This is a genomic window from Alteromonas sp. P256 (assembly GCF_036864455.1).
Lineage (GTDB): Bacteria > Pseudomonadota > Gammaproteobacteria > Enterobacterales > Alteromonadaceae > Alteromonas.
The window spans coordinates 115,343-173,013 of the sequence record NZ_JAZETM010000007.1; the positions used below are offsets into that span (position 1 = coordinate 115,343).

Consider the following 57,671-nt stretch of genomic DNA (forward strand, 5'->3'; position numbering starts at 1 on the left):
CAGCGGAAAAAGTACGCTTATCAAATGCCTCATGGGGTTGTACGCGCCCTCTGAAGGCAGTGTTAGCCATCTGCATCACAATACGCAGCATGAAAGATGCAAGATAGCCTCGGTGTTACAAGAGGACACCCTTTTAAATGGCAGCATTGCCGATAACATCAGCTGCTTTTCAGAAACGCCCTGTCTAGAGCAGATTATTCACGCCGCTCAGCTAGCTTGTATTCACGAAGAAATAGCGTCGATGCCTATGCAATATCACTCATTGGTGGGAGATATGGGGAGTAGTTTAAGCGGCGGGCAAAAACAGCGCCTTTTACTCGCTCGAGCCCTTTACCAATGCCCAGACATTTTATTTTTAGATGAAGCCAGTAGCCATCTCGATATGGCAAACGAGGAAAACATTAATCGCCATCTTAGCGCGCTGAATATCACTCGTATTATGGTTGCACATCGCCCTCAATCTATCGCCATTGCCGATACCGTTTACCGATTAACACATACCAGTTTACAGCTTTTACCACCCTCAACTGAAGAAACAAAGCCTATTGAAAACCCCATGGAGAACACCGATGAAAATACATGAAGTGAGAGAAAGCAACGTCCTTATGACCGAATCTGAGCGAATGCAGGTTGAGGCCCAGGGCATAACGTCAAGCGGCACACTTATCCCTATAAAATGTTTGTCAAAGCGAGAGCTTCAGGTTGTTCACAAAATAATGGGGGGATGCTCGAACAAGCTGATTGCAGATCAGCTGTTTATCAGTGAGCGAACGGTGAAATTTCACTGCGCCAATATTTATAAAAAGCTCAATATAACCAGCCGGACAGCACTTATCGCTGGCTGCTTCAGAACCCTTTACCGCGAAGTCGTCTCGCACTAGCGCGACGACTTCATTTTAACCCACGCTAATACAAGGAGCGTAACCAATGAAAGACCAACAACAAGCTGTAACACTAGCAGAAGAGCAACTATTTGTTGTATCAGGCGGCCGGACATATCAAGCGGAAGGTGTAAAACCACCAACGTTCAATTTACCCAGTCTGCCGATTTACAAGGAACCGGTTTATATCACCATGGCTATTGGTGAAGGCGGAGGGACCTTACCGGATATACTTGCTTAACCCATCGCAATACCTGCCTAACTGCGTTCGAATTGTTGTAAACGCAGCTAGGCAGCAATCTATGCGCTGAATGACGCAGCCAGTTGCTGCTCGTAATTGTTGCACGTGATTGCTGCACGTAAATACTGCCCTTCAATGCATGAGTATTTACGCAGGAGTCGACGCAAAAAAGGGCGTGAAGCCCTTATATTTTTCAGCGCTTTTACATTTTTCATGCAAAAAGGAAATCGCATGTACATTGGACTTATTGGCGACGAGAACGACCCGCAGCTCATACATTTGGCAAGCGCGCTAACCCAACAAAACACACCTTATTTTATTGCTAATACCGCCTATTTTGGCAGCCAGTGGACCATTAGTTTTGACCCCGATTGCAACGAAGGCTATCTGCATTTCACGCCACATCAGCTTATGCCCAAACAAAGGGTGATGTTTTCACAGATAAAGGCCGTGTACTGGCACCAGTACATTCCTACAAAGACTATGACAGCGGATTCTGATACTTCTTCAGCATCTAAAAACCGGCAACAAACAGCTGCACAAGCCGTGTGGATTGAACAAGAGTTGTCGAGCACACTGCTGTGCTGGTTTACATACCATGGCACCAAATGGGTAAACTCTATAGACGCCGTTCGCTCTCATCAGTGCAAACCCATGCAGTTGAGTATTGCATCGCAACAAGGCGCGAATATCCCCTATTCTTTCGTGGGCAATGCGCCTGAGGCTGCTGCGCAATTTTGCAGTAATTTGCAGGAGGTCGTTTACAAACCGGTGCGAGGCGGCAAAGTAGCCCAGTTTGTCAATAAAACAGAACATCTTCGACCTTTGTTAACGACCTTGCTATCGCAACGCCCCGTCACTTTTCAAAAATATATAAGCGGTACGAATATTCGAAGCTATGTACTAGGTAATGAAGTGGTGAGTGTACGCATCGACTCAGATGAGTTGGATTACAGAAACGATGATGGCGCAACGCCGGTAATTACGGTGATACCCCAACACATCAAACGCTTAGCGGTTAGAATATGTAAAGCACTTGGCATGTATTGGTGCGCTATTGATTGGCGCAAGACCAACAAAGACACGTACTTTTTCTTAGAAGCGAACCCAAGCCCTTTTTACCTAAAAGTAGAGCGCGACACTGGTTTGGACATCACAGGAAAACTGTTAAACCTGTTAACTATGTAGGTTGCGACTTTGTAGTAGCGTATACCAGTTCGCATAGATAATTACTTACTCAGCGAGACTTTAATTGTTCGTAATCACAGCGTATCACCGCAGGTGCAGTGGCTCTACATCAAGGTGACCCAACAACAACCCAGCTGCTAGCAGCTGGGTTGTTGTTAGTTTTCTCGTTAGGTCTATTTGCAGGCCTTTGCTTTAATTACAAAATAAAGCGTGAAAGGTCTTCGTTATCTACCAACGTTTCTAGGTGGCTGTTAACGTAATCAGCATCAATCACAAATGATTCGCCGCTTTTCTCCGATGCATCATAAGAGATATCTTCCATTAAACGCTCAAGCACGGTGTGAAGACGACGAGCCCCTATGTTTTCGGTGCGTTCATTGACCTGCCACGCTGCTTCTGCAATACGCTGAATACCTGAATCGTCGAAGGTTACCGTTACCCCTTCAGTTTTCATTAATGCTATATATTGCTGAGTAAGCGACGCGCTTGGCTCGGTAAGAATGCGTTTAAAGTCGCCGACTTTCAGTGCCGATAATTCAACGCGAATGGGCAAACGGCCTTGAAGCTCAGGAATAAGATCTGACGGTTTACTCATTTGAAATGCACCAGAGGTAATAAACAAAATATGATCGGTTTTTACCATACCGTGCTTGGTTGATACCGTGGAGCCTTCAACTAAAGGTAGCAAGTCGCGCTGTACACCTTCTCGCGACACGTCGGCAGAGTTGTTGCCTTCGCGCTTACAAATTTTGTCAATCTCATCAACGAACACAATGCCGTGCTGCTCTACCGCCTCAATGGCTTTTTCCTTTAAGTCTTCTTGATTAACTAAGCGCGCCGCTTCTTCTTCAATCAGCAGTTTAAACGCATCTTTAATTTTCAGCTTTTTCTTTTTCTTTTGCGAACCAGACAAGTTTTGGAACATACCTTGAAGCTGGTTTGTCATTTCTTCCATACCAGGAGGCGCCATTATCTCTACACCTACCTGTGGAAGCGCAACGTCAATTTCTATCTCTTTGTCGTCGAGTTCACCCTGACGAAGCTTTTTACGAAATGCCTGACGTGTACCGCGGTCTTCTACTTCTTCCTTGTTACCCCACGCGTCTTCTGGAGGTGGTAACAAGGCGTCGAGAATGCGGTCTTCAGCAGCTTCTTCAGCGCGGAATTTCACTTTCTTCATTTCGTTTTCTTTCGTCATTTTCACGGCGATATCGGCAAGGTCACGAATAATGGTTTCGACTTCCTTACCCACGTAGCCAACTTCAGTGAACTTTGTCGCCTCTACCTTAATAAAAGGTGCGTTGGCAAGCTTGGCCAAGCGACGAGCAATTTCGGTTTTACCCACGCCCGTTGGTCCAATCATAAGAATATTTTTGGGTGTCACTTCTTGACGCAGCTCAGGCTCTAGCTGCATTCTGCGCCAGCGGTTGCGAAGCGCAATAGATACTGCACGCTTGGCATCTTGTTGACCAATAATATGGCGGTCTAACTCGTGAACAATTTCTCTTGGTGTCATTTCAGACATGAATAAACCCTTTTATAAAACATGCTCGGTCTGCGCGCTATGAAAACTCCGACATATCGGTTTGCGCAGTTAAAAAGTAGCAATAACGTCGCTACTGCCCACCTAATGCATTAATACGCTGATGGATAAGTACGTTAGTAAATTAGTACACTCATTAATAATCTAGTACATCAACCGTTTGGCTATGGTTAGTGAATACGCAAATATCACCCGCAATGGTCAACGCCTTTTCCGCGATGTCTTTAGCACTTAACTCGGTATTTTCTAACATAGCCGTTGCCGCCGCTTGGGCGTAGTTGCCACCAGAGCCGATAGCAATAAGATCGTTTTCGGGCTGAACCACGTCGCCGTTACCAGTGATAATAAACGATGCGGTCTCATCGGCCACAGCAAGAAGGGCTTCAAGCTTTCGAAGCGCCCTGTCGGTTCGCCAATCTTTGGCCAGCTCAACGGCCGCTTTTGTCAAATGCCCCTGATGGGCCTCAAGCTTAGATTCAAAACGCTCAAACAGGGTAAATGCATCGGCGGTACCACCGGCAAACCCAGCTAATATTTTGTCGTGGTACAAGCGGCGCACTTTACGCGCATTGCCTTTCATCACAGTATTTCCTAGTGATACCTGACCATCACCGGCCATTACCACCTGATTTCCACGTCGTACAGATACAATCGTTGTCACGTTAATTCCCCGTTTTGGCTGGGAGTTGCTGCCGCTTAAATAGCACCTAGCGGCAGCAACTTATCAATTCTATAAACCTTAAGTGGGGGGACGGTTTATAATTTCAAGGGGCTGGAGGGTTTGCACGCTTACCTGATTTATCTATTATAGATTCCAATACCAAATCTGACAGGTGGCAATGTTGACCTTGCGAAGGCTGTGCTTGGCTTTTTCTGCATCTCGCTTAGACTCAAACGGACCTAAAATAACGCGGAACCAGTCTCCGTTACTTCCCGTACTTTGACGAATGAGCGCCTCTAAACCCTGAAAGGCGATTTTCGCCTTCATTTCTTCTGCTTGGGCACGGGTTCTAAACGATGCGCACTGCATAAGATATCGCTTGTCTGACTTCTCTTGGGCTTCAACATCTACCTCTACTTCATAGCCAGGCAGCGTTTTAATGTACTCCCATTCTTCTTCGGGTAATTTAGGCAAGGCTTCTTCGGTTGGCGCTACAGGGCGTGCAGCTTGGGTATCCACGTCGTCTTCTACGTTATCTTTAATTGACCATAAAAACGCGCCAAAGCCAAACACAAGGGCAATAACTATCGCAATTATAAACACAGGAAGCGTATGAAAGCTTGGCGCGCTCGACTGTCGGCTGCTCGCGTGGCTATTGGAATGACTATTGCCTTTGCCCGGCGCTTTCTTTGGTGCTTTTTTATTTTTTTGTGTGCGTCCACGAGAGACGTAATCGCGTTGAGCCATAGTTGGCAATATTCCTGCTTATTATCACTAAAATGCGAAATGTGTATTTTAATGCTACGTATTTTGATGGGCAGAATTTTAACGTATTGCTCGCAAACAAGCTAACTGAAATCGGTTGGATCAATATCCACCGACCATCGCACTTTTGTCGCCTGTGGCAGTGCCTGCAAAAACGGCAGTGACTGGCGTAATACGCCATGAAGTGGAGCCCGCTTATTGTGGCTGCATATCAACATAAACCGAAAGCGCCCCTGCCGTTTTTCTATTAACGATGGAAAAGGGCCACTCATTTCTATGTCATTGTTGCTCGCCGCAAACACACTGCGACTCTCACTCAAGAAGGCAAACGCCAACGCACTGTCAGCCGCTTCACAGCGCACCACAAATTGGCTGATATACGGGGGTAACCCTGCCGCTTTTCGCTCCATTAGTGCATGGCGAGCAAAATGGCCATAGCCGTTATTCACTAAATCTTGTAGCAGCGGATGATGGGGATTGTGGGTTTGTAACCACATTTCGCCGGGCTTACTGGCTCTTCCTGCACGCCCTGCTAGCTGAGTCACTAGCTGTGCTAACTTTTCAGGCGCTCTGAAATCGGCGCTAAACAAGGCGCCATCGCAATCAAGCACGGCCACAAGGGTAACGTGAGGAAAGTGATGTCCTTTAGATAATATCTGAGTGCCAACAAGTAATTGATACTCCTGACGATTAATGGCATCTAAGGTTTGATGAAGTTTATCCTTCCCTCGCACCGTATCGCTATCAATACGCACCTGCTTAACATCTGGAAACAAAGACGCTAGTCCGTCTTCCACTTGCTCTGTGCCAGTGCCTGCGGTTACAAGGGACGAGCTGTGACAAGCTTCACACTGCCTTGGCATTGCTCGAGTGCCAGCGCAGTGGTGACACTGTAACCGATTGTGCGACTTATGCACGGTGTAAGGTCTGTCACAACGCTTGCAGGTTACCGTTTCGCCACAATGGTGGCATAGCAAAGCAGGCGCGTATCCGCGGCGATTCACAAATACCAGCACCTGGTTTCCCGCATTAATATGCTGGCGCATGATGGTTAACAGCGCTTGGGATATACCGTAATGCAAAGGCTGATCTCGCGCATCTAGAAGGTGCTGGTGCGTATTCTGTGCACCACCTGCTCGGCGGGTAAGATGTAAATGGGCGTACCGACCACTTAACGCGTTATTAAGGCTTTCTAAAGCGGGCGTTGCACTACCTAGCAGTAAAGGAATACTGTGTTGTTTTGCACGCATCGCCGCTAAGTCGCGGGCGTGATAACGAAGCCCGTCTTGCTGCTTAAACGACTCATCATGCTCTTCATCCACAATGATCATCCCTGGGTTAGCCAAAGGAGTGAATATTGCCGAACGGGTTCCAATGACGATGCCTAGCTCGCCAGATTTTGCCCGCTGCCATACCCGCAGCCGAGCTTTATCGGAAAGCTGGGAGTGCAGCACCCCAACATCGATACTGAAACGCTTCTCAAAGCGAGATACGGTTTGTGGAGTCAGTCCAATTTCCGGAACCAGTATAAGAATTTGTTTACCGGCTTGTAATAAGGGCTCAATGGCCTGTAAGTAGACCTCGGTTTTTCCGCTTCCCGTCACGCCCTCAAGCAAACTGACGGCAAACTTACCCTGCTGCTGATTAAGCGCTGCAATGGCAACAGATTGCTCGGTATCGGGAATAGGTTTTCCATCAATGGTTATGGTCGATAGCCATTCTTGCTCTCGCACTTCAGGCACCACATCTACCACTTCGGCAAACAACTTATCGATAATAGACTTGACCGCTGGCGCACCAAATAACTTTCGACTTTGCTGCGCTGACAAACTGGATTTTTGTAGCGCCTCAAAAAATGCTTTTTGTTTTGGTGCCCGTGTTAGTTCATCAGGTGAAGTGCGTTCTCCCGTTTCAGTCAGCCGTATTCTTTCTTCTGGCAATACTTGCGCTGTTTCCCCCTTTCTCAATAAAACAGGAAGCATAGTGTGAAGCACTTCGCCGGGTGCATGATGATAGTATTGCCACAACCACTGTGCCATTTTCAAAAGCACTGCATCGATAACAGGAGCTTCATCAAGTACCGTTTCTATGGCCTTTAACTTATCGGCATTCTCTATCTCAGGAGCGTCTTTGTTTGGCTCGTCAACAACAATACCCACCAGCTTTCTTGGCCCAAATGGCACGCGCACTCGCACGCCTGCGGCCAAGTCGCAATGGTGAGTATAAGTAAATAACTGTCGCAGAGGCACTGGCACCGCAACACAAATATAGGCCATGTTAGAACGCATCTCTAGGGCTACTGTTTTCGTTGTTATTAGAGCCGATTCGCTAACCGTTGATATGAGGAGCTTATACGACGAGCAAATACAACGAGCACTGTTAACAAGAATGAATACTCACAATCAATTTGAGGGTTGAAATGTGAGAGTTAAGATAGGGCATATTTAAACACAATTTTTATCGCTGCCATAAAACCATCTCAAATAGTTTTAGATTACCGTACTAAAACCTATTTTTTTCGCTTTGATCATTTTACATACACAAACCGCTTGATCGCTGGCGCGGCTTCCTTTATTATCCGCCGCTCTTTTGCGATGGGCTGTTCCAAGAACTGCTCATCATTTGAATATTAAGTTACGTATGGTGTTTGGCTTCGGGCGAAATAGCGATACGGCCTTATTGTGAGGTAATCCCATGAAACAAGGTATCCACCCAGAATACGCTGAAATGACAGCAACATGCTCTTGCGGAAACGTAATGAAAATCCGCTCTACAATGGGTAAAGACATCAACCTAGACGTATGTTCTTCTTGTCACCCATTCTACACTGGTAAGCAACGTAACGTTGATACTGGTGGCCGTGTTGATCGCTTCAAGAAGCGTTTTGGTGCACTTAGCAAGAAGTAAACTTTGTACTTTTTTAAGTATTAAGTTGGAAAAGCGCCTTAGGGCGCTTTTTTATTGCCTGCTTTTTAGGTAGCTTTTGAATGACCAACTCTAGGAGCGTCTGCATCCACATAAGATAGTACTGACAAAAGAACCGCCAAAGAAGACAGGCATCAGAATGAGTAAGTACCAGAATTTGCGGGTACCTGAAGAGACTGGCAGGGCGTTGATAGGTCTTGGATGTGAAAACCTAATGAGTGACGTTTTTAGCTAAATGCGTACCCCAATTGCCCCGGCTTTGTTTTGCGCAAGCCTCCTCACTATCAAAACGCACAGATACAAGCGTCGACTTAATTGCTTCCAGCGCCATTTCTACCTGGGTTATAAATATCGCTTCCCAGTTTTGTTCAAGCGCGCGGTTGCGATTTATCTCGGTATCAAACACGGCCACAACCTCTGGGTTGCGCCAGTGCCCTAAATGAGTGAGCCAAACAAAACCATTGTCTTGTTTTTTTAGCCCCTCGCAAACCTTAGTAAGCTCGCTGATTAATCGACGTTCTGTCATATTTCCCCATTCACCGCTTTTATTCATTAAAGACGCTAATCCTAAGCTTTAGCATTAGAATTTATATTTATTAGACCTTTTCTCTTTACTGGGTAGCTATTTGAAACGTAGCTTTTGAAATGTAGCGTTAAAATAGCTAGCTTCTACATGCTCAGCTCTTCAACAGCTTTCTATGTGTCAGGTTTCTCTCTGCCAAGTTTCTCTCTGCCAGGTAGCTCTCTGCCAGGTAGCTCTCTGCCAAGCGCCTCTTCACAGGTTCTATTGACTCGCTATTTTAATTTGGACTCATTATTTTAAAGGCCGTACAAATACAGAAGAAATATGAGACAAAAAATAAACATAATATGTATGAATGACAAACATAGTCTGCTTTTACTGGTCTAACGAGTTTCTCTCACCTACATTAATTATGACTTAACAACGTCGTTACATAGCACAATAGAGCACGCCTTGGTAACTCTGATCAGATATGTACACCACCATGGCCTGTGTTAGTGTTATCACGTACGCTTAAGCAAGAATAACACAGATAAATAACACGGATAACAGTCCGGATTTAATGAAGCTAGCCTGATAATAATGGCCAGTAGGCGCTACCCTTTAAGCATTTAGTAATATCTAGCAATATCCATGAACCCTACACTCAAGGAATCTATTTCACATGTCAGATTTTAGACAACGCGCTCTCGACTATCATGCCAAACCAACGCCAGGAAAAATCAGCGTTGAGCTATCGACACCCGCAGACAGCGTAGATGATTTAGCGCTTGCTTACAGCCCCGGTGTCGCCGAGCCAGTAAGGGAAATAGCTGAAGATCCAGACAACGCATACAAATACACGGCTAAAGGCAATTTAGTGGCGGTTATCAGTAATGGTACTGCTATTTTAGGCTTAGGTAATCTTGGTCCATTAGCTTCAAAACCGGTAATGGAAGGTAAAGCCCTGCTGTTCAAGCGTTTTGCTGGTATCGACGCTATTGATATTGAAGTGAAGCACAGAACAACCGAAGAGTTTATCAATACGGTAGCGAATATTGCCGATACGTTCGGCGGTATCAACCTTGAAGATATTAAAGCGCCAGAGTGCTTTGAAATAGAGCAAGAGCTTATTAAACGCTGTAAAATTCCCGTCTTTCACGATGACCAACACGGCACCGCGATTGTCACCGCCGCCGGAATGCTTAACGCGTTAGAAATTCAGGGCAAAAATATCGAAAATGCCAAAATTGTCTGTCTGGGAGCGGGAGCAGCTGCCGTGGCCTGTATGGAGTTACTAATAAAGTGCGGTGCACAGCGCGAGCGTATTTACATGCTCGACAGAAAAGGAGTGATACACACTCGTCGCGAGGACTTAACAGCACATAAATCGTTATTTGCTAACAACACCGACAAGCGAACCCTAGAAGACGTCATGGATGGTGCTGATATATTTGTGGGCGTGTCTGGCCCAGACCTTCTTCCTCCGGAAACATTAGCGCTTATGGCCAATAACCCTATCGTGTTTGCTTGCTCTAACCCCGACCCTGAAATAAGGCCAGACCTTGCACATGCGGTACGAGATGACCTTATTATGGCAACCGGTCGCTCAGATTATCCAAATCAGGTAAACAATGTACTTTGCTTCCCGTTTATCTTCCGTGGCGCATTGAACGTTAGAGCCAGCGCCATAAACGATGAAATGAAAGTAGCCGCCGTTGAAGCACTGCGCGCCATCACAAAAGAAGAAGTACCTGCTGAGGTGCTTGCCGCGAGCAATAGCGAAAGTCTTAGCTTCTCAAAGGACTATATTATTCCTAAACCCATGGACCCGCGCTTGTGCGAACGCATAGCCAATGCCGTATCAAAAGCCGCCATAGACTCTGGGGTAGCTGGCATTTAAGACGCTCAGTCTTAGCCATTACGCTTGAGAAAAAGGCTTTATAAAAAGGCGTATAAGCGAGTGTAAAACACAGACGCTACGTGTTGATAATGGTTTTATTAAGCTGGTTTTATTAAACCGGCTTTATTGAATTGAGCACCCAAATATAACAGCGTCAAACTGCCATATTTGGGTGCATTCGCTCTACCCTATTCTTCGGTAGGCTCATTTTCGACGCTGGGATCAATGCCCATCTCTTCCATAATTCTTCTTGCTTCTGCAGGCACTCTGTTGCCGTTGTCTTTACGCAAATCATCATCGTTCGGTAAAGGCTGACCTGTAAAGGCATGAAGAAACGCCTCACACAGCAATTCTGAGTTAGTTGCGTGTCGCAAGTTATTAATTTGGCGACGGGTGCGTTCGTCAGTTAACGCTTTCAGCACATTAATCGGTATTGAAACAGTGACTTTTTTTACCTGTTCGCTTTTCTTACCGTGCTCTGCGTAGGGGTGTATATATTTACCATTCCATTCTGCCATAGTACTAACTCGGTCTTATTTTATTTATGTTATGAAGTGAAATTCTAAACGAGTTCACGAAAAGGTCAATTGAGCAGTGTAAACCTCTTGACGTCTAGACATATATTCTTTATTTTGGACGTCTAAACGTCTATTAATATTGCTAGTAGAGAGAAAATGACATGGTTTCTTATGCACAAGGCATTGATGCGCTCAACCAATCCCTATCGGAACTGCGTGACATTGACGTCTCTTTTGAGTTTTTCCCCCCTAAAACGGAAGCCATGGAGCAAACCCTTTGGAAATCAGTTGAGCGTTTAGCACCACTAAAACCAAGCTATATGTCGGTGACATATGGCGCGAACAGTGGCGAACGAGACAGAACGCACGATGTGGTCAAGCGCATTCAGCAACAAACCGGCGTCGCCGCGGTTCCTCACCTTACTTGTGTGGATGCGAGTAAAGACGAATTAAAGCAAATTGCGCAAGACTACTGGGATTCAGGCATACGCCGCATTGTTGCTTTACGTGGTGATTTACCGCCAGGTATGGATAACACTGAAATGTATGCATCTGATTTAGTGGCCTTACTCAAAGAGGTTGCTGATTTTGATATATCGGTTGCCGCCTACCCTGAAAAACACCCTGAAGCTCGCAATGCGCAGTTTGACCTGCTGAATTTGAAGCGCAAAGCAGAAGCCGGTGCTACCGAGGCCATTTCACAGTTTTTCTTTGATACTAGCGTATTTCTGCGGTTTAGAGACCGGGCCGCTGCTGCCGGCGTTGATTTAGACTTAGTGCCAGGTATTCTTCCTGTCACTAACTATCAAACCCTTGTGAAATTTGCAGGATTTACCAATGTTCACGTGCCGGGTTGGCTGCATAAAATGTTTGATGGTTTAGATGCTGATGACCAAGCTACTCGTAATCTAATTGGTGCTAACATTGCGATGGACCAAGTTAAAGTATTAGCAAAAGAGGGAGTGAAGCACTTTCACTTTTACACCCTCAATCGCAGTGAATTAAGCTATGCAATTTGTCATATGCTTGGTGTGCGTGGCGACAGCTAATAATTGCCCTCAGTAAGCCACAGAAACAGTGTAGGCAAAATGCAGGCAAAACGCAGAGAGAATGCATCAACCTGCTTAGAATAAACCTTTGCTCATAACGTCGCTGACAGTTACCATCAAATTATAGAACCACAGCACGAATCTCAGCAGCAACGTCTCTAAACCTTGGTGCTGACTCAGTGTTCGTGCCAAAACGTTGATATAACTGTCAGGAGAGCCAGTGTGTATGTAGAGCGGGTTAAAGCCATTTATGAGAATATAAAGCCCCAAGCAAAAGATCTCTTTACTATATTCATTAATCGCTGCAAAGAAGACAATGTCACTATTTCTGCAGGCCACCTAGCCTACGTTACATTACTATCGCTAGTGCCGTTTATTATGGTGACGTTTACCATTATGTCGGCGTTTCCTGCTTTCGCATCGGTGCGCAGCAAAATTGAATATTTTATCTTTAGCAATTTTGTTCCTACTGCCAGCGATGTTGTACATAAATATATGACCGATTTTGTGGGCAACGCCTCAGAAATGAGTGCTATTGGTATTTTGTCGCTGCTTTTTGTTGCGCTGATGCTTATCTCAAATGTAGATAAAACCCTCAATAGAATCTGGCGAACCAAAAGTGAAAGACCCATTGTCTTTACCTTTGCTATATATTGGATGGTAATAACGCTGGGCCCCATTTTAATTGGCTCTAGCGTTATTGTTAGCACCTATCTGACCGGTCTAGCGACCTTTACTGAGGAATATACTCCAGGGTTGGGTACATTACTGCTGAGCCTAGTGCCTAGTGGTGCGGCCATGCTAGCGTTTACTATTTTGTATACCATGGTGCCGAATAAACAGGTTTACGCCCGCCATGCTGCCTGTGGAGCCTTTATCGCCACGGTTGCCTTTGAGCTAACCAAGTCGGGCTTTGCATTGTATGTGACTAACTTTCCATCTTACGAACTAATTTACGGCGCGCTAGCCGTAGTGCCTATTTTGTTCCTGTGGGTGTACTTGTCGTGGATAATCGTATTATTTGGCGCAGAGTTTACCTGTAGCTTAGGCGAAGCCTTTGAAAAGCAGAGCGTAATCAATAAGGAAAAGTATGTGCCTGAAGAAGACGGGTCAACTGATTCATCGCAGCGCGGGCAGAACGATGAATAAGAAAGCTTGTTTTGAGAATTGCATTGAATACTTGCACTGACTTCTCGCGATAAATAGTGGCCCTGAGTGCAGTGTCTGACACCATTTCAATGTCCATAAAAAATCCGATAGCGCGGGCTCATCGGATTTTTTTATGGTTTAGAGGCAAGAGGTGAGCATTAGATGAGCCAGCCTCGAAAATAGAGATTAACTGTCCTACATTTGGCCTCACTCTCTACTAGAACAAATAATTAATACCTAGCGAAAGAAGATCAGTCGGGTTGTCATCAATGTCGTAGCGCTCATACTCAATAGTGACAGCCCAGTTGTTTTGCACCCGATAGTTTGCCCCTACACCGTAGAATAAGTCGGTGCCATCATCATCTGCAACTTGGGGCAATACTTCATTTTCAAACACATCGAGTGATTTATAATCACCCTGCCAAAAAAACATTCCAATATGAGCATGTAAAAACCAGTCTTCTTTTCGCAAAAACTGGTATGCAACGCTTAAAGTAAAACCGTCTACCGAAGTCGGACGAATTTCAGAGGTATCGCTAAAAAAACGTGCTGGTTCATTGGTCGTCGTTGAAAACGCGGCCGAAACATCGCCTAAATCTGTATACCCTGCTTGAATAAAGCTATTTTCAGTGAGGTTTGTACCAATTACGGCTTTCCATGCTCCTCGCGTATCATCGATATCAATGTCGAATACATCAAATCCAAGATTGGCCGCTTCCTGCTGAACGTCGCTTTCTTTAAAATCACCTGACGCTGTTCCCCAGCTTGCACTCACAAAAAAGTGCTTGGCTACACATTTCTCATGTTCTTGTGAAAGCCGCATTGCATCCTCTTTAGACAGGCACTGCGTTTTACCAGCGAGAACAGGAAATACATCTTGCTCTTCTTGCTGTGCCATTATTGGAGAAGAGAACATTGCACCTATAATCACACAGCTTGATAGCCCGCTTATCAATGTTCTATTCATGGTTTTTACTCTCACGCTTATACTCCCTTTCTCTGCGCCGCTTAGGCGGCGCAGTATCATTACAAATGCAAGTAATATCAATAGTGCAGCATTCATGCTCCCCCCACCGCCGCCAGAGTTTTCAATTCTGACGGTAATTGGCTCTACGGTTATAACCAGCCTGCCCTCACTTAGCCCTCCTTGCGTGTCTTCAATCATATAGGTAACCACAACATCACCTGTAAATGCCGCTGGTGGTGTAAAGGTTAATGTGCTGTCAGGGTTTATCGTTACCTGGCCTATAGATGTATCAGCGCTGACCACGCGAATGCTATCGCCGTCTTCGTCAAAGTCGTTTGCAAGGACGTTAACCGTTACCGACTGATTAACATCGATGGTGACCGCATCATCTTCCGCTTGAGGCGGTGTGTTGCCTATGATGTTAATGGTAATAGCGCCAAGGTCTGCTCCTCCATTCCCGTCGCTGATACCATAATTCACTATCACTTCTCCTATTAAGCCTTGCGGCGGTGTGTACTCTATTTCATTGCCAATAATCACCGCCGTACCGAAAGTTGTTGTGGCCGACGTAAGGCGTAAATCGTCACCATCTGGATCTGTATCGTTGCTCAAGGCGTCAATAGTGACCTGTGCATCAATGGTAATAGTGACTGCATCGTCGTTAGCCACAGGCTGAGTATTTCCGTTAAACAGCACACCGACACCACCTGGGTCGACGATGGTTCCATTGATAAGCCCATCATCGTCATTCACACTGCCATCTGAAATGTCCATTTGCACACACCAGTGACCTTCAGTGAGTCCTTCTGTCCAATAATCGCCGCCAGGAGGTGGACAATAGCCAGGCTCTCCTTGGACAGACCACAGGCGATTATTGCTTTCTTCTGTGAAAGTTACCCACCCATTTTCAGGAGTAAATTTTCGATAAACCGCGTTGGCTGGAATTGGCTTAAGCTGTGGCATAACAATACTCAATGTTTGGCCCGCCACTGGTAAGCCATAGGCAATGAAGTCGAAAATACCACCAATATTTGTCGCTTCCGGGTCTGAAACAATACCCTCATCACTCTCAATATCGCTCTCGGTAACTTTTGCACCGCCTCGCTCACTGCGTATAGAGAAATTCCCCAAGCGTAAGCATACACCTGGATCGCTCTCCACCATGTAACCATCTACAAAAGCAGCTTCTTCAGGAAGTACGTTACATTCAGGCGTTGGGTCTAGGTAATCAAGAATACCGTCTCTATCTTTGTCAGCTAATCCGTCGACAATATCGGGAATGCCATCGCCGTCACTGTCCAACTCAGTTAGCAATGGCAAAGCATTAACCACTTGAATATACAAGGTATCTGAATCTGTAAACCCGATATCGTCAGCGTCTGTCACCGTTGCACGAATACGATAAATGCCAACCTGTAAACCACTTGGGTCAAAAGTAAAGGTGTCGTTCCTCGAATCAATATCACTTAGCTCAGCATCAAGTGATGACCACTCAAATTCGTACTCGTTGGTAGAGTCAGGGTGGTTTATAAAGGACGTTACCAGTACGTCTGAGCCCGTTGGAATAACGAGAATTCTCGACTCGCCGTCTTGCTCGGTAAACAGGTCGATATCCGGACTCACGTTATCTTCACGAATCGTAATTTCGTGAGTGAACTTGTTGCCAGTATTCAACACATCTGAAAGCTCAATAACGATGGTTTCTACACCCTCAATGTCGGCATCTGGGAATATGGTGAAACTTTCCGTTACATCACTGCCCGACTCCAACACAATAATTCCGTCCACTAAGTCATGATCGCTACTATCAGCCGTTCCGCTGACCGTATAAGGAATTTCTAATGGATATACTGGGGAAGCGCCGTTTAAGTAAACACCAAACTTAACCTCATGGCCCTCCAACACGACCTGATCTTTGCTTATTGAAACTAGCGGACGCACCCGTACAGATTGACTAGCCACTGAGGTTAATCCGTTTTCGTCTGTTGCCTGCCAGTACGCTGTGTTATTACCAGGCTCGTAGAATGTTATTCCATCTACTAGCGATACAGGCAGCGGGTTACCAAACTTGTCAACTGCCGAGGCCACACCAAGGTCAATCTTAGTAAATAAGGCATTGGCATTAGCAAATATATCTTCAGGAACTTGTATCACCGGGCGATCCGCCAAATCATCCGGTAAAACATCAACCAACACAGTAGCTTGCGCAACTTCTCCTTGCGAGTCGGTAATGGTGTAATCAATACCAATCTCGCCCACAAAACCCTCAAGCGGAGTGTATGTTAATGACGAGCCTGTCCACGTTAAGCTACCAAGCTTTGCTCGGGCACCAATAATGCTCAAGGTATCGCCATCAACGTCAGAGTCATTGGTTAGAACATCTATCTCAGCCGGGTTGTAGTTACCTAATGTGATAGCGTCATCTCTGGCGACTGGCGCATCATTCACAGGTGTCACAGTGACGGTCACCGTACCTATATTAGAGGTTTCCTCACCATCATTGGCGGTATATGTGAAGCTAGTCGTACCGTTAAAGTTAGCAATAGGTGCGAATAACACACTGGGTAAGCGCCCAAAAAGCTCTCCCTCAGGAGACGACACTAGCTGATACGTCAGCGCATCACCGTCTACATCGTTGCCTTGTACGACAATTGGCAAGGTAGCGTCTTCTTCCATCGCAAAGGTTAAATCCAACACGGTTGGTGCATCGTTAGTATCGATGACTGTCACAGTATAGGTCGCGCATGCTTGTGCACCTAAAGGGTCGACTACGCATACTGTGATAGTAGCGGTTCCGTGGAAACCGTCTGAAGGCGTAAATGTTACAACGCCATTGACGATTTCTACAGTGCCGTTTGTGACCTCAACGCTTGCTAGCGTTAGTGTATCGCCATCAACGTCAGCCGCATCACTAAGTACATTAATGCTGATAGGTGTGTCTTGATTGGTAGACAGTTCCTTATCGTCAAGGGTAGGTGCATCATTGACATTTTCAACCGTCACCGTAATTTGCGCTGTCGCTTCACCGCCATTACCATCAGAAATGGTGTAGGTAATGATAGCCACTCCAACAAAGTTAGGTAGCGGCGTGTAAACAATGTTGCCATCACTGCCGATGGTTACCGTGCCAGAGCTTGCCTGTGCACCTGTGATAGTTAACGTATCGCCGTCAATGTCAGCGTCATTGGCAAGTGCATTAATCATTACACTGCTGTCTTCATTGACATTAGCTTGGTCGTTATTTGCTACTGGCGCGTCATTAATGGCAACAATAACCACCGTTACCGCCGCGGTGTCAGTGCCCCCGAAGCCATCATTGATAGTGTAGGTGAATGTTGCTTCACCATTAACATTGGCCTCAGGCATATAGGTAACCGTGGTACCGTTATTAATAACCACAGTGCCGTTGTCCGAACTAGCCATTGTTACCGTTAGTACATCGCCGTCGATATCAGTATCGTTTGTCAGTACAGTCACGGTAACGCTGCCATCTTCGTTAACGCTTGCGGTGTCGTTCAAAGCGACAGGCGCATCGTTTACCGCGGTGATAGTTAAGGTTACCTGCGCAATATCAATACCACCATGCCCATCTGAAATGGAGTAGTTAATAGTGATCACACCGTTAAAGTTAGTAGGTGCCTGGTAGCTTAATTCACCGCTTGGTAGCAAGATCACATTGCCTGTAGATGCTGATACGTCGGTAATGGATAACGTATCGCCGTCGTCATCGGTATCGTTAGACAGCACATCTAAGGTTACCGACTCGTCTTCTTGAGACGTAAAGCTATCGTCATTCGCAACCGGCACATTGTTCTCGGCAACGGTTAGCGTCAAAGTTCCGCTGACTGTGCCGCCCATACCGTCTGACGCGGTATAGGTCACAGTGACAGTACCCACAAAACCCTCCGGTGGCGTATAAGACACGAGGCCATCAACTATCGATGCAGTGCCAAAATCTGCTGACACGGAGGCCAGGGTAAGCGCATCGCCGTCTGCATCTGTGTCATTGGCTAGCACATCAACCTCTACCGCTTCGTTTAGCTTAATAGCCAGCTGATCGTCTTGAACGTCAGGAAGTGTGTTGCCGTTAGCAAACGTACTTACACCACCAACAAAGCTGACTGCCCCATTGACCGTTGAGTCGGCATCATAGCTACCACCGTCAGTTAGCGTCAGCTTCACGCACCAGCTACCTGCAACCAGCCTGGCTTGCCATGCGTTACTATTAACGGTAGGGCAAAAGCCTGGCGCACCTGGCGCTGAGTAAATTAATGCGTCGCCGCCTGCAATGACATCGAACCAACCTAGTTCAGCAGTCCAAGTGCGCACAAATGCGTCTTCTGGCACGGCATTTCGCTGTGGAATAACCACATCGAATTGTGCTTGATTAGACTGACTACTCACGACGTCGAAGTTAAACAGGCCCCCTACATTGTTTGCTTCTGTGTCTGTTGGAATGCGGTTTGTCACAACGATGTCGTCAGCAAGTAGCAATACGCCTGCATTCGAAGTGCCACGAGTGTATTCACCCGCGCTTACACATGCAGCGGCGTTTGTCTCGACAAGATATTGCGCGCTTTCACCCGCAATTTCTGGCGCTATGGAACAACGCGCAATGCTATCTAAGTAATTAGGCACACCGTCTAAGTCGGCATCACCTGCGCCTTCCATATTATCAGGCAGGCCGTCACCGTCAGTGTCAGCACTGGTAAGCTCAGGTAAGGTCTCTACCACCTCAATATAAATTGTGCGTGAACTTACAAGCGCTGGGTTTTCACTGTCTGCTACTAGTACCGTCACCGCATAAACACCTAGCGCTACTGAAGCTGGGTCGAATGTAAACACGCCGTCAACATTTGAAACATTAGTGAGTTCAGGTGCTGCATTACTCCAGTCGTAGATAAAATCAGCGGCCGGATTGGTGTGACTGATAGCCGCTAGGACGTCGACTAAGCCATCATTTTGGCCAACAATCAACGTGGCTTTACTACCCTGCGCTACCGAGAGTGCTAAGCGGGGAGCTACCGGCGCTTCTACAATGGTTGTAGTGTGAGACGCATTCTCTCCTATGTTGGCATTTACCTCTAGCGTGACGACTACCGTCTCACCATCATCGGCAATGAAATCTGGGATGATATTGAATTTAACCGTCGCCTGAGTGCCAGCTACAATAGTGGCAGAACCTGTCACTAAGTCGTGATCTGCAGAATCCGCAGTTCCAGAAACGGTATAGTTAACCGTCATTGGGTAGTTTGGTGCCTCGCCGCTAAGCAATACATCAAAATATGCAGCTCCCCCTTCGCTAACGACAACATCGTCACTTAAAGACACTTGAGGATTTACGCGGATAGTCTGACTGACTGTGGTGGTATTACCCTCATCATCAGTGGCTTGCCAGTAGACAGTATGTAGCCCTGAAGTGAAGCGTGTTTGCCCATTCAATAGAGTGACTGGCAATGGCTGACCGCGAGATGTCGTAGCCGATGCGACACCTAACTCTACCAGTGTAAGATAGCCGTTTGCGTCTACTTCAATATCGGCCGGGGCCGTGACTCGCGGATTCGCATTGTTGCGGGTTAATGTGCGTACCACATTAACCAACACGTAAGATGTTGATGTTGCGCCAAAAGAATCAGCAATTGTGTACTGTACCTGTACTTCTCCTGAGGTCCCTTCGTCAGGCGTAAATATCAATGCATTATCAACAATTTCGACCATACCGAAATGAGAGCTTGCCCCCACAATTCGCAACAGATCACCATCTATGTCTGTGTCGTTGGCCAAAACATCGATAGCGACACTGCTTTGGTCTGCAGCTTCTGCTATGTCAGCAACAGCTACAGGCGCATCGTTTACTGGCAAAACATTCACGGTAATGTCTGCGGTATTGGAATCTTCCTGCCCGTCATTGGCTTTATAACTAAACTGAATGGTGCCGTTATAAGTAGCAGGACTAACAAATAGTAAAGAAGGTGCATTACCAAGCACTTCACCCGTGGGCAAAGTGACCAATTCGAAGGTAAGAGCGTCTTCGTCAGTGTCCGTACCTGTAAGTGTAATTGGTAAGCTAGCTCCCTCAAAAATAGTGAACTCAAGAGACTCAACTTGTGGGCCTAAATTGGTGTATACCACAGTAACGGTAATACGCGCGCATGCCTCTTTTTCATCAGCATCCTGAACGCACACTTCGATGATTGCTTCACCTGAGTAATCTTCAGAAGGCGTATAGATTAGTTTACCGTCAACAATCTCAACAAAACCATCTGACGATGTAGCGCTTACTAGGGTATGTATATCGTTTGAATCAACGTCTTCAACATTGGCGATTACATCGATGGTCAGCGCTTCGTTTTGCTTGGTTGTCGCGGTAAAATCGGCAAGCGTTGGCGCATCGTTCTCTGCAGTAACGGTTACAATAAGTGTGCCTGTTGCCGATGCACCATTTCCATCTGACACGATGTAGGTCACCGTTGCCGTGCCGGTAAAGTTAGCATCTGGCGTATAGCTTACTTGTTGGCCCTGAATAACCACAGTTCCCTCGTCAACTGAAACTTCAGCAAGCGTTAGCATGTCTTCGTCAATATCAGAGTCGTTGGCTAGCACATTTACAAGTAAAGCGCTGTCTTCCTCTACCGTTGCCGTATCGTCAGCAGTTACTGGCGTATCGTTAACTGGATTAACCGCTATAACAATAATTGCCTTATCTACAGCGCCATTTCCGTCGCTTATTGTATATGACACAGTCGCTTCGCCATTGAAATCGGCGCTTGGCGAGAAAGTCACTTGGTTGTCTGCCGTAATAACTGCGCTGCCCTGCTCTGACGTCACCGCTGATACCAAAAGTTCGTCTTCATCTACATCTGAATCATTCAATAACACGTTTATCGTAACCGAAGCATCTTCTTCAACCACTGCGTTATCGTTAAGGGCAATAGGTGCATCGTTCACCCCTTCTACAGTGAAGCTAATACTTGCAGAGGACGTTTTACCATTACCATCTGAAATGCTGTAACTTGCCATTGCTTCGCCATCAAAATTAGCGGGCGGAGTGTAGGTGACACTGTTATTTGCATTAACCGTTATTAGGCCCTCAGACGCAGTGGCAGACGTGACGCTCAATGTGTCGTTATCTACATCGGTATCGTTTTCTAATACAGCAAGCGAAACGCTTGCGTCTTCATTAACCCTTGCGGCGTCGTCGTTTGCTATGGGTGCATCGTTAACAGGCGCTACTGTCACGGTTACCGTTGAAGAAGCACTGCCGCTAGCACCATCGTTAATTGTGTAAGTAATGGTTGCAGTGCCATTAAAGTCTGCGTCTGGGGTGTAGTTCACCTGATTACCCACAACTTGCACTCTGCCGGCAGCTACCGAGGCGCTAGACACACTTATCGTATCGCCATCAATATCGGTATCGTTGGCAAGTACATTTATGACAACCGACTCATCTTCATTAACCGTTGCAGTATCGGTATTCGCCACTGGGTTATCATTCACCGCTGCAATAGCAACGGCAATGGTGGCACTATCGCTACCGCCGTTGCCATCAGAAACCGTGTATGTCACCACCGCATTGCCGTTGTAATCGGCGACTGGGGTAAATACCACGTTGCCATCGTTATTGACCACTGCACTGCCATTAGTCGCTGATACGCTTGAAACGCTTAACGTGTCGCTATCAATGTCGGTATCGTTCGCCAGTACGTTAATGGCTACTGCCGTGTCTTCATTTGTACTTGCAGTATCGTTGCTGGCGGTGGGTGCGTCGTTTACGTTGGCAACAACAACTGAAACAGTTGAAGTGGCACTGCCACCAGCGTCGTCTTCAATGGTGTAAGAAACTATTGCATTACCATTATAATTGGCATCTGGCGTATAAATGACGTGAGTCGCTGTTACTTGAACAGAACCCGTAGACGCTGATGCATTACTGACTCGTAGCGTACCTCCATCAATGTCAGTATCGTTGGTTAATACATTGATGTTCACTGACTCATCTTCATTAACCGTTGCAGTATCGGTATTCGCCACTGGGTTATCATTCACCGCAGCAATAGCAACGGCAATGCTGGCACTATCGCTACCACCGTTCCCATCAGAAACCGTGTATGTCACCACCGCATTGCCGTTGTAATCTGCCGCTGGGGTGAATACTACATTGCCGTCGCCATTAACTACTGCGCTGCCATTGGTCGCTGATACGCTGGATATAGTTAAGACATCGTTATCTATATCTATATCGTTGGCGATAGCATTTATAACAACCGATGTATCTTCGTCTGTAGTGGCTGATTCGTCACTAGCTGCAGGGGCATCGTTCACATTGGCAACGACGATTTCTGCTGTTCCCGAGGCAGAACCACCTTCTCCATCAATAATGGTATAAACAACGGTCGCCGTACCGTTGAAATTTGCTGTTGGCGAGAAAGTAATTGTGTTTCCGTTAAACGTTACTGCGCCATTTGAAGAGGTTGCGTTAGTAATTGATAGCGGATCGCCATCAATATCTCTGTCATTTGATAAAACGTCAAAAGTAACGCTGGCATCCTCAATAGCATTTGCGCTGTCATCAGTAGTAACTGGCGAATCATTAACATTAACAACCGTTACTGATACTGATGAGCTTACGCTGCCACCAGCACCATCGTTAATTGTGTAAGTAATGGTTGCAGTGCCATTAAAGTCTGCGTCTGGGGTGTAGTTCACCTGATTACCCACAACTTGCACTCTGCCGGCAGCTACCGAGGCGCTAGACACACTTATCGTATCGCCATCAATATCGGTATCGTTGGCAAGTACATTTATGACAACCAACTCATCTTCATTAACCGTTGCAGTATCGGTATTCGCCACTGGGTTATCATTCACCGCTGCAATAGCAACGGCAATGGTGGCACTATCGCTACCGCCGTTGCCATCAGAAACCGTGTATGTCACCACCGCATTGCCGTTGTAATCGGCGGCTGGGGTAAATACCACGTTGCCATCGTTATTGACCACTGCACTGCCATTAGTCGCTGATACGCTTGAAACGCTTAACGTGTCGCTATCAATGTCGGTATCGTTCGCCAGTACGTTAATGGCTACTGCCGTGTCTTCATTTGTACTTGCAGTATCGTTGCTGGCGGTGGGTGCGTCGTTTACGTTGGCAACAACAACTGAAACAGTTGAAGTGGCACTGCCACCAGCGCCGTCTTCAATGGTGTAAGAAATTGTGGCGCTGCCGTTATAGTCAGCGCCTGGCGTGTAGTTAACCTGATTGCCCACAACCTGCACGCTTCCAGCTGTAACTGAGGCGCTCGCTAAACTTAAGGTATCGCCGTCAACGTCGATATCGTTAGCAAGCACATTAATGCTAACCGACTCATCTTCATTAACACTTGCGGTATCCGGATTAGCGATTGGATTATCGTTAACCGCTGCAATAGCTAAAGACACCGACGCATTGTCACTGCCGCCGTTTCCGTCTGCAACCGTATAGGAAACTATGGCGTTACCGTTGTAATCTGCCGCTGGGGTAAACACTACATTGCTGTCGCCATTAACTACTGCATTACCATTGGTTGCCGATACACTTGAAACACTTAACGTATCGTTATCAATATCGGTATCGTTAGCCAATACGTTAATAGCTACCGCTGTATCTTCGTTAGTGCTTGCTGCGTCATCGCTTGCTACTGGTGCGTCATTGACGTTAGTAACATTAATCGTCACCGAGCCTGATGCCGCACCACCTGCACCATCACTGATACTATAAGTGACGGTTGTTGCGCCATTAAAGTCGGCCGTAGGTGTGAAAGTAATATTGTTTCCGCTAAAGGTTACCGAACCATTTGGCGATGTCGCATTGGTAATAGACAACACGTCCCCGTCAACGTCAGTGTCGTTAGTCAGCACATCAATAGTTACGCTACTCTCTTCGTTCACTGTCCCTGAGTCAGGGTTAGCTACTGGTGCGTCATTTACGGCATTTACCGTTACCGATACAACAGCTGAATCGGTTCCGCTATTTCCGTCAGAGGCCGTGTAATTAACTGTAACAAGGCCGTTAAAGTCAGCAGGTGGCGTGTAGAGAATGTCGCCATTTGAATTTACTGATGCCGCACCTGCACTTGCCGATACCGCAGTAACACTTAGCGTGTCGCCATCTACATCACTGTCGTTAGCTAACACATCAATAATTACGTCGTTATCTTCGTTAGTATTTGCACTATCGTTTGTGGCTACCGGTGCATCGTTATCTGCTTGCACATTTACCATCAAGTTACCGCTATCACTGTTACCGTTCCCATCAGAAATGGTATAGGTCACAAGTGCAGGACCGTTAAAGTCTTGGGCTGGAATGAAGGTAATGTTGCTTCGTGCAAACGAAACCGCACCGTTGCTAGAATTCGCCACCGTGATAGACAGTGTATCGCCATCCACATCGTAATCATTCGCCAATACGTTCACTATCACTTGTGTGTCTTCAGTGGTACTCGCTGAATCGGCCTGTGCTACAGGTGCATCTTGAACATTGTTTACCGTGAATGTTGCTGTGGCGTTGTCACCACCACCTGCGCTATCGGTAAGGGTGTATTGCACGGTTTCGGTACCGAAGAAGTCTGCCGCTGGTGTATAGATTAAGTTTGCGCCATCTGTGGTTACCGTGCCGCCATTACTTGGCGTAGCTACAGAGGTAATACTGATGCTTTGACCGCTGTCAGCGTCATTATCATTGCTGCGGGCCGCTAACGTATTGCTTGTTGTGTCCTCATCTACCGTGAAGCTATCGTCATTTGCAGCGGGTACACGGTTGAGCAAGGTTACCGTCACGTCGTTAGCATTAATGGCCTTAGGCTGAGCGGCTCCATCAACGTAGCTAAGCGCAGACGAAATGATTAACGCTTGCGTGGCCGCACTGGGCACTAGTGCGCTGGTGTCTAGCTGAACGCTGAACTCATAGGTTTCAGTGTCACTATCATTATCGCTATTTACCATACTGCCTAAATCGAGCGTTAATGTATTATTAGACACGCTAATGTTGCCATTCACATTAATGGCAGTGCCACTAGCGGCACTGTTAATATTTGCCGGATTGACGCCTGAAGAGAGGCCTGTGTTGAAGGTACGAGCTAGTTCGCCCGCTCCAGCGAGCAATGAGACGTTGGCAGGTAGCGTAACGCTTAAGCTCAAATCATCTGTCGTACCTTTAGGTACAGTAACAGTTTGTGTAAGCGTTAGTGTTTCGCCCTGTACAAAATTACTGCCTGTCGTGCCACCATCGCTGGTATCGGTTAGGACAAGGGTTGGCGCAGATACGGTTTGCGCTTGTGAAGTAACCGGAATAAGCAGAGCATTCTCGCCATCATTAGCGTTGCTGTCGTTGTCACTTAATTGGCTGGCACCAAGATTATCACCACTAAACAGGGCTTGAATCGAAAATAGGGTGCTATCAGCCGCATTGGCATCTAGCGTTAACACCACAGAAGCAGTAACTGTTTCACTTGGTGCAATTCCACCCACGTTTACGTCAAAAGGTGTTTCGCTTACTACAACGCCTTGGCTAGTAACGGCCGTATTAGCCACCACACTTAAGCTCGCATTAATTGGCTGGGTAAACGAAACGTTTTCTGCAGTCGCTGAACCTTGATTGGTTGCCACGGTGTAAATGCGTACGCTGTCACCTGGGTCGACAACCCCATCACTGTCTACATCGTTAACGAGTTCATAATATTGAATAATCTCTAGTTCTGGCGTGCCTGTGCCGGTTGATGCACTAAACGTAAGTGGCTGGAAACCGTCGCTATCTGCACGGTTGTTGTCAGCATAGATAGTATCGGTTTCATCACTGGTTACTTCACCTTGTAGCGAGAAACTCTCGTTAGCAGCATTGCCGTTGAAATCAACCAGCGGTGAGCCAATGATGACATCAAGAGAAACCGTTTCGCTAGCACCAGCAGCAAGGGTAATAAAGTCTGCGCTTAGTGAGCCGCCAATTACACTAACTGTATTTCCACCGCTGACTTGCGCAGAGTTAGCGACGTACGAAAGTCCTGCTGCAAGAGCATCATTAAGCACGATATTAGATAGCGCTTGGCTACCCGTGTTTTCAAGCAAGTACGTGATGGTTAACGTGTCGTTGGGGCTGATAACACTGTTGGTATCAGCATCGGTTGATAAACGTACCAACTGAGTAATATCTAAATCTGCTGTGTTTGCTGGTGTGCCCACTCTAAATGTGTTGGCCTGATCGCCATTTACGTCGTTACCATCTGCGTCAGTCGGTTCTGCTACTGTGTCAGATGAATCCACACTACCCTGTACTGTAACTAGGGTGTTGTTTGCCACATTGGCATCAACAAGCAACTCGAAAGTGATGATTTCAGACTCACCAAATGCCATGTCGCCTACAGTGACCGTAATGCCTGCACTGTCATCAAGCGTGCCTTTCGTCGTTGTGGCAGAACTTGTTACATAGTTTGTATTCGCTGAAAACCCATGGGTGAATACAACGTCGGTAGCAGTAGCACTATCGCTTTCATTGGTAAGCGTTGAGGTAACGAGTACCGTATCACCGGCATCAATAAATCCATTGCCATTAACATCGTCAGAAAGAACAACTGATTGCGTTGCACTTAAAAATGCAGTGACATCACCAGTCACATTGATAGAATCGGCAAAGCTATAATCACGTTCTTCAGCAGTGTCGCCGCTCATTGAGCTATATGCACCATTGGTCAAACCAATAGATAGCGCGTTACCCACATCAGCATCACTATCAACGGTGAACTGAAGGGTTACTTGCTTGCTGCCATCTACCAACGTAATACCGCCCATATCTACAGCAAGTAGCGTTGACGACGTGTCGTCAATACTACCTTGTCCCATGAAGCTATCAGCCACATAAGTAAGACCATCAGGCACCGATACATTAAATGTGTTCTCAAAGGCGTCGGCAAAACTAGAGGTATGACCTACGTCAATAGTTAGGGTAAAGGTATCCTCCAACGATACCGAGACTTTGTCGAGCGTCATTGTTGAATCTAGATTTGGCTCAACAATATCAATCTCGAGGGTAGATGGTCCTGCACTTTCGCCGCCGCCTGATGCATTTACACTATTAGTAAGTGTTGAACCTTGCGCGTTACCTACTTCGTTTTCTACAATGCCAGTAAAAGTAACCGTAATGAAATCATCGGCGCTGTTACCATCTGCGGTATTACTTACTGTTCCAAAATCAACCGTGACATCATTGCCTGAAACGCTAGCGGTTGCTGCGCCGTCATAGCTGATTTGCGCTGGGCTGTTAATACTAATGCTGTCAAAGCGAATGTCCGAGGGTAGTGTATTCACAACAGACACACTGCTAATGGTCCCTTCCACTAAATCGATACGCGCATCAATAGAGACCGACTCTCCCACTGCGAAATCATTGTCGCTATGTGTTGCATTTAAGGCAGATTGGATGGCCAGTGTGTTATCCACCGTCACACTACTACTGGTTGTTTCCCGATAGTTATTTAACGTAGTGTCATCATCGTCATCTGTGCCATCGGCGCCGCTACGCCCGTTAAGACCGCTGCCGTTTAGCTGACTGTTATAAGTTGCTTCAGCTGCGTTAGTCAGCGTTTCACCAGCGCTTGCTTCGTTGGCCATTACAACACTGTATTCGACGGTAACGCTCGCAAGAGCTGGTAGGTCGAATGCTGCAACCAACAGCGTATCGCCTGCGTTAGTCGTATCCGTCTCAATGACATTACTTGCGGTCAGCGCAGTGTTCGTGCCGGTTAATACTGCCTCGTCACTCGGGTTAGTCAGTGTTATCGCTGAGAAAGTAACACCAGAGCCGCTGCCGTCAGGCCCGCCAAGCAATTCGGCTGGCATTACATCTTCAAAGTTTACGGCATACGCAGTTGCTGCATTCCCCGTGTTAGTTATCACTGTACGATAAGTTACCGTATCACCGCTATCGCTAGAGGTAGCACCTGCGATAATAGTTTGCGTAATAGATAAATTCGGCTCGATAACATCTACGTCAACATTCGCAGAAGGTGCCGGCGTGCTCACGTCCTGATAGCTAAGTGAACCGATACTGGTGAGCGTTGTTCCACTTTGGTTACTTAAGATATTGGCGACTTCAACAGGCACAGCAATGGTAACTTGTTGAGACATTGAAGCGCTGTTGGTGATGGTACCAAAATCTAACACTACCGGATCGGTCCCTTGAGGCGACGAAGTATTAGGTGTATTTGTGCTGGTAAAATCTGACGCTGGCGTTGTAATGGTGATGGCGTCGCCGGTATAAGTTAAGCCAGAAGGAAGATCTAACGTATAAACAAAGTTGTCGGTTGTACCTGTTGGTATAGAGAAACTTGCTGTTAAATCAACCACAGTCCCAATTGCAGCACCGGCTGCGGTAGTTGTTAACGTGAACGTGGGCGCGTTGGCAGTGACTGATGCCATAGCAGAATCAGCGATATCGTTGACGTTTTGATCTGAATCATTATTGGTGCCGCTACCCGTACGTTCACCGGTGTCTGAACCGGCAGCACCTGGCGTAGCATTTCCAGTACCTGATGTGCCAGGCAAGGATGTTGCAGAGGTTGAAACGGTATTGGTTACGGTTTCTTCAAACGCAATATCAAAATTGACGTTTGCGGTATATACAACGGTAACGCTTTCGCCTGCTTCTAGATAATCTATATCGCTAGCCGAGCAGCCATTTGACTCAACCGTTAGCTCGTTGCCACTGATACTTGTACACTCTGATACATCGATGCCCGAATCTCTTGAATGCGTCGCGCTTACCAAGCTAACAGAGTTAAACCGAGCAGGTACATCGTCGTTAACGTACCAATCGTAGGCGCGAGAAACTCGTGAGCCCGCTGTATTGGTTAACGCAACGGTAAAAGTTACCTCACTGCCACCATCAACAGTTGATGGTGATGCTGTTTTAGTGACAGTTAGATTGGGTTCTGCTATACGAATAGTCTGTTTAGCGTTGCTGCTTTGCTTCGCGCCGCTTTGATTAGTGTAGTTGACTTCGCCTTTTAACGTCTTCTTATTGGTGCGATTATTATTGCTGGTATTTTTGGTCAGCACATCAAGGGTAACAATAATATTTTCGTCGTTCGCGTCATTATCGTTATTTGTTATATGACCCAAATCAAAAATAACAGACTGCCCGCTGACTACAGGCGTAATAGGCTCATCCGACGTAGAAATTGACACGCTATTTGAAGTGTTAAACCCGGTATCAAACACACCTCGAATTAGCGCAGTCCCCGTTTGATAAGACATACCAGCAGGCAAAACAACTTCAACAATATCTTGGTTTGTGGTCTCTTTGGTTTGCCCCTCAGGAACTAAGGCGGTAAATGCGTATGTGAGCACTTCACCTATTGCCGCTTCGCGGGTGCCTGAATCATTGGTAAAAACCTCAGATGAAGCAATCAACCTAATTTTGTCAGCAGAAATCGCTCTAGTAGCAGCGGTGTCGGTACTGCTTGATTGCGCGTCACGTTCAACGTCTTGTTCGCCAGACTGGCTATCCCCCGTTGCCTGCGCAGTAATATCAAATGATGCCCCCGTTTGGGTTCCCTCCTTGACTTCTGCGGTGTAGGTAAACTGCACGGTAGCTCCAGCACCAAGCTCTGTACCTGAATAGGTTACCCGGGCAGGGGCGCTTTGCAATGCATACGTGAAGTTATCAGCTGTTGTACTTTCACTTACATTGGTAAAAATCGCTTCATTAACATCGCTGACAATGTTCACGTCATACGCGGTTGCCGTGCCCGTGTTTTCTACGCTAATAGTCACCGTTACCGTATCGCCCACTTCCACCCCAGTACTAGGCGCAACATTTGTTGTTGCGCTTAATACGTGCTCAGCAAACTGGTTAGTTGACGTGGCAGACGCATTGTTGTTGGTATTGTTGGTTCCTGCATTTACCTGCAACTGTTTGCTTTGCGTTGTCGTCGTGGCTGCATTTTGTTCGGCATCTTGCACCAAAGCTTCAAGTGTAATTGAAAAGGTATTGTTGTTTGGATCGTTATCATTATTAGTGGTTGTACTGCCGTTAAACACAGCTTTAACCGTCTGCCCGCTGGCAACAGTGCCAGACGAAGTCACGGTAGGGCTTGCACTGACGTTCCCATCAAAATCTGTGGAGTTTACCGTTAACGTATTGCTGTATTCAAAACCAGCAGGCAGAGTCATATCAACGGTTAAGTCCTTCGTTGTACCTTCAGGCAATGTTATGTCTACACGATATTGTACAGTGTCACCTACCACAGTATTACCCGTAGGGCTTAAAATGGTTGATGCGATGGCAATATCCGAAACGGTGACGGATGCATCGTCTTTTTGTGGATCAAAGGTTGCGTTTTGACCCGAAGCCGATGCCCACTTTATTTCCGCTTCAGACGTAATGACATCATTAGGCTGTACAGTAAGAGCAGTATCTTGGGTGAACGTAAGCACGTATATATCGTTTGCGGCGAGATTTTCTATACTGTAGGTGCCAGCAGATAAGGAGCCACTGCCTAAAGTAGTACTATTGCCATTAAGTGTTGCAGAAACTAGGTTCTGCGAAGCCATGCCAGAAACGAGAGGAACACTGGCAGCAGTATCAAATGATGTAGCACCACCTTCGTTAGTTACCGTTAGGGTATACTGAACCGTATCACCCGCATCTACATTCCCTGCAGAGGTAGCCAGCGAAACGTTTAATTCTGGAGCTCGAACGAGTATTTTAGCTGACTTAAGATCGGCAGTGACTGCATCGGGCGTATTGGTCGAAGTACCTTGAAACAAGTTAGCAAGCTCTAAACCATCTGCATAAGGCTCGTCAGTAACCTCAACAGTAAAATCAACTTCAAGCACTTCTGGAGTAGTAGTTGAAATATTCCCCCAGTCTAGCGTTACGCTATTTTCTGTCGCTGAAGCTGTAATGGTCGGAGAAAGGAAGGTTACCGTATTTTCAGTGGTATAAGAAAAACTGGTGTTACTTGCGATATTAGAATTAGTGTCTATCGTCGTTTCCGGGATCACGAATACAGGTAAAGGCAAAAAATCTTTGTACACGATGTCATTGGTATCGCCAGACGGTATATCCATACGCAGACGATAGGTAACGCTCTCGCCCGGTGCGTACTGCAGTAGTTGTGTGGTTGTATTTCCGTTACCGTCGACGAGAAATTTAGAGGTACGAATACCTTCAATGGAGACTGCAGCACTTGAGCCTTCCAAGCAGCTCGACGCACCACTGGCTACGTTATATTGTGCACTTTGAGTAAATGATAGCGAATCGTTAGCAACTACGGGGGCATTACTATCAACCCCAGCATATCCACCAACGTAGGTTTGCTGAATATCAACGGTGTAAGACACCGTTAAAACACTTCCACCTGAAAGCGTGCCTGTTACGCTAGTTACGCTGTAGGTAATGGCCTCATTTTGACTGGCATCAATACTTGAAGAAGGCCTTGTTATGTTAAACGTGCTTCCGCCATAGCTAACTGTGATATCCGATGAAAAGTCGACGCCATCGGCTATGGTGTCGTTAAGAATTAAAGAGTCTACCGATACGTAGTCAGAAATTTGAATTGAATTAGTAACGGTAAGCGTGTTGCCTGGGCTTGATTGACTGGTGCTAATATCTTGTTGTATCGCAACATGCTTTGCCGTAACTGTGTCGCTGCTTGAAACTTGAGTGAGCCCAATACCATTAAAGCTAGCATTAAAATCAAGCGGGTGCACGATACTTGAAACGCTGCATTGCTGAGCATCCAGTACGTTTACGAAGTGCATAGGATAGCTAACGCGCACATCATTTGCACTACTGGTTCCCGTAGCAGAAGTACAAGAAACATCTAAAGTGCCCCCCGTGTTAGACGCAGAAGGTTCACTACCTATTGCGCACCCTGTCCCTCCGGCTAGCGTAGCTTGAGCACTATACTGAACCCCATTGTTTAAAACATCTGTGAACTGCAAGTTATCTATCGTGGGGCCATTTGCCACATCAACTATATGAGTAACGGTTGCCGAGAAACTTGGACCCGCAGCAAGCTCGTTTTCCGCAGCCGAACTTTGAGTAGTGACTTGGTAAAGTGCTGCCTCAACCGACGCGCTTTGCGTTGTTCCCACTATTGGATCGTTTTCACCGGTTGCTGTATCACCAAACTCATAAACCGGCGTTACCTCAATAGCAAACGATTCCGCTGGCGTTGCATTATTGTCGATGGTGAAACAAACATTGGTTGTTAGGTTAGGGCCGTTTGCCACCACAGAACCAACAGGTATATCGACAGTTGAAAAACTGAAGCCTTCTGTTCCGGCAACGGTCTGCGCAGTGATAGGATCTTCAAGTTCATTGTTGTTCGCAACTGTGTCAAATATGCCGACATTAACCGTAGCGCTATTACTACCTATAAATGTCGCACCGTTAAATGTTAAGTCGGCATCATGGATAACTCGAAAGTAAGGGCCATACCCTGTCGTTCCTGCGTTACTCAACGAAACGTCATAACAAAATGATTCACCAATAAACGCACTTTGTGGCGGTGAATTAGTCACAACAGGGGTGGCTGCTTGCACACTTTGCAATGCACCTAATAGCAATGAAGTACCAATTATGGATTTGGACAGTGGGCGCTTCATGTCTTTCCTTTTATTCTTATTATTATTTAATGGCAATTAGCTACAGGCATTTGCAACTAGGTTTTTCTACTCATTCTCATTGATTCAAATTATTAAGGATATATGTACATTTACTGAAATTATGCGCCTAATAATGGATACCAGATGTCGCCAATCTAAAAAAGAAAGCAGTGGTTGTTTATACGCGAAACCAAAATTTATTTGTTTTTTAGACAGTTACAGAGCAAAAGTACTTTAGCGTCTGGCGAGAAGTAAAAACAGTAGACAAAAGGATAAAACTAGCGCTGAGAGATTTAGGGATACAGCGGCTGCTGATGCCAAAGAAAGCCTATTATATTTAAAAGCGGCTAGCGTAGCTCTGCCAAAGGTTTGATTGAAATATTGGCGTGTCGAATGGAGTATAAAGTGGTAAAAAAGGCTTAGCGGAGGGGATGAGATTTACCAGGACGTGCAACGTAATATTAATAACTATAGAGAATCCGATGGAGGACAACCATCGGATTGATTTATATGCAACAAAGCATATGTACACCTATCGCCAAAACGTTTGTCCTAGTTTTTCATGGACGCTATAAATGCATCTGATTCCGCTATGGCAGAGTTCATCTGGCTAAGCAGTTGAGCAACATTGTCTTCAATGGTTGAAAGCTCGCCTTGAAGGGCACCAATAGCGCTGGCGTTTAGATTATGCTTTAAATAAAGCACATTATCTTGAAGGGCATCTAGCACGGGCGGCATTTTACTTTCGGCTTTGCGCATAGCACTCATCAACGACGAATAACGACGCTGAGTTTCACGAAGCTTTGCAGCACTATCTCGCTTTAAAGAACCACTTTGATATTTTTCTAGCTCTTCTTGCCACTCATCAAAAAGGGCTTCTGCTACGCTTTCTACCTTATCAATGCGCGCTGTGACTTCTTCTGCAGCGGCGACACTGTCTTGATACTGGCCATTTAGATTGTCGTAAACGTCTTCTAATTCACCACCATCAAAGGCTACCGCAGCACTAAAAGCCTCGAGTGCAGAGCTAAATTGCTCTTGCGCATCTTCTTGAGAATCTTTTGCATTGTCGACGCGATCAACAAGAATGTCTCGCTTTTCTACACCCACTTTCTCCCAAGCAGCATAGTAGGCAGACTGACAGCCTGTAAGAGTCAGTGCCGCGACAAACACGGTTGCAAGTAATCTCATACGGTTACTCCACCTCTATAGCGCGCTGCGCTTATAATACTGATTAAATGCAGTAATGCGCCTAAGGGCCAAAATATGATAGCAAGCACGACTGTTGCCGCTAGCGCGTAAGACACACCCACGGTAATAAAGAAAAACAACGCGGCTAAAATTCGGCCTTGGACCAAATGTCCCAACCCGGGAATAAAAAAATTACAGATAGCGGCAATGACATTACCACCCGATCCTTGACCTGCCATATAAACATCCTCGCATTTATGACTATAATATGATTAGCTAGTGCAGCAATTGCGCGGTAACAACCCCCTTATCGTTTAGGCGGTTAAAGCGTGTTAAGCACTGCACATCTTTTTAAGCACTGCGCACCTTGTTAAACACTGCGCATCTTGTTAAAAACTGCACGGTGTGTCGGCACGCGATTAACATGCATAATAATAAACTAAACTAAAACAGGCACTCGCACAACGCGTAGAAATATAATGAAACGACTTTATCCGGATGTAACCCGCTATGACGACGGATTTATTGATGTAGGAAACGGGCACTCCCTGTATTTTGAGCAGAGCGGTAATCCAGCCGGAATACCAGTATTGTTTATTCACGGTGGACCTGGCGCAGGACTCCCCCCTAATTATAAAAGCTTCTTTGACAGCAACAAGTACCGCATTATTGGCTATGAGCAACGCGGTTGCGGGCGATCCACTCCCTTAGCAGATACCAACAATAACGATACGTGGCTAAACGTAGACGATATAGACACCCTACGCAGTCACCTCTCTATTCCAGAATTTTTATTGTTTGGTGGCTCATGGGGGTCAACACTCGCGCTTCTCTATGCATTAAAATATACCGCCCATGTATCTGGCTTAATTTTACGAGGTGTCTTTCTTGCTCGCCAACAAGACAGGGAGTGGTTTTTATCTCCAAACGGGTGCGCAGCCCAGCTTTTCCCCGAACATTATCGAAAGTTCACAAAAGACATCCCCACGCCATTGAGCGCAAATGCAGTGTGCGAATATTACAGCGCAGTATTGAAATCAAACAACGATGTACTCAAACATGCCGCGTTGCGACGCTGGTATCAGTGGGAGGAACGTTTATCTAGATTGAGCTTGCCGCCAGGAGTCGGTGACGCCCATTGCCACTACCCCATGCACCTCGTTACGTGCTTAGCAACATTAGAGTGTCACTTTTTGTCCAACAAATGCTTCATTCCTGAAAACTACATCATCGACAATATTGATAAAATAGCGCATATCCCGGGCACGATTATCCACGGTCGCTACGACATGATATGTAAAACGGAAGCTGCTGAGACCTTACACAAAGCCTGGCGGCAAAGCCAACTGCAAATAGTACCGGATGCAGGCCACAGCACCTCAGAGCCTAGTATTGGCTATGCGCTTTGCAGGGCAACAAGAGACATGTCACGATTTCTCAAGGAGCAGACCCAGTGATAGGACTAATTCAACGCGTATCTGAGGCAAACGTTACCGTAGACAACAATATTATTGGTGAAATCGGCCATGGAATGCTTGTACTTCTGGGCGTAGAAAAAGACGATGGCGACGCTGAAATTGAAAAACTCGCAAACAAACTATGCCGCTACCGCATGTTCAGCGATAGCGATGGGAAAATGAACCTAAATATTGAGCAAATCGAGGGGGAAATACTGGTTGTATCTCAGTTTACCCTGGTAGCAGATACACAAAAAGGCAATCGACCTGGCTTCTCTCGTGGCGCATCACCGGCACATGGTAAGGATATTTACTCACGCTTTGTTCGCGCGCTTAAACAAAAAGGAATGCGTGTTCAAACCGGGGAATTTGGCGCCGACATGAAGGTGGGCCTAATTAATGATGGCCCAGTCACCTTTCAATTTCACGTATAAATCATGACTGCTAGGCAGCCTTTATTTGCTTACATAATTAAACTTGTACCCATAGCGCGGTTACGTTTAAATACCTATCCGACTCTAAAAAAGGCCAGTTTATTGTGTACAAGGTTGTAACACCGAAAAGTGATGCAGAATTTGAAGCCTACTTTCATTTTCGTTGGGAGCATTTGCGTCAACCGTGGAACTTTCCCCCTGGCTCAGAGAAAGATGAATACGAGCAAGTTGCAGAACATCGTATTATCACCAATAGAAAGAACGAAATTGTTGCCTGCGGTCGAGTGCACTTGAATACCGCAGAAGAAGCGCAAATAAGGCATATTGCCGTTCACAATGACCATATGCGCAAAGGCTTGGGCAAAATGGTGATGGTTGCGCTTGAGAATGTGGCCAAAGACCTTGGCGCAGTGCGTGCAGTAACCAATAGCCGTGAAATCTCTATCGATTTTTTTGCCTCCTGCGGTTTTGTGGTTGAACGAGAAGCACCCAACGAATTGGGCATGCTAAAGCGCCAACAGATGGTGAAAAAGTTCACTGAAAATAATACGCTGGTGCTTCACCCCAAATGGTGCAAATCGCTTCAGGAGACCTGGTCGGAAACTATTCCTATTACTGAACACATGGGAATTAAATTGTATCAGTACACGGGACGAACGCTGGAAACCAGAGCCTCATTAAATAAAAACATTAATATTCACGGCACTATGTTCGCGGGAAGTATCTTTTCGCTGGCCACACTCACTGGCTGGGGCCTTATATACCTGCAGCTTAAAGAGCGTGGTTTAAGTGGGGATATTGTATTGGGCGATGGGGATATTCATTACCACAAGCCAATTACAATGAAGCCAAGAGCCATCTGCAATATAGAAACACTGTCTGGCAAATTTGCACCACTGCAAAAAAATAAAAAAGCCCGTTTCGAACTCAGCGTAGCTATTCTTGACAACGATACCGCGGTAGCAGAATTTGAAGGGGTATTTTGGGTGCTTCCGCCTGAGGTATCCGATAAAGAATAAAGATAAGACATAAAGACATAAAAAAAGCGCCTACTGATGAAGTAAGGCGCTTTTTTTGTTGTCTTTGATTTAGGTCGGCTCAACTAGCCAACCCTAAATTTGTTAGGCTGCAACCATTGCTGCTTGCAGTTTTTTCATCGCGTTCTTTTCAATCTGACGAACGCGTTCTGCAGAGACTTCGTACTTGTTCGCTAAATCTTGCAGCGTAATTTTGTTATCTGCCAACCAGCGTGTTTCGATAATATCTTGGCTGCGCTCGTCCAGCGTTTTAATCGCTGAATATAAACGTTTGCTTGCTGCGGTGTCCCAATCGTTATTAATAACGTCAGTCTCCACATCAGCAGTTTTATCTTCCAAAAACTGAACAGGCGCAAAATTACCGGTTTCATCTTCGTCGGCCGACAAATCAAATGCCTGATCTTGACTGCTCATGCGCGCTTCCATTTGCAGCACTTCCTTGGTACTCACACCAAGTTCGTTCGCTACCGTTTGCACTTCTGCGTGGGTAAACCAGCCTAGACGCTTTTTCGCTTTGCGTAGATTGAAGAAAAGTTTACGCTGGGCTTTCGTTGTTGCCACTTTAACGATGCGCCAATTTTTTAATACAAACTCGTGTATTTCAGCCTTTATCCAATGAACGGCAAAAGAAACTAAGCGCACACCTACCGTAGGGTCGAATCGCTTAACCGCTTTCATAAGACCAATATTGCCTTCTTGAATGAGATCAGCTTGCGGTAATCCATAACCTGAATAAGATTTTGCAATATGCACAACAAAGCGAAGGTGCGACATCACCAATTGACGCGCTGCCTCTAAATCTTCGTCTTCGCGAAGGCGTACGGCTAACTGACGCTCTTCGTCTGCAGTGAGCATATCGATGCGACTTACAGCCTGCATGTAGCCTTCGATGCTACCGCTGTGTGGCACTGATAACGCCATTGATTGCAAATTGTTGCTCATTGTTCACCTCATTAATCACCGTTCGTCATTACCAATGTAATGTGAACTGCGAGAGACCTAGATAAAAGAAAAGAAGCCCAAACGATATGTTGGTATGGGGACAACTGCTACAGTATCAAGACCTGTAAATCAAAAAAAAGTTCAATCCCCTGACAACATACCATCGAATATTAATAATAAAATATCTTTATCGACATTTTCAATATGTATACATCAATTTCAACACTATTACAGCGTTTCAATATTAGGTAGTTTTGTTTGTATAAGTATACCGCAATTCCATAAAGATCGTTCACTTTTAGTCTCACCTGATTGCGACCTAGCGATAATAGTAAACACACAGGGTAGCCATATACGTCAATAATGGAGGCAACAAAAAGCGCAAAAAATAGGAGATAATGGAGTAAATGGTTGGACACGTTTAACCCAGCATGTAATCTTGTTGCCATATACTGCGGTATTGTATCAACGGTACAGTCATTTCGCGCAGTTACATGCAGTAAAAGGCATTTAAAACAACAATAACCTCACTGCCTAGAAAGATTGCTCAAGGATAATTATGTTTGCATACGTCGCCAGACAGCCAATATTTAATGTAAATAGGGAAGTTTACGCTTATGAATTACTCTTTCGCGTAGGTGAAGATAATTGCTTTCCAGACATTTCTCCCGACGAAGCAACGTCTAAAATACTCACATCTACTCATCTCAGCCTAGGTATTGAAGAAATAACTGGCGACAAAAAAGCGTTCATTAATTTTCATCGCGATACGCTCATGTTCCGTTTCCCTACCTCATTAGATGCCAGTAAAGTGGTTATAGAGATTGTAGAAACGGTCGATGTCGATGATGCCCTTGTAGCCGCTTGCAAACATATTCGCGGGCTAGGCTACCCCATTGCCCTTGATGATTACGACATGCATGGTAAGTGGGAAGCTTTTATACCCTTTACTAGCGTCGTTAAGATTGATATTACCGAAATAGCGCACGACAAAATTCCTGCGCTGGTAGAGCGCTTTAAAGCGAACAAAATAACCTTAGTGGCAGAAAAAATTGAAACCTACGAAGAGTTCCACAAGTTTAAGGAAATGGGGTTTGACTACTTTCAAGGCTATTTCCTTGCACGCCCTGAAATTGTAAGGCACCGCAAATTAGGCCCAAACAATCTCACAATGTTAGAGCTACTGGCACTCAGCAGTGAGGCGTCTCTTAATTTGGAAAAGGTTAAAACCATCATGGAAAGAGACCCGTCGTTAACGTATTTACTGCTGCGGTTTATCAACAACCCAATGGTGAATAAACGCCACACAATCAACTCGCTCAAGCACGCATTAAATTTCATGGGCGAAATAGAAGTTAAGAAGTTTCTCTCCTTGCTTGCCTTAGCAAACCTCAGCGACGGACAGCCTTCCGAGCTGATGCAGATGGCCTTAGTTAGGGCAAAGTTTTGCGAACTCGCCTACCTTGCTGTAAGTAAAGATAAGAACGCACATACTGGATTTTTAACTGGTTTGCTTTCACTGCTTGACGCCATGATGGAGCAACGCATTGAAGACTTGGTTAACAAAGTACCGATTGACGACGATGTGAAAGATGCGCTTTGCGGCAAAAACAATTTGCTCAGGGAGTGCCTTACCTTGTCTCAGCATTTTGAGACGGCGCGATGGGCAGGCATAAAGCAATTTGCCTCAAAACATGAAGTTAATCAGGCTCTACTTCATAGCTATTACAACGAAGCCATAAAATGGGCTAAGCATATTCACAATGCCGCGCTTAATAAAGACTGAGTGACAAAAAGGCTAGTGTGTCAAAAGAGTAGTATACCGAAAGAGAATGGGTCTACGTTAAATTGGCAGGCAGTAAGTTAATAGTATTAGTATTGTGTTAAAAGGCTCATTATCATAATCTTTACGCCAGTTCTCATCATCTACCTGCGGGGTATTTGAGCACTCAGAACCACTATAATGAGTTAAGAGTTTAGGTTTTAGGTCGATAACCTCTTCTTAATAGACTAAAAAATAATAAAAAGCGGTTAACGTTAACTGAGGCAGTACGCCTAGTAGCACAATATTATTTAGCGCCTTATCAGGGATCACATATGTTCGCGTTTATAGCTCGTCAGCCAATTCTAGATAAAGAAAAAAGTGTATTTGCCTACGAGTTACTTTTCAGGGACGGAAAAGGCGGTACTTACCCGGATCATCAAGAAGAAAAGTCTAGATTCATCGCTGACAATTTTCACCCTCTCGGGCTTGATGACATTAGCGGTGAGAAAACATCGTTTATTACATTTTCAACCGACACCCTTGTGTCGCGATTTCCCACAAACTTAAATCCCGACTCTGTGGTCGTTGAGCTTGCTGATCCGGCTGATACGAGCAATGGCTTGTTTGAAGCATGTCAGCATATAAAGCAAATGGGGTTTAAACTTGCCATCGACGATCCCATGATGATTGGGTCTAAACACGATATCTTTCCACTTATCGATATTGTAAAAGTAGATGTTTCTAAAGCTCGTTTTGAAAACGTTGAAAAACACATTCCTCGTTATCGTGAGGAGAACAAAAAGCTCGTGGCCGAGCAGGTGGATACCCAAGACAGTTTTGCATCATGTATCGACCTTGGGTTTGATTTCTTTCAAGGTTACTTTTTCTCTCAGCCAGAAGCGCGAATTTTAAAGCAGCTGCCAGCCTCTAAAATGAACATCGTGGATTTGATGGCTGAAAGTGGCAAGGTAAATTTTGACATTGCCCGTACCACACAAATTATTGAGCGTGATGCTACGTTAAGCTTTTTGCTCCTTAAATTTATCAACAACCCTGCCATCAATAAACGCTACAAAATCACCTCCCTTAAACACGCACTCAATTATATGGGCGAGGTAGAAATTAAGAAGTTTATTGCACTGCTAAGCCTAACGAATATTGCCGACGACAAACCCCTTGAGATAATTCACATGTCGTTGGTTAGAGCGAAATTCTTTGACTTATTGGCCGAGCGACGAGGCTTTAAAAATAACCCTCCTATCGCATTTTTGGTTGGGTTATTTTCACTGCTTGAAGGGCTGCTCGATCAATCGATGACAGATATCGTTAAACAGCTTCCGCTGTCAGATGATGTTAACAACGCTTTATTAGGGAAAAATAGGGAGCTGAACAACTATTCAGCCCTTGTGCGCGGCTTCGAAAGTGCAATATGGATGACAGTGATAAAACAAGCTAAGCTGCTGGACATCGACCAGAAACAACTTCACGTGCTGTACAACCAAGCGATTGTGTGGGGCAACGGCATTAGGAGCGCTATTTCAACTCACTTCCCTACAGCGAAAGCCGAAGGCTAGAAGCACGTCAACCTTGTGTTTATCTAGCCTCTATTGAGCTTTTATTGGGCTCTGTTGGCACTCTGCTAGCACCTATTGAGGCTCTATTTGACGAACGTGACGCTGAACAGAAATAAGCGAACCCAGTAGACCAAGTAATACAGAAAGCCCAAGCATAGTGAGCAACGCACTGCCGGTAAGCCCAGTAATATTAAACTCTTTTTGGTACATTGCGGCAAAGGTGGTAATGCTGCTGTCCATCCACCATAAGATGATAATAACGGCCAACCATGCCATTAGCCCTCCTAAAAGCCCATACCAAAAACCCGTATACAAAAAGGGGCGATGAATAAAAGCATCTGTTGCTCCCACCAGCTTCATCACCACTATTTCATCGTATTTATTGAGAATATTCAGGCGAATGGTGTTGCCAATAATCAGTACAACCGCAATGAAAAGCAGTATACCTATCAGCATCACCAAATCACTTGCTATAGCAATAACGGCGTAAAGCCGCTCTAGCCATTCAATGTCTAACTTACCAATATCCACTTCTCGTTGCTGCCTTAACTTATCGAGCAACGCACGAGCGGCGCTTGGCGAGGCGTTTTTATCGGTAGGAGTAACGAGCACTACATCAGGTAAAGGGTTTTTCTCTAAGTACGCAATAGCATCGCCTAAACCCGACAAATGCTGAAACTCCTTGAGCGCATCATCAGCGGGAATATAAACCACGCTTTCAATTTCCTGCCAGGTATTCAGCCGTGTCACTAGTTGCTGGGAGCGATTAGCACTTATATTGGGTGTGAGGAATAAGGATATTTCCGATGCTTGCTCCCACCCCGCCGTAATTTTTTCTGTATTCTTAACCATGATGTACAGGGTACTTGGTAAGGTAATACTCAGCCCGAGCACACCAATGGTCATTAACGACGCGAGTGGCTGACGCCAAAGCTCGCCTAAACTCGATAGTGCTTGTCTAACATGACTCACGAAGAACATGACGAAGGCTTGCAACACTGACACTTTTGACGAAGACGCGCCTTTTGCTCGCCCTTTAAAAAGAATACTCATCGTCGGTCACCCTCGCTGTGGCTGCCGGAGAAGTCGCTATCGGTAAGCCCGTCAGTAATCATTTGCCCGTTTTTCAACGTTAGCGTGCGATAACGCATGCGTGCTATGAGCCCTAAATCATGGGTAGCGATGAGCACTGAAACACCCGCCTGGTTAAAATCTTCAAACAAGCGAATAATTTCCATGGACAGTTTAGGGTCTAAATTTCCGGTAGGCTCATCGGCCAGCAGTAACGGTGGTTTGTTAACCACGGCTCTGGCGATACCTACACGCTGCTGCTCTCCGCCAGAAAGGGTAATAGGCAGACTGCGGCTTTTATCCCTTAGTCCAACCATCTCCAGCGCAGCATCGACTCGCTTGCGAATTTCTTTGTGCGTATAACCTTCTATGACTAGAGGCAAAGCAACGTTATCAGCAACGGTTTTGTCCATTAACAGCTGGTGGCTTTGAAATATCATACCGATATCGCGGCGTATAAACGCAATGTCTCGTCGGGTTATTTTATTCAGGTCGTGGCCGTTAATTAAAACACGGCCCACAGTAGGACGTTCCATAATACTGATGAGTTTGAGCAAGGTACTTTTACCTGCACCTGAATGCCCAGTTAAAAAGGCCATCTCGCCGGGCGCAATGTGAAAGTTCACCTTGCTTAACGCCCGCTGGCCACCGGGGTAGGTTTTGCTTACCTGCTCAAACTTTATCATTTTAAAACCCTACAACCTGAATAAACTAGCTTGCTGGTGTGTCTAACTCGCTAAACAGGGCGTCAATAAACTCTTCGCCATCAAACTGGCGCAGGTCGTCAATACTCTCGCCTACACCAATATACCGTATAGGAATACCGAACTGATCTGCAACTGAAAAGATAACGCCGCCTTTTGCAGTGCCATCTAGCTTAGTTAACGTTATTCCGGTTAAGCCCACCGCCTCGTTAAATAACTTGGCTTGGCTAATCGCGTTTTGCCCTGTTCCGGCGTCTAGCGTTAACATAACCTCATGGGGTGCATTAGGGTTAAGCTTTTTCATTACCCTAACCACTTTTTTGAGCTCTTCCATCAGGTTGTCTTTGTTTTGTAAGCGTCCTGCCGTATCGGCAATGAGTATGTCCGAGCCGCGAGACTTTGCCGCTTCCAGTGCATCGTAAAGCACAGAAGCACTGTCTGCACCGGTGTGCTGAGCAATAACTGGAATGCTGTTGCGCTCGCCCCATACTTGAAGCTGCTCAACTGCGGCGGCGCGAAACGTATCCCCCGCTGCTAACATCACTTTTTTGCCCTGCTGCTGAAACTGCTTGGCCAGCTTTCCGATAGTGGTAGTTTTACCAACGCCGTTAACGCCAACCATAAGAATAACAAACGGCCCTTCATCAGCATTGTGCTTTTGTAACGCGTCGCTAAGCGGTACATTCACATTCGCCAACATGCCTGACATTTGCTGCTTTAAAATATCTAGCAAGGCTTCAGCGTCTTTAAGATCTTTACGAGAAGCACTGTCGGTAAGGTGGTTGATGATTTTCTGCGTCGTGTCCATACCCACATCGGCAACGAGCAACTGTGTTTCTAAGTCTTCGTAAAGCTCATCATCAATGGCTTTGCCTTTAAATAAGCTAACAATGCCGCTTCCAAGGTTTTCTTTGGTGCGCGATAAGCTTTCTTTTAAACGAGCGAATAAAGATTTCTTTTCTTTGGCTTGCGGCGCATCCTTAGCTTGCGGCGTCTGCTTTACTTGAAGCTCTGGTTCAGCTTCGCCAGCCTCGTCGTCAATGCTTTCTTCTGCTGCAAGTACTTCTGCTTCAACACTGGCAGCTGAGGCATCATCTAACGGCGTTGCAGCTTCATTAACAGACTCTGAAGCAGACGCGCTTGCTTCATCAGATGAGAAATCTAAAGGCTGCTTTTCTTCACTTTCTACAGCGTCAACTACCGTATTGTGAATCGCTTCGTTCCCGTCAGTGATAGTAGGCGTAATTTGAGAGGCCGCCTCTTGATGCTCTACATTCGCCGTTGTCTGGGTAGATATTGTCTCAGCAGGTTTTTCTGACGACTTATCGTCTAGCGCGGTTTCACCAACAGCCTCGACTTTTTCTGTCTCGGCTGTCTCAACCTTCGCCGCATTGACTTCGGTGCTCTCTACCTCCGAGCTCTCTACCTCGGAGCTCTCTACCTCTTTTTTGTCGGCAACAGGGTTCGCCGCTTCCTGTGCAGCCTGCTCTTTTGCTTGCTGCTCTTTTTGTTTCTCTGCTTTTTTGTTCTTGCTGAACCAGCCAAATAGTTTCGACATTGTTAGGACAAATCCTTATAAATTCTGAACAAATTCGGCTACACTTGCCGTCTAATATATAAAAGCATGATACCACTGTCAGTCACTATGAAGCGAGTTTCTCACCCGTCAAGGGGCATATCTTCTACAAAAAAGCGCCAGCCAGCAAAATTAGATAAAAAAAAACGAGGGCTGATCCGCATTATTAGCGGTCAATGGCGTGGAAAACGACTTCCCGTGCTTGATGCTGAAGGGTTAAGACCCACAACCGATAGAAACAAAGAAACCTTGTTTAACTGGCTAATGGCTTACGTTGATGATGCCCAGTGTTTAGATGTTTTTGCGGGTTCTGGGGGTTTAGGCTTAGAAGCCTTGTCTCGCTATGCGAGTCGGTGTGACTTTATTGAGTTAGACAGGCAGGCTAGCGAGCAGTTAAGTAAAAATCTACAGACGCTTGACGTTAATGATTCGAACACTGCTAAGGTACATCAAGGTGATGCCCTAAAAGTGCTCAAACAGCTAACCGGCACACAGTACGACATCGTGTTTATCGACCCGCCATTTTATCAAAATTTGGTAGCGCCCACCGTCAGTGAAATAGTGAACACAAACCTTGTTTGTGAAGGCAGCATGATTTACATCGAGCACGAAACCGAGCTTGAATCATTGCCACTTCCTAGTCACTGGCATGTAGTAAAAGAAAAGCGAACTGGCTCGTTGGTGTACATGCTTATTGAAGTAGGCGAGACAAGCCCGCCCGTATTAAAGGACGCCTAACTTAAATCAAGACCAATATTTGACATACCAGCTTCAAGCGCAAGGGCTCGCATGTCGTCGGCCGCTTTCGTTATAGACTTAGCTTGCTCAATATAGTCGAGCAGCTCGTTTTGCACTTCCACTTCAAACGCCATTAATGGGTGGTCTTTCACTGAGTCATCATCGGCTTCGCCCGTGGCAAGCAAGTAAGCTTCAACACTGCCTTGTGAAAGCTTACTAATGACTACTGCACCCTGAGGGTCGTCGCCAGCGACGAGGTTAAGCAAAGAAGCAAGGCCAATAGCCGCATCGATAGCAGGGTAAACGCCATAGTTGTCATGAGATTCTGTATCAGGCGTAGCCACTTCCACTTTTTCGAGCTGAACCGCCATATTGAATTTGCTCTTTGGCGATTTTAAGGTTTCCCATACCAAATTAAGGCAGTTTCTAAGCGCTGGTGCATCGCCAGATTCTGTAACTTCGCAAAATAAAGCGTAGTTTGGCAGCATCCGTTCAAGCAGTGCTGCCGCAAACGCAATGGCCTTGTGACCTTCTAACGCTCTTACTCGAGCGAATGTATTTAGTTTTTGCTTTGCCATTAAAGTGCTCCAGCGGCGTGGATAAAGTATTTGGTAACGCCATCAAGTAGCATCTGAATGGCAATCATAACTAGGATCATACCCATTAATCGCTCCATAGCAACTAAACCGCGTTCACCGAGTATTTTATGAAATACATTGGAAAACATAAGGATCACAGCGCTAATTGACCATGACGCCGCAAGCGCAATAGACCAATCAGTCATTCGATCGGGAGATTGATTCGCCAATAATATCAATGCGGCCAGTGTAGATGGCCCTGCAATCATTGGAATAGCAAGAGGCACAAGAAAGGGTTCTTCACCCACTGCAAGACCACTTGGATTTCCCGATGATGGAAAAATCATTTTTAATGCAATGAGAAACAGAATTATGCCACCGGCAATACTGACGGTTTCTTGTTCAACATTGAGAAAATTAAGTACCGACTGACCGCTAAACAAAAACAGAAACAAGATGAATAGTGCAAACAGCAGTTCTCTTATTAAAATAAACTGGCGACGTTTAGGCTCTATCGATTTCAGAACCGACATAAACACGGGTAAATTGCCCAGCGGATCCATGATCAAAAAAAGCATAATCGCGGCGGACCAAGTATCCATTGTTGTTTATCTCCGGTAGTAGGTGTGCCAAAACACGCTGATGGCGTTGAACAATCGCTTGCGCTGCTATAAAAGCGTAATGGTAAACTAACTCCACTAGGTAAAAAACACTTAACGCATTCATATATTTAAATAAGGTCGTGTTGACCATCATTTTCTACATTTAGCCCTGCCCTCCACTTCTAAACTGCTTTGGACAGCTTTTTTGCGGCTTTATTGACGCTTTCTTGATAAATTTCGTCTATATTATTCATTATTATTGAACAACAGCATTCATTTTGAGACATCTTGAGCCTCCTATTTTGCGCATTCTTATTTTGAGAAACGTATAGCCACACTAGTTGTCTCGCTAGCTGTCTAACTACAATGCCTAGCTTTGATGTATGAACATAATGGCTCAATATGACAAGTAAGCAGCACTGCCTAAAGTGGCCGTGAGATATTCTACTCGTCTCATTGTGTAGCTGAGCTAACAAAGGTCTGAGTGCTGATAAGAAACCTGTCGCTGTTTTACTACGAACACAGGCAGGGAGAATGAGCTTTTACAATAAAAGCAACAATTGCTATTTCTATTACAAAAACAATATACGGAATTGAAACAATGAGTTTAATGACAGTGAATGAAGTTGCCGCTTTTTTAGGTGTTCAAGATGTACGTGTAGAACGTCTAGAACGTGAGAGCCTGTTAGTTGCGAAAGAAAAGGATACCGATGGTAATCCGCTTTTCGATAGTGGCGATGTGGAACGTTATAAAAAGCTCGCTGAGCGTTTAGGCGGAATTTAATGAAAAAGGGAGCTGCATCTACGCTCCCTTTTTGGCATTTAAAACGTGTAATTCTCGTTTGTGCTTACTATCAGCACAATCGTTAGCTACCTATTATTTAAAGTCGTGAAGCATTCTCGCAATAGTGCGAATGCCCTTAGCCGTGGCGCCAACAGGCATCTCAGCAGTCGCACCACCGTGATACGCTGCGGCCAAATCTAAATGAATCCAGCCTTCAGGCTTTACAAAGCGCGATAAAAATCCTGCCGCGTTCGACGCACCGCCACCACCGCCGCCTTTCATTGGACGACTGTTTGCGGTATCAGCAAACGCCGATGGACAGCGATCTGCGTGAAACGGTTCTAATGGTAATGCCCAAAAACGCTCGTTTTCTGCTTTAGCAGCATTGAGCATCTGCTCTTTTGCATTATCATCCATCGAAAATACAGCGTGATAATCTGAACCTAACGCAACCATTGCGGCTCCGGTCAGTGTTGCAGCATCAATAATTAACGGCGCGCCAGTGTCTGTAGCCGCCATTAGACCATCAGCCAGTACCAGTCGTCCTTCAGCATCGGTATTCACTACTTCTACCGTCACACCATTTTTATACGTCAGTACATCGCCCAGCTTGTAAGCGTGACCACTGATAAGGTTTTCAGCGCAACACAATATCAGTTGAATACGCTTTTTAATCCCTTGCGTAATGGCTAAACCAAGTGCTCCTGTTACCGTTGCGGCACCGCCCATATCGCATTTCATATCAAGCATACCTTCACTTGATTTTATGCTGTAACCACCGCTATCAAAAGTAATACCCTTACCGACTAATACAGCATCTATGGGTGCATCGGCGTTGCCTGTAGGGTTGTAGTCAAGCACAAGCATAGCCGGCGGACGCTCGCTCCCTCTACCCACATTATAAATGCCTACCCAACCCTCGTTTTTTAGCTCTTCGCCTACCGTCATGGTGTAATTAACGTTGTCTTTACCCAGTGACTTAAGCCAATCAGCGGCGCGCTGGGCTAATGTTTCAGGGCTCAAATCTTCTGGCGTGTCATTGACAAGCTGTCGAGTGAATAACAAGGCAGCATATTCTTGCTCTAATGTCGCTTTGTCGGTGTTATTTGCCCAAGTAATACTCGCGGGTTTTCTTGCTCTAGTGAAACTTAAGGCAAAGGCCCACTGCTGCTCTTTGCTCCATTCACCCGCTAGCGTAACGCCTGGCAAGCTAAGACCATCAAGCTTACGTGCAGCTTGTTGAATAGTGCGCTCATTGGCGCTGTCATCGGGCAAGTGAATTACAGCACCTGACTCTGTGAAAGAAAGCTTAGCGTTATCTCCCCACGACGGGTTAGCTGATTGAGTAGAAAGACTTACGGTAAATTCTGCCATTATGTTTTAATCCTTATATACTATTGTTCGCTTTGTTGTCGTATCTGTCGCTAAAGCGAGTGTCGAAAGCCTTAGCCAGTAATAGCTTGCAGTACGTAAAACAACATTTGTTCTCTCAACTAAGGAGAATCATGAATTTCTCATCACCGCTTATACGCGGCACACTCATTAAACGGTACAAACGCTTTCTTGCCGACGTTGAACTAGAAGACGGCCAAGTGGTTACGGCCCATTGTCCGAATACCGGTGGCATGACAGGCTGCGCCGAACCAGGCTATACCGTCTTTTTAAGTGAGTCCAACAACCCAAAACGCAAACTCAAGTACACTTGGGAAGTGGCTAAAACCTTTGATGACCACTTTATTGGTATCAATACTCACAATGCTAATAAGTTGGTGGCAGAAGCGCTGAATAACAAGGTAATTGAGGAATTTTCTGCTATTTCAGACTGGAAAGCAGAAGTAACACCTCCAACTGCTAACAGCCGGTTTGATTTCGCACTGACAAAAGACAATACCGTTGAATATATGGAAGTGAAATCTGTCACCCTAGCCGATAGCCACCAAGGTTATTTTCCCGACGCAGTGACGCAGCGTGGAGCGAAGCATTGTCTTGAGTTAGCGCGACTAGCTGAAGAGGGTATTAAAACCACTTTGCTCTTTTGCGTGCAGCATACTGCAATTACCTCGGTGCGAATTGCAGAACACATTGATCCTCGCTATGCAGAAAGCGTAACAACCGCAGCCCGTGCAGGTGTCAATATCTTAGCTATGGCCTGCACGATTAATGAACAAAAAATCGAGGCAAATCAATTACTCCCTATTATTTTGTAAAAAATAGGTTGATTTTTTTCATTTCGGCTTCATATTTGCGCCTTGTTTTGGCGGGTGAACGCACTAACGCGTTTGATGGAAGCCAAGCTGGTCAATCGTAAAAAGAGATACCAGCATAATAATTACATAGACACAATTGATTGCCTGAGGCTATCGAGTCTGATATAGATATCGGTTGAATTAGGACAATATGGATGTCGTAGTGTAGGAGATGTGGCACATGCCAACAGGAAAAGAGACAAAATCCTTAGGACTATTAGCGCTGGCAGGTTTACAGCCTTATCAGCCGAAAGCAGACGAAGAGTACATGGGCGATGCTCAAATGGAACACTTTCGTCTTCTACTTAGAGCATGGCGTAATCAGCTTCGCGAAGAAGTTGACCGTACTGTAACGCACATGAAGGACGAGGCAGCGAACTTTCCTGATCCCGTCGACCGTGCAGCGCAAGAAGAAGAGTTTAGCTTGGAGTTGCGTACCCGTGACCGTGAGCGCAAACTCATCAAGAAAATCGAAAAAACACTCAAGCGTATTGAAGAAGACGATTTCGGCTTCTGCGACCAGTGTGGTATCGAGATTGGGATTCGCCGTTTAGAAGCCCGTCCCACTGCCGACTTATGCATTGACTGTAAAACGATGGCTGAGATTAAAGAAAAACAGCTTCAAGGCTGATTTGTCATCATCGTCTTGTTACAGACGGTAGTGCAATCGCTTAGTTTGATGCTAGTTTTTACATTTAAGCCCATAATTACGTTAACGCTACTGTTAACACTAAAGTTAACGTGTTTTTTGGCAGCATCGTTTTTCAAAAAGCCTCATCGTTTATTGATGAGGCTTTTTAGCATTTCTTACTTTCCTCCAAACAGACTCGCTTGTCAGCGCGCTCGCTACCACTTTCTGATTCTTTTGCCTTTGTCTTTTTTTCTATCCATCGTGAAAAGCGCTTTTGTAAGGGCGTATTACAGTGCCTAACATGTTAAAACAGCAATCAGGCAATCACTCAGAAAGCTGCTTAGAATCCACGCCGAGCTGCTTAGAGCCCACGCAAAAATACACAGGCCGTTTTGCCCCTTCTCCTTCTGGTCAGCTTCACTTTGGCTCACTGGTTACTGCCCTTGCCAGTTATCTTGATGCAAAACATCATCATGGCAAATGGCTGGTGCGAATGGAAGATATCGACGAGCCGCGCTGTATCGCAGGCACTGATACCGCTATTTTACACGCCCTTGAAGTCCACGGCTTGCAATGGGACGGCGAAGTTATGTATCAAAGCAAGCAGCATTCCCGTTATCAAGAGGTAGTGAATGCGCTGCTACACCATGAGCAGGCATACTACTGCAGCTGCACTCGCAAGATGGTTAAAGCAATGGGCGGTACTTACAATGGCCACTGCAGAGATAAAGGGTTAACGCCTTCCAACGGCCAGCTTGCTATTCGGCTAAAACTGGATACTGAATGGACCCCTTTCACTGATTTGATCATGGGCGAAGTTTGTGCGCCTCATCAAAAATTGGCCGGCGCCGGCCATAGAATAGAAGATCTTAGAATAGAAAAGCAGAGAGTAGAAGACATAACGATAAAGCGCAGAGACCAGCTGTTCTCCTATAACTTAGTGGTTGTGCTAGACGATGTTTTTCAGGGTGTGACACATGTCATAAGAGGGTGCGATTTGATTGACGTAACGCCGCTTCATCGCTGCGTGCATCAGTCACTTGGCTATCAGCCATTAAAATATGGCCATGTACCGGTGGCCGCGATAGCACCAGGGAGAAAGCTGAGTAAACAGAACCATGCCACTCCTATCGACAACACGACAGCATTAGAAAATACAGTTCGCGCCCTGCATTTTTTAGGCTTCGACGAGGTTAAACGTCAAGATTTTAGCTCAATAGACTCACTATTGTCATTCGCTGTTTCTCTATGGGACAGGAAAAAAGTAGTGAAAACACCCGAAATTATTGTTCCTCAGCATGAATCCACTTATTATAGCGTTCCTTAATATATTGCGGAGTTACCACCATCATTCATCGTGTTTTCAAATCTGTTAAGCGTGCATTCTCAAAAGAAGGTTCGTCTGACAAAGCATTACAACCCCGAGTAATGACTCGAGGTGAGCATGGTATTTCTCGTGAAGATATCAGTGCTAATGCGTTAAAAGTCATGTATCGCCTTAACGGAGCAGGCTTCGAGTCTTATTTAGTCGGGGGCTGTGTTCGCGACATTTTGATGGGGTACGAACCAAAAGACTTTGATGTGGTTACCAATGCTACACCTGAACAGATAAAAGGGCTGTTTCGGAACTGCCGCTTAATAGGCCGCCGGTTTCGCCTTGCCCATATTGTGTTCGGCAGAGAAATTATTGAAGTAGCGACCTTCCGTGGCCACCATCAAGAAACGGATGAGAGCCAAGCCGTTCCACAAAATAAAGCCACAGGCTCACAAGACGCGCAAGGCCAGCTTGTTAGAGATAACGTGTTTGGGTCAATTGAAGAAGATGCAGAGCGCCGAGATTTCACCTTTAACGCCATGTATTACAGCGTGGCTGATTTTACGGTAAAAGACTTTGCCAACGGTCTGGCTGCCATTGAAAAACGTGAAGTGGCGTTAATGGGCGATCCAGAAACTCGCTATCGCGAGGACCCTGTTCGTATGCTTCGTGCCGTTCGCTTTGCCGTTAAGCTGTCTATGCGCATTGAAACATCGACGGCTACGCCTATTAAAAATTTGGCGAGCTTGCTTCAGAATATTCCACCTGCTCGCCTCTTTGAAGAAACGCTGAAATTGTTTTTATCCGGTAAGGGCGAGGAAACGTTTCTAATGATGCGCGAATACGGTCTTATCGACCAACTATTCCCTCAATTAGCGCCTTTTTTGAAAGATGAAAACAGCAAAGAAATGCAGTTTGTACGTCACGTGCTTGCCAATACCGATGAAAGAATTAACAACGAGCAACGGGTGACCCCCGCGTTCTTGTATGCCGCATTATTATGGTACCCCGTTGAAGAGCAATCACAACGCCTGCAGTTGGAATCTGGGTTAAATGCTCATGACGCTTTTAATATTGCTTCAAGTGAAGTCATTGCTAAGCAAACCCAGCGCATCATGATCCCCAAACGTTTTTCCACTGTGATGCGAGACATTTGGATCTTACAGCAACGTCTTCCTAAACGCTTTGGTCGCCGCGCTTTTCAGTTACTTACTCACCCTAAGTTTAGAGCCGGCTATGATTTCTTACTCGCAAGAGGTCAAACCGAGGGTGGCGATTTGTTAGAGCTTGCGCAGTGGTGGACACACTTCCAGCATGCTGAAAGTGGTAAGCAAAAAGGTATGCTTAACGCCCTGAAAAGAACTGATAGCGCAGGTAAGGGTGCACCGCGCAAACGCAAGCGCCGTCCGGTTAAGAGAGATTCTGATGCTTAAAGAGCATGTGTATATTGGTATAGGAAGTAACTTAGGCGATAGCGAGCAGCAAGCTGCAGATGCGTTTGAGGCTATCGGAAATCTTGAAGGCACTCGTTTACTGAAAACCTCATCGCTGTATGCCAGTAAGCCAATGGGCCCCCAAGATCAGCCCGATTACATTAATGCCGTGTGCCTGATAGAAACCACCCTGAAACCTCACAGCCTATTAAAGCAATTGCAGAGCATAGAGCTTGAATGTGGTAGAGAGCGCAAAGGCGATCGATGGGGCCCTCGTACCCTCGATTTAGATATTTTGCTTTACGGCAGTGAGCATATCGATACCGCTGACTTAATTATTCCACACTATGGAATGGCCGAAAGAGAATTTGTAATGGTGCCGCTATTTGAAATTGCCCCTACCATGGTGATGAAAGACGGAAAGCCCATTGCAAACTGGGTAGCTAACTGTTCGCTAGACGGCCTCAGACGCCTGCGCGCTTCCAATTAACAGCGAAATCCGTATAGTTCCCCTCTTGATAAAACACATCTGGACCTTGTTATGAAGAAAGTTACTGTTTCTGGCCTGCTCAAAAAAAAGCAAGCCGGTGAAAAGATTACCTCTTTAACCGCTTACGATGCCAGCTTTGCCAAAATGTTTGATGAGCAAGGCATTGATGCGTTGTTAATTGGCGATTCACTGGGCATGGTTTTACAAGGCGAAGATGACACTCTCCCAGTGACAATAGACGATATTGCCTATCACACCAAAAGCGTTCGAAAAGGTACTCAACGTGCTTTTGTAATTGCTGACATGCCGTTTATGTCTTACGCCACGGCTGAGCAAACCTACGGCAATGCGGCAACTCTTATGGCAGCTGGCGCAAGCATGGTTAAGATGGAAGGCGGAAGCTGGCTGTGTGACACTATTGCGGGGCTTAACCTTCGAGGTGTGCCTGTGTGTGGTCATTTAGGCTTAACACCACAGTCTGTACATGTATTCGGTGGCTTTAAAGTACAAGGTCGCGGCGATGAGCAAGCACAAAAGCTTGTTCAAGAGGCGAAAGCTCTAGAAGCCGCTGGTATACAGTTACTGGTGCTTGAATGCGTTCCCTCGTCGCTCGGTAAGCTAATTAGTGAGACCCTCACTATACCTGTCATCGGTATTGGCGCTGGTAAAGACACCGACGGGCAAATTTTAGTTATGCACGATATGTTCGGCATTAGCGCAAACTACATGCCTAAGTTCTCTAAGAATTACCTCGTTGAGACTGGGGACATGCGTAAAGCCGTGGCGCAGTATATCGACGACGTTGAGCGTGGCAAGTTTCCCTCTACTGAACATAGTTTCGAATAGCACGCTAGATTGATACAGTTTTGAGAGTCAGGCTCAAATAACACAGCTTAAACAATGAGGTTTTTATGAAGGTGATTAGTGATATTGCATCGCTTCGCGAAGTAGTCAGCGATTGCAAACGCACGGGCCGCTCGGTTGGTTTTGTTCCCACCATGGGAAACCTTCACGATGGACACCTTCAATTGGTGAAGCGCGCTAAATCACATAACGATGTTGTTATTGTGAGTATCTTTGTAAATCCTATGCAGTTTGGCGAAAATGAAGACCTCGATGCCTACCCAAGAACCATAGAAGAAGACAAAGCTAAGCTGGTTAAAGACGGCGTTGATGCCGTGTTTTTACCCAGCGTGAGCGATATGTATCCGTGCGGCCTAAAAGTACAAACGTATGTGGAAGTGCCCGGAATATCAGACGTGCTGTGTGGCGCAAGCCGCCCCGGCCATTTTCGCGGTGTAGCCACCGTGGTCAGTAAGCTATTTAATATGGTGCAGCCTGACGATGCCTTTTTCGGTGAAAAGGATTTTCAGCAGCTTCAAGTTATTCGTACTATGGTACGTGACCTTTCCATGTCGGTTAACGTGCACGGCGTAGCTACGCAGCGCGAAGCATCCGGACTTGCCATGAGCTCTCGCAATGGTTATTTAAGCCAAGAGCAAAAGGCAACCGCTAGCTTTATCTACCAAGAAATGACACGAGCAAAAGCGCTAATTGAGCAAGGCAACACTCAATTTAGCGATATTGCCGATTCAATTGTGAGTAATCTTGAAGCTAAGGGTTTCAAAAACGATTATGTCAGCATTGTTAATGCTGATACGTTGCAACGCCCTGTCGCTGGCGATAAGCACCTTGTTATCGTGGTGGCGCTGTTTATGGGAACTACTCGATTGATTGATAATTTGCAGGTTGCTTTATAAGGGCAACTGCTAGCAGTTGCCCTTAAAGAGTCAGTGAGGGTACATCAAAATGCGTGGCAGGCTTATTAGCCGTTAAATCATGGGGAAAGGGGCTGATAAAATTGCTGTTATCAGCGCTTACTAGGCAATACTTTGCACGTCGTTGTTTTGAACAAATTCAATAAGCGATGCCCACGCTTTCGTTCCCTTCGCAATGATATGCTGTTCCGCTAAAATAGCGGCTAAATCGTTGTGACTAGTCAAAGGATTTGCCAGTACAACTCTAAATACGGTAATGCACTGCGTAGGATAATCTGGCGCTTCGAGACGCGTTCGAGACACAAACGACTTACCCGCTTCACGCTGTTGCTTTTGAACAGCAACTACTAACGCATCAATCTTCTGATTAATGGCTTTTCGCATGGCTGGGGAGGCGGTTTTAAGCGCTTGCTGAACTTCTACTGGGCAAACCCGATAGGTAAGCAGTGATAGCGTTGGACTCGTCGTTAATTCAAAATCTTGCGCCTTACTGATCATACCCGCAAAATCATGGGCTTTATCAATACTGCTGTCTATCAATAGCTCGTAACCCTTACGACCAAAAATATGCAGCGCCGAATAGACCATCATGGCCATACCGTTGCGAGAACCCTCAAGGGTAGTGGCGCCTAAATCTTTTGAACCAGCACGCAATATGTACTGCGCGTGGTGTCTAACCGCATTGGCATCTTCAGGGTTTTTAAATAGCGCCATGCCAGCGCCCATGGGCACATACATTTGTTTATGGGCGTCTATTGTCACTGAGTCTGCACGCTCAATGCCTTTTAAGCGGTCGCGATAGCGAGGCGAAAATAACGTAGCTCCGCCCCATGCTGCATCAACATGAAACCAGCAGCCTAACTCTTTGGCAACATCGGCTAATTCATCGAGTGGGTCAACATGTCCTGTCTCGGTGGTACCGCCAACGCCAACAATAGCGAGCAACTTATTGCCCTCTTCTTGATAACGCTGACCAGCGCGTAAAGCTTTCTCAGGGTCGAGTGTTTGTTGAGGCGCAGGTAAAGTAATAAGCTGCTCTCGACCAATGCCTAAAACATCAACAGCCTTCGACAACGAATAGTGCCCGCGCTTGCTGCAAATAATGCCCATGTTGTTGATGTCGTGAAAACGGTATGCCGCTGCCAATCCTGCTCTAGCAACGCCTGCAAAACCTTTTTGCGGGCCTAACAACTTGTTTCTTGCCACCCAGAGTGCCGTAATATTAGCGATGGTTCCGCCAGAGCAGAATGCACCAAGTGAGTGTGCTGCACTGTGAAGGTGAGCGTCGTAAAAGGCTTCAGGCTGGTCGTATACCAAGTTATGCATCATGCCGATAACTTGGCGCTCAAGAGGAGTGAATGCTTTAGAGGTCTCAATTTTAACCAAATTCTGGTTTAGCCCCACCATGAGCTTTGAAAGTGGCAAGTGAAAATAGGGCAATGCGGAGGTCATGTGCCCGATAAACGTGGGGGAATAGGTATTAACAGAGTGCGCCACAAGCTTATCAAGTAAGCTTTCTGCGTGAGTTGAAACAAATTCGGGAGACTCTGGTACTTTAGAATCTGAAAAGTCTTTTTCAACTTCTTCTAACGAAGTCTTTTTGGTCACAACGTGTTGCGACAAAAAGTCTAAGATATTGTCTGATAAATGCTGCTCAATTTGAGCGAGCTTTGAGTCTTTGTGTTCAGGCTTGGTAAAGACCCTAAACAAGTGCTCTAAACTAACTTGCGCTTCACCCACTAAACACACCCCTTACATCAAACCTATACGTTATTGTTTCGCTTCTGGCAAATTTTGCATAAAACGAAAGTCATAGGTGGTGTTATAAGATACCGACCTAACTCTTTTTATTTGAGCACTGCTGCCTGCTTTATTTTCCGAGCGCTTCATGCCAAGCGCCGATGACTTTGTGTCGAACATTTCGCATCAAATGCTTCGTATCGAATACACAGTAGTTTGAGCAGCGCATTCGCTTTGGTCATTCGCTTTGACCAATCGCTTTGAAATAGCCTAATGGTTGCCAACCCTGAAAACTTTTATGTGACTTTCAGATTACGCCCACATTACTTTCAGGGGCACGCACTTTACATCAGATTACAATTTTCGCCAAGTGGTTACCAGCGGCATTTGTGCTTATGCCATACCCATCAACCTACCACCATCCACAAAGTGGGAGCATATGTCAGATTTACTGCTATATTTTAATAATGTATGAATACGAAAAAACGGGGAAACTTGTTTATGCCAATACGCGAAATATCTGAAGATTTTTCAATCGACGACATTGTTCCGTATTTTCAGCCTATCGTAGACTTAGACAGTCAGGGCGTATGGCGATACGAGTGTCTTGCCCGTTTAATAACCCAAAACGACAAAACGTTTTTACCTAGC

The 57,671-nt window shown here is 45.8% G+C and carries 40 protein-coding genes (2 of these 40 running past the window's edge); 23 read left to right on the forward strand and 17 right to left on the reverse strand.

What is annotated here, in order from left to right:
• The 4 genes from V7R39_RS12350 to V7R39_RS12365 form a co-directional block, all read left to right on the forward strand.
• A protein-coding gene (locus V7R39_RS12350; protein ID WP_334031010.1) for a peptidase domain-containing ABC transporter crosses the window boundary here: on the forward strand, positions 1-583 show its final stretch. Its footprint begins 1,721 nt before the window's first position; the window shows 583 of its 2,304 coding nt (coding positions 1,722-2,304); its start codon lies beyond the left edge, outside the window; the stop codon is at positions 581-583.
• Positions 570-881 (forward strand): helix-turn-helix domain-containing protein, encoded by a 312-nt coding sequence (locus tag V7R39_RS12355; RefSeq protein ID WP_032094940.1) that lies wholly within the window; start codon positions 570-572, stop codon positions 879-881. The genes V7R39_RS12350 and V7R39_RS12355 overlap by 14 nt, the downstream gene beginning before the upstream one ends.
• Positions 882-927: 46 nt before the next feature.
• Complete coding sequence (locus V7R39_RS12360; RefSeq protein WP_334031011.1) at positions 928-1,122, forward strand: hypothetical protein; 195 nt, start codon at positions 928-930, stop codon at positions 1,120-1,122.
• Positions 1,123-1,353: 231 nt separating this feature from the next.
• Positions 1,354-2,310 (forward strand): ATP-grasp domain-containing protein, encoded by a 957-nt coding sequence (locus tag V7R39_RS12365; protein ID WP_334031013.1) that lies wholly within the window; start codon positions 1,354-1,356, stop codon positions 2,308-2,310.
• Positions 2,311-2,506: 196 nt separating this feature from the next.
• On the opposite strand, the gene hslU is transcribed toward V7R39_RS12365, so the two are convergent.
• From hslU to priA, 4 genes are all read right to left on the reverse strand, one after another.
• Positions 2,507-3,835, reverse strand: a complete 1,329-nt coding sequence (gene hslU / locus V7R39_RS12370; protein ID WP_334031015.1) for an HslU--HslV peptidase ATPase subunit — start codon at positions 3,833-3,835, stop codon at positions 2,507-2,509.
• A 154-nt stretch (positions 3,836-3,989) separates the two neighbouring features.
• Complete coding sequence (gene hslV, locus V7R39_RS12375) at positions 3,990-4,514, reverse strand: ATP-dependent protease subunit HslV (protein WP_269520070.1); 525 nt, start codon at positions 4,512-4,514, stop codon at positions 3,990-3,992.
• A gap of 144 nt (positions 4,515-4,658) precedes the next feature.
• Positions 4,659-5,261, reverse strand: coding sequence for an SPOR domain-containing protein (locus V7R39_RS12380; protein ID WP_334031018.1), 603 nt, complete (start codon positions 5,259-5,261; stop codon positions 4,659-4,661).
• A gap of 101 nt (positions 5,262-5,362) precedes the next feature.
• Complete coding sequence (priA, locus tag V7R39_RS12385) at positions 5,363-7,555, reverse strand: primosomal protein N' (RefSeq protein ID WP_334031021.1); 2,193 nt, start codon at positions 7,553-7,555, stop codon at positions 5,363-5,365.
• Between the two features lie 418 nt (positions 7,556-7,973).
• Between priA and rpmE the strand changes: the two genes are divergently transcribed.
• Complete coding sequence (rpmE, locus tag V7R39_RS12390; protein WP_032094946.1) at positions 7,974-8,186, forward strand: 50S ribosomal protein L31; 213 nt, start codon at positions 7,974-7,976, stop codon at positions 8,184-8,186.
• A gap of 229 nt (positions 8,187-8,415) precedes the next feature.
• On the opposite strand, the gene V7R39_RS12395 is transcribed toward rpmE, so the two are convergent.
• On the reverse strand, positions 8,416-8,757 hold the full coding sequence (locus V7R39_RS12395) for a hypothetical protein (RefSeq protein ID WP_334031023.1): 342 nt from the start codon (positions 8,755-8,757) through the stop codon (positions 8,416-8,418).
• Positions 8,758-9,391: 634 nt separating this feature from the next.
• Here V7R39_RS12395 and V7R39_RS12400 point away from each other — a divergent pair.
• Positions 9,392-10,609 (forward strand): malic enzyme-like NAD(P)-binding protein, encoded by a 1,218-nt coding sequence (locus V7R39_RS12400; protein ID WP_334031024.1) that lies wholly within the window; start codon positions 9,392-9,394, stop codon positions 10,607-10,609.
• A gap of 188 nt (positions 10,610-10,797) precedes the next feature.
• On the opposite strand, the gene metJ is transcribed toward V7R39_RS12400, so the two are convergent.
• Entirely contained in the window at positions 10,798-11,127 is a 330-nt protein-coding gene (gene metJ / locus V7R39_RS12405) for a met regulon transcriptional regulator MetJ (protein WP_334031026.1), read from the reverse strand.
• A gap of 161 nt (positions 11,128-11,288) precedes the next feature.
• Between metJ and metF the strand changes: the two genes are divergently transcribed.
• Together metF and V7R39_RS12415 are read left to right on the forward strand one after the other, a co-directional pair.
• Positions 11,289-12,176 carry a methylenetetrahydrofolate reductase gene (metF, locus tag V7R39_RS12410; RefSeq protein WP_334031027.1) on the forward strand — a complete coding sequence of 296 codons (888 nt, stop codon included), beginning with the start codon at positions 11,289-11,291 and terminating at the stop codon, positions 12,174-12,176.
• A 222-nt stretch (positions 12,177-12,398) separates the two neighbouring features.
• Positions 12,399-13,325 carry a virulence factor BrkB family protein gene (locus V7R39_RS12415; RefSeq protein WP_334031029.1) on the forward strand — a complete coding sequence of 309 codons (927 nt, stop codon included), beginning with the start codon at positions 12,399-12,401 and terminating at the stop codon, positions 13,323-13,325.
• A 217-nt stretch (positions 13,326-13,542) separates the two neighbouring features.
• Here V7R39_RS12415 and V7R39_RS12420 read toward each other — a convergent pair whose 3' ends face one another.
• The 3 genes from V7R39_RS12420 to V7R39_RS12430 form a co-directional block, all read right to left on the reverse strand.
• Positions 13,543-32,934 carry a tandem-95 repeat protein gene (locus V7R39_RS12420; RefSeq protein WP_334031031.1) on the reverse strand — a complete coding sequence of 6,464 codons (19,392 nt, stop codon included), beginning with the start codon at positions 32,932-32,934 and terminating at the stop codon, positions 13,543-13,545.
• A gap of 552 nt (positions 32,935-33,486) precedes the next feature.
• The gene (locus tag V7R39_RS12425; protein WP_334031033.1) at positions 33,487-34,125 is read right to left on the reverse strand and encodes a DUF2959 domain-containing protein; all 639 of its coding nucleotides are present in this window, start codon (positions 34,123-34,125) and stop codon (positions 33,487-33,489) included.
• Complete coding sequence (locus tag V7R39_RS12430) at positions 34,122-34,364, reverse strand: hypothetical protein (protein WP_032094951.1); 243 nt, start codon at positions 34,362-34,364, stop codon at positions 34,122-34,124. The genes V7R39_RS12425 and V7R39_RS12430 overlap by 4 nt, the downstream gene beginning before the upstream one ends.
• A gap of 240 nt (positions 34,365-34,604) precedes the next feature.
• Between V7R39_RS12430 and pip the strand changes: the two genes are divergently transcribed.
• The 3 genes from pip (at position 34,605) to V7R39_RS12445 (ending at position 37,035) form a co-directional block, all read left to right on the forward strand.
• Complete coding sequence (gene pip / locus V7R39_RS12435) at positions 34,605-35,582, forward strand: prolyl aminopeptidase (RefSeq protein WP_334031034.1); 978 nt, start codon at positions 34,605-34,607, stop codon at positions 35,580-35,582.
• Positions 35,579-36,016, forward strand: a complete 438-nt coding sequence (gene dtd, locus V7R39_RS12440) for a D-aminoacyl-tRNA deacylase (RefSeq protein WP_334031036.1) — start codon at positions 35,579-35,581, stop codon at positions 36,014-36,016. Before pip ends, dtd begins: the two co-directional genes overlap by 4 nt.
• A 104-nt stretch (positions 36,017-36,120) precedes the next feature.
• Complete coding sequence (locus V7R39_RS12445) at positions 36,121-37,035, forward strand: bifunctional GNAT family N-acetyltransferase/hotdog fold thioesterase (RefSeq protein ID WP_334031037.1); 915 nt, start codon at positions 36,121-36,123, stop codon at positions 37,033-37,035.
• Positions 37,036-37,137: 102 nt separating this feature from the next.
• Here V7R39_RS12445 and rpoH read toward each other — a convergent pair whose 3' ends face one another.
• A complete protein-coding gene (rpoH, locus tag V7R39_RS12450) occupies positions 37,138-37,995 on the reverse strand; it encodes an RNA polymerase sigma factor RpoH (protein ID WP_334031039.1) in 858 nt (285 codons plus the stop codon).
• A gap of 559 nt (positions 37,996-38,554) precedes the next feature.
• On the opposite strand from rpoH, the gene V7R39_RS12455 reads away from it, so the two are divergent.
• Together V7R39_RS12455 and V7R39_RS12460 are read left to right on the forward strand one after the other, a co-directional pair.
• Positions 38,555-39,781: an EAL and HDOD domain-containing protein gene (locus tag V7R39_RS12455; protein WP_334031040.1), complete on the forward strand. Its 1,227-nt coding sequence runs from the start codon at positions 38,555-38,557 to the stop codon at positions 39,779-39,781.
• A 311-nt stretch (positions 39,782-40,092) separates the two neighbouring features.
• Positions 40,093-41,334, forward strand: a complete 1,242-nt coding sequence (locus V7R39_RS12460; RefSeq protein ID WP_334031042.1) for an EAL and HDOD domain-containing protein — start codon at positions 40,093-40,095, stop codon at positions 41,332-41,334.
• 72 nt (positions 41,335-41,406) lie between these two features.
• On the opposite strand, the gene ftsX is transcribed toward V7R39_RS12460, so the two are convergent.
• The 3 genes from ftsX to ftsY are packed head-to-tail and all read right to left on the reverse strand — an operon-like array spanning position 41,407 to position 44,667.
• Positions 41,407-42,387: a permease-like cell division protein FtsX gene (gene ftsX / locus V7R39_RS12465; protein ID WP_334031043.1), complete on the reverse strand. Its 981-nt coding sequence runs from the start codon at positions 42,385-42,387 to the stop codon at positions 41,407-41,409.
• On the reverse strand, positions 42,384-43,091 hold the full coding sequence (gene ftsE / locus V7R39_RS12470) for a cell division ATP-binding protein FtsE (protein ID WP_032094959.1): 708 nt from the start codon (positions 43,089-43,091) through the stop codon (positions 42,384-42,386). Before ftsE ends, ftsX begins: the two co-directional genes overlap by 4 nt.
• 25 nt (positions 43,092-43,116) lie before the next feature.
• Positions 43,117-44,667 (reverse strand): signal recognition particle-docking protein FtsY, encoded by a 1,551-nt coding sequence (gene ftsY / locus V7R39_RS12475; protein WP_334031045.1) that lies wholly within the window; start codon positions 44,665-44,667, stop codon positions 43,117-43,119.
• Between the two features lie 66 nt (positions 44,668-44,733).
• On the opposite strand from ftsY, the gene rsmD reads away from it, so the two are divergent.
• A complete protein-coding gene (gene rsmD / locus V7R39_RS12480) occupies positions 44,734-45,423 on the forward strand; it encodes a 16S rRNA (guanine(966)-N(2))-methyltransferase RsmD (RefSeq protein WP_334031046.1) in 690 nt (229 codons plus the stop codon).
• On the opposite strand, the gene V7R39_RS12485 is transcribed toward rsmD, so the two are convergent.
• On the reverse strand, positions 45,420-46,001 hold the full coding sequence (locus tag V7R39_RS12485; RefSeq protein WP_163106845.1) for a YjaG family protein: 582 nt from the start codon (positions 45,999-46,001) through the stop codon (positions 45,420-45,422). The genes rsmD and V7R39_RS12485 overlap by 4 nt on opposite strands.
• Positions 46,001-46,603, reverse strand: coding sequence for a YhgN family NAAT transporter (locus tag V7R39_RS12490; protein WP_032094962.1), 603 nt, complete (start codon positions 46,601-46,603; stop codon positions 46,001-46,003). Before V7R39_RS12490 ends, V7R39_RS12485 begins: the two co-directional genes overlap by 1 nt.
• 601 nt (positions 46,604-47,204) lie before the next feature.
• Here V7R39_RS12490 and V7R39_RS12495 point away from each other — a divergent pair.
• Positions 47,205-47,387, forward strand: coding sequence for a hypothetical protein (locus V7R39_RS12495; RefSeq protein WP_032094963.1), 183 nt, complete (start codon positions 47,205-47,207; stop codon positions 47,385-47,387).
• Between the two features lie 93 nt (positions 47,388-47,480).
• Here V7R39_RS12495 and pepB read toward each other — a convergent pair whose 3' ends face one another.
• Positions 47,481-48,761 carry an aminopeptidase PepB gene (gene pepB, locus V7R39_RS12500; RefSeq protein WP_334031049.1) on the reverse strand — a complete coding sequence of 427 codons (1,281 nt, stop codon included), beginning with the start codon at positions 48,759-48,761 and terminating at the stop codon, positions 47,481-47,483.
• 131 nt (positions 48,762-48,892) lie between these two features.
• Between pepB and sfsA the strand changes: the two genes are divergently transcribed.
• From sfsA to panC, 7 genes are all read left to right on the forward strand, one after another.
• On the forward strand, positions 48,893-49,594 hold the full coding sequence (gene sfsA / locus V7R39_RS12505; protein ID WP_334031051.1) for a DNA/RNA nuclease SfsA: 702 nt from the start codon (positions 48,893-48,895) through the stop codon (positions 49,592-49,594).
• A gap of 220 nt (positions 49,595-49,814) precedes the next feature.
• A complete protein-coding gene (gene dksA, locus V7R39_RS12510) occupies positions 49,815-50,264 on the forward strand; it encodes an RNA polymerase-binding protein DksA (RefSeq protein WP_163106842.1) in 450 nt (149 codons plus the stop codon).
• 301 nt (positions 50,265-50,565) lie between these two features.
• Positions 50,566-51,591, forward strand: coding sequence for a tRNA glutamyl-Q(34) synthetase GluQRS (gene gluQRS / locus V7R39_RS12515; RefSeq protein ID WP_334031054.1), 1,026 nt, complete (start codon positions 50,566-50,568; stop codon positions 51,589-51,591).
• A gap of 101 nt (positions 51,592-51,692) precedes the next feature.
• On the forward strand, positions 51,693-53,012 hold the full coding sequence (gene pcnB / locus V7R39_RS12520) for a polynucleotide adenylyltransferase PcnB (protein WP_334031055.1): 1,320 nt from the start codon (positions 51,693-51,695) through the stop codon (positions 53,010-53,012).
• The gene (gene folK, locus V7R39_RS12525) at positions 53,005-53,502 is read left to right on the forward strand and encodes a 2-amino-4-hydroxy-6-hydroxymethyldihydropteridine diphosphokinase (RefSeq protein ID WP_334031056.1); all 498 of its coding nucleotides are present in this window, start codon (positions 53,005-53,007) and stop codon (positions 53,500-53,502) included. Before pcnB ends, folK begins: the two co-directional genes overlap by 8 nt.
• A 51-nt stretch (positions 53,503-53,553) precedes the next feature.
• On the forward strand, positions 53,554-54,348 hold the full coding sequence (gene panB / locus V7R39_RS12530) for a 3-methyl-2-oxobutanoate hydroxymethyltransferase (RefSeq protein WP_032094969.1): 795 nt from the start codon (positions 53,554-53,556) through the stop codon (positions 54,346-54,348).
• A 65-nt stretch (positions 54,349-54,413) separates the two neighbouring features.
• A complete protein-coding gene (gene panC / locus V7R39_RS12535; RefSeq protein WP_334031058.1) occupies positions 54,414-55,262 on the forward strand; it encodes a pantoate--beta-alanine ligase in 849 nt (282 codons plus the stop codon).
• Positions 55,263-55,382: 120 nt separating this feature from the next.
• Here panC and panP read toward each other — a convergent pair whose 3' ends face one another.
• Positions 55,383-57,020 (reverse strand): pyridoxal-dependent aspartate 1-decarboxylase PanP, encoded by a 1,638-nt coding sequence (panP, locus tag V7R39_RS12540; RefSeq protein WP_334031059.1) that lies wholly within the window; start codon positions 57,018-57,020, stop codon positions 55,383-55,385.
• Positions 57,021-57,521: 501 nt separating this feature from the next.
• Here panP and V7R39_RS12545 point away from each other — a divergent pair.
• On the forward strand, positions 57,522-57,671 hold the 5' portion of the coding sequence (locus V7R39_RS12545) for an EAL domain-containing protein (protein ID WP_334031061.1). 594 nt of this gene lie beyond the right edge of the window; only the first 150 of its 744 coding nucleotides appear in the window; it begins with the start codon at positions 57,522-57,524; its stop codon lies off the right edge, out of view.

Excerpts from the sequence above, each read along its gene's own strand:
- V7R39_RS12460 (WP_334031042.1), top strand. The coding sequence starts at position 40,093 with ATGTTCGCGTTTATAGCTCGTCAGCCAATTCTAGATAAAGAAAAAAGT.
- rpoH (WP_334031039.1), bottom strand. The coding sequence starts at position 37,995 with ATGAGCAACAATTTGCAATCAATGGCGTTATCAGTGCCACACAGCGGT.
- V7R39_RS12395 (WP_334031023.1), bottom strand. The coding sequence starts at position 8,757 with ATGAATAAAAGCGGTGAATGGGGAAATATGACAGAACGTCGATTAATC.
- ftsE (WP_032094959.1), bottom strand. The coding sequence starts at position 43,091 with ATGATAAAGTTTGAGCAGGTAAGCAAAACCTACCCCGGTGGCCAGCGG.
- V7R39_RS12355 (WP_032094940.1), top strand. The coding sequence starts at position 570 with ATGAAAATACATGAAGTGAGAGAAAGCAACGTCCTTATGACCGAATCT.
- V7R39_RS12430 (WP_032094951.1), bottom strand. The coding sequence starts at position 34,364 with ATGGCAGGTCAAGGATCGGGTGGTAATGTCATTGCCGCTATCTGTAAT.
- V7R39_RS12490 (WP_032094962.1), bottom strand. The coding sequence starts at position 46,603 with ATGGATACTTGGTCCGCCGCGATTATGCTTTTTTTGATCATGGATCCG.
- priA (WP_334031021.1), bottom strand. The coding sequence starts at position 7,555 with ATGGCCTATATTTGTGTTGCGGTGCCAGTGCCTCTGCGACAGTTATTT.
- hslU (WP_334031015.1), bottom strand. The coding sequence starts at position 3,835 with ATGTCTGAAATGACACCAAGAGAAATTGTTCACGAGTTAGACCGCCAT.
- folK (WP_334031056.1), top strand. The coding sequence starts at position 53,005 with ATGCTTAAAGAGCATGTGTATATTGGTATAGGAAGTAACTTAGGCGAT.
- gluQRS (WP_334031054.1), top strand. The coding sequence starts at position 50,566 with ATGTTAAAACAGCAATCAGGCAATCACTCAGAAAGCTGCTTAGAATCC.
- V7R39_RS12495 (WP_032094963.1), top strand. The coding sequence starts at position 47,205 with ATGAGTTTAATGACAGTGAATGAAGTTGCCGCTTTTTTAGGTGTTCAA.
- ftsY (WP_334031045.1), bottom strand. The coding sequence starts at position 44,667 with ATGTCGAAACTATTTGGCTGGTTCAGCAAGAACAAAAAAGCAGAGAAA.
- V7R39_RS12420 (WP_334031031.1), bottom strand. The coding sequence starts at position 32,934 with ATGAAGCGCCCACTGTCCAAATCCATAATTGGTACTTCATTGCTATTA.
- V7R39_RS12360 (WP_334031011.1), top strand. The coding sequence starts at position 928 with ATGAAAGACCAACAACAAGCTGTAACACTAGCAGAAGAGCAACTATTT.
- sfsA (WP_334031051.1), top strand. The coding sequence starts at position 48,893 with ATGAATTTCTCATCACCGCTTATACGCGGCACACTCATTAAACGGTAC.
- V7R39_RS12425 (WP_334031033.1), bottom strand. The coding sequence starts at position 34,125 with ATGAGATTACTTGCAACCGTGTTTGTCGCGGCACTGACTCTTACAGGC.
- V7R39_RS12365 (WP_334031013.1), top strand. The coding sequence starts at position 1,354 with ATGTACATTGGACTTATTGGCGACGAGAACGACCCGCAGCTCATACAT.
- ftsX (WP_334031043.1), bottom strand. The coding sequence starts at position 42,387 with ATGAGTATTCTTTTTAAAGGGCGAGCAAAAGGCGCGTCTTCGTCAAAA.
- pcnB (WP_334031055.1), top strand. The coding sequence starts at position 51,693 with ATGACTCGAGGTGAGCATGGTATTTCTCGTGAAGATATCAGTGCTAAT.
- panC (WP_334031058.1), top strand. The coding sequence starts at position 54,414 with ATGAAGGTGATTAGTGATATTGCATCGCTTCGCGAAGTAGTCAGCGAT.
- V7R39_RS12485 (WP_163106845.1), bottom strand. The coding sequence starts at position 46,001 with ATGGCAAAGCAAAAACTAAATACATTCGCTCGAGTAAGAGCGTTAGAA.
- V7R39_RS12400 (WP_334031024.1), top strand. The coding sequence starts at position 9,392 with ATGTCAGATTTTAGACAACGCGCTCTCGACTATCATGCCAAACCAACG.
- metF (WP_334031027.1), top strand. The coding sequence starts at position 11,289 with ATGGTTTCTTATGCACAAGGCATTGATGCGCTCAACCAATCCCTATCG.
- rpmE (WP_032094946.1), top strand. The coding sequence starts at position 7,974 with ATGAAACAAGGTATCCACCCAGAATACGCTGAAATGACAGCAACATGC.
- pepB (WP_334031049.1), bottom strand. The coding sequence starts at position 48,761 with ATGGCAGAATTTACCGTAAGTCTTTCTACTCAATCAGCTAACCCGTCG.
- rsmD (WP_334031046.1), top strand. The coding sequence starts at position 44,734 with ATGATACCACTGTCAGTCACTATGAAGCGAGTTTCTCACCCGTCAAGG.
- metJ (WP_334031026.1), bottom strand. The coding sequence starts at position 11,127 with ATGGCAGAATGGAATGGTAAATATATACACCCCTACGCAGAGCACGGT.
- V7R39_RS12455 (WP_334031040.1), top strand. The coding sequence starts at position 38,555 with ATGTTTGCATACGTCGCCAGACAGCCAATATTTAATGTAAATAGGGAA.
- dksA (WP_163106842.1), top strand. The coding sequence starts at position 49,815 with ATGCCAACAGGAAAAGAGACAAAATCCTTAGGACTATTAGCGCTGGCA.
- panB (WP_032094969.1), top strand. The coding sequence starts at position 53,554 with ATGAAGAAAGTTACTGTTTCTGGCCTGCTCAAAAAAAAGCAAGCCGGT.
- pip (WP_334031034.1), top strand. The coding sequence starts at position 34,605 with ATGAAACGACTTTATCCGGATGTAACCCGCTATGACGACGGATTTATT.
- V7R39_RS12380 (WP_334031018.1), bottom strand. The coding sequence starts at position 5,261 with ATGGCTCAACGCGATTACGTCTCTCGTGGACGCACACAAAAAAATAAA.